Origin of the sequence: Anaerobiospirillum succiniciproducens DSM 6400, assembly GCF_000482845.1 — a bacterium.
In the GTDB taxonomy this organism is placed as follows: Bacteria; Pseudomonadota; Gammaproteobacteria; order Enterobacterales; family Succinivibrionaceae; genus Anaerobiospirillum; species Anaerobiospirillum succiniciproducens.
This window is the reverse complement of the sequence record NZ_AXWV01000032.1, coordinates 1-45,102: the sequence shown is the minus strand read 5'-3', so window position 1 is coordinate 45,102 and position 45,102 is coordinate 1. Positions and strand designations below refer to the sequence as shown.

At 43.9% G+C, this 45,102-nt stretch carries 27 protein-coding genes, 1 tRNA gene and 1 pseudogene; 14 read left to right on the top strand and 15 right to left on the bottom strand.

What is annotated here, in order from left to right:
- Nucleotides 1-92 precede the first annotated feature (92 nt).
- From H524_RS0105735 to H524_RS0105720, 4 genes and pseudogenes are all read right to left on the bottom strand, one after another.
- Nucleotides 93-278 (bottom strand): annotated as a pseudogene (locus H524_RS0105735) (flagellin N-terminal helical domain-containing protein); the annotation flags it as partial.
- A 359-nt stretch (nucleotides 279-637) separates the two neighbouring features.
- Entirely contained in the window at nucleotides 638-1,813 is a 1,176-nt protein-coding gene (locus tag H524_RS0105730) for a heme biosynthesis HemY N-terminal domain-containing protein (RefSeq protein ID WP_027939535.1), read from the bottom strand.
- 3 nt (nucleotides 1,814-1,816) lie between these two features.
- Nucleotides 1,817-3,052, bottom strand: coding sequence for a uroporphyrinogen-III C-methyltransferase (locus H524_RS0105725; RefSeq protein ID WP_027939534.1), 1,236 nt, complete (start codon nucleotides 3,050-3,052; stop codon nucleotides 1,817-1,819).
- A gap of 337 nt (nucleotides 3,053-3,389) precedes the next feature.
- Complete coding sequence (locus tag H524_RS0105720; protein ID WP_027939533.1) at nucleotides 3,390-3,575, bottom strand: hypothetical protein; 186 nt, start codon at nucleotides 3,573-3,575, stop codon at nucleotides 3,390-3,392.
- A 683-nt stretch (nucleotides 3,576-4,258) separates the two neighbouring features.
- Between H524_RS0105720 and H524_RS0105710 the strand changes: the two genes are divergently transcribed.
- The 7 genes from H524_RS0105710 (at nucleotide 4,259) to H524_RS16435 (ending at nucleotide 24,198) form a co-directional block, all read left to right on the top strand.
- Nucleotides 4,259-11,203: a class I adenylate cyclase domain-containing protein gene (locus H524_RS0105710; protein WP_084281673.1), complete on the top strand. Its 6,945-nt coding sequence runs from the start codon at nucleotides 4,259-4,261 to the stop codon at nucleotides 11,201-11,203.
- A gap of 736 nt (nucleotides 11,204-11,939) precedes the next feature.
- A complete protein-coding gene (locus tag H524_RS0105705) occupies nucleotides 11,940-13,427 on the top strand; it encodes an aldehyde dehydrogenase family protein (protein ID WP_027939531.1) in 1,488 nt (495 codons plus the stop codon).
- Between the two features lie 927 nt (nucleotides 13,428-14,354).
- Nucleotides 14,355-14,486, top strand: a complete 132-nt coding sequence (locus tag H524_RS17845) for a lipoprotein (protein ID WP_273326121.1) — start codon at nucleotides 14,355-14,357, stop codon at nucleotides 14,484-14,486.
- A gap of 130 nt (nucleotides 14,487-14,616) precedes the next feature.
- Nucleotides 14,617-15,915 carry a diaminopimelate decarboxylase gene (lysA, locus tag H524_RS0105695; protein WP_027939530.1) on the top strand — a complete coding sequence of 433 codons (1,299 nt, stop codon included), beginning with the start codon at nucleotides 14,617-14,619 and terminating at the stop codon, nucleotides 15,913-15,915.
- 229 nt (nucleotides 15,916-16,144) lie between these two features.
- Nucleotides 16,145-16,990, top strand: coding sequence for a diaminopimelate epimerase (gene dapF / locus H524_RS0105690; RefSeq protein ID WP_027939529.1), 846 nt, complete (start codon nucleotides 16,145-16,147; stop codon nucleotides 16,988-16,990).
- Between the two features lie 190 nt (nucleotides 16,991-17,180).
- Nucleotides 17,181-21,143 carry a site-specific tyrosine recombinase/integron integrase gene (gene xerA / locus H524_RS16440; RefSeq protein WP_052338933.1) on the top strand — a complete coding sequence of 1,321 codons (3,963 nt, stop codon included), beginning with the start codon at nucleotides 17,181-17,183 and terminating at the stop codon, nucleotides 21,141-21,143.
- Between the two features lie 202 nt (nucleotides 21,144-21,345).
- On the top strand, nucleotides 21,346-24,198 hold the full coding sequence (locus tag H524_RS16435; protein WP_027939528.1) for an ATP-dependent helicase: 2,853 nt from the start codon (nucleotides 21,346-21,348) through the stop codon (nucleotides 24,196-24,198).
- Between the two features lie 138 nt (nucleotides 24,199-24,336).
- Here the strand turns inward: H524_RS16435 and H524_RS0105670 are convergent, their stop codons facing one another.
- Entirely contained in the window at nucleotides 24,337-24,543 is a 207-nt protein-coding gene (locus tag H524_RS0105670) for a DUF362 domain-containing protein (protein WP_027939527.1), read from the bottom strand.
- Nucleotides 24,544-25,026: 483 nt separating this feature from the next.
- Between H524_RS0105670 and H524_RS0105665 the strand changes: the two genes are divergently transcribed.
- The 5 genes from H524_RS0105665 to H524_RS14435 all read left to right on the top strand — a co-directional run bounded on the left by H524_RS0105665 (nucleotide 25,027) and on the right by H524_RS14435 (nucleotide 29,656).
- Nucleotides 25,027-25,728 carry a YggS family pyridoxal phosphate-dependent enzyme gene (locus H524_RS0105665; RefSeq protein WP_027939526.1) on the top strand — a complete coding sequence of 234 codons (702 nt, stop codon included), beginning with the start codon at nucleotides 25,027-25,029 and terminating at the stop codon, nucleotides 25,726-25,728.
- 112 nt (nucleotides 25,729-25,840) lie between these two features.
- A complete protein-coding gene (gene proC / locus H524_RS14445; RefSeq protein WP_044121571.1) occupies nucleotides 25,841-26,659 on the top strand; it encodes a pyrroline-5-carboxylate reductase in 819 nt (272 codons plus the stop codon).
- 102 nt (nucleotides 26,660-26,761) lie between these two features.
- The gene (locus H524_RS0105655) at nucleotides 26,762-27,331 is read left to right on the top strand and encodes a YggT family protein (protein WP_027939525.1); all 570 of its coding nucleotides are present in this window, start codon (nucleotides 26,762-26,764) and stop codon (nucleotides 27,329-27,331) included.
- A gap of 228 nt (nucleotides 27,332-27,559) precedes the next feature.
- Complete coding sequence (locus H524_RS14440) at nucleotides 27,560-28,522, top strand: outer membrane protein assembly factor BamD (RefSeq protein ID WP_052338932.1); 963 nt, start codon at nucleotides 27,560-27,562, stop codon at nucleotides 28,520-28,522.
- Nucleotides 28,523-28,783: 261 nt separating this feature from the next.
- Nucleotides 28,784-29,656 carry a pseudouridine synthase gene (locus H524_RS14435; RefSeq protein ID WP_245580443.1) on the top strand — a complete coding sequence of 291 codons (873 nt, stop codon included), beginning with the start codon at nucleotides 28,784-28,786 and terminating at the stop codon, nucleotides 29,654-29,656.
- 231 nt (nucleotides 29,657-29,887) lie between these two features.
- On the opposite strand, the gene djlA is transcribed toward H524_RS14435, so the two are convergent.
- Both djlA and H524_RS0105620 read right to left on the bottom strand, forming a co-directional pair.
- A complete protein-coding gene (gene djlA, locus H524_RS0105625; protein WP_027939523.1) occupies nucleotides 29,888-30,871 on the bottom strand; it encodes a co-chaperone DjlA in 984 nt (327 codons plus the stop codon).
- Between the two features lie 278 nt (nucleotides 30,872-31,149).
- Nucleotides 31,150-31,848 (bottom strand): nucleotidyltransferase family protein, encoded by a 699-nt coding sequence (locus tag H524_RS0105620; RefSeq protein WP_027939522.1) that lies wholly within the window; start codon nucleotides 31,846-31,848, stop codon nucleotides 31,150-31,152.
- Between the two features lie 331 nt (nucleotides 31,849-32,179).
- On the opposite strand from H524_RS0105620, the gene H524_RS0105615 reads away from it, so the two are divergent.
- Entirely contained in the window at nucleotides 32,180-32,536 is a 357-nt protein-coding gene (locus tag H524_RS0105615) for a hypothetical protein (protein WP_027939521.1), read from the top strand.
- A 473-nt stretch (nucleotides 32,537-33,009) separates the two neighbouring features.
- Here H524_RS0105615 and H524_RS0105610 read toward each other — a convergent pair whose 3' ends face one another.
- The 5 genes from H524_RS0105610 to prfB form a co-directional block, all read right to left on the bottom strand.
- A complete protein-coding gene (locus H524_RS0105610) occupies nucleotides 33,010-34,230 on the bottom strand; it encodes an aminoglycoside phosphotransferase family protein (protein WP_027939520.1) in 1,221 nt (406 codons plus the stop codon).
- Nucleotides 34,223-35,011: a tRNA (guanosine(46)-N7)-methyltransferase TrmB gene (gene trmB / locus H524_RS14430; RefSeq protein WP_084281671.1), complete on the bottom strand. Its 789-nt coding sequence runs from the start codon at nucleotides 35,009-35,011 to the stop codon at nucleotides 34,223-34,225. The genes H524_RS0105610 and trmB overlap by 8 nt, the downstream gene beginning before the upstream one ends.
- 157 nt (nucleotides 35,012-35,168) lie before the next feature.
- Nucleotides 35,169-36,050 (bottom strand): 4-hydroxy-tetrahydrodipicolinate synthase, encoded by an 882-nt coding sequence (dapA, locus tag H524_RS0105600; RefSeq protein ID WP_027939519.1) that lies wholly within the window; start codon nucleotides 36,048-36,050, stop codon nucleotides 35,169-35,171.
- Nucleotides 36,051-36,749: 699 nt separating this feature from the next.
- On the bottom strand, nucleotides 36,750-38,282 hold the full coding sequence (gene lysS, locus H524_RS0105595; RefSeq protein WP_027939518.1) for a lysine--tRNA ligase: 1,533 nt from the start codon (nucleotides 38,280-38,282) through the stop codon (nucleotides 36,750-36,752).
- Between the two features lie 231 nt (nucleotides 38,283-38,513).
- Nucleotides 38,514-39,612, bottom strand: a protein-coding gene (gene prfB / locus H524_RS0105590; RefSeq protein WP_169726132.1) for a peptide chain release factor 2 whose coding sequence is annotated in 2 segments (ribosomal slippage) — nucleotides 38,514-39,536 and nucleotides 39,538-39,612 — 1,098 coding nt in all. Because the reading frame shifts where the segments join, the coding sequence is not laid out codon by codon here.
- Between the two features lie 398 nt (nucleotides 39,613-40,010).
- Here prfB and nadC point away from each other — a divergent pair.
- Nucleotides 40,011-40,856: a carboxylating nicotinate-nucleotide diphosphorylase gene (gene nadC, locus H524_RS0105585; RefSeq protein WP_027939516.1), complete on the top strand. Its 846-nt coding sequence runs from the start codon at nucleotides 40,011-40,013 to the stop codon at nucleotides 40,854-40,856.
- Between the two features lie 397 nt (nucleotides 40,857-41,253).
- Here nadC and alr read toward each other — a convergent pair whose 3' ends face one another.
- The 3 genes from alr to H524_RS0105565 all read right to left on the bottom strand — a co-directional run bounded on the left by alr (nucleotide 41,254) and on the right by H524_RS0105565 (nucleotide 45,086).
- A complete protein-coding gene (gene alr, locus H524_RS0105575; RefSeq protein ID WP_027939515.1) occupies nucleotides 41,254-42,336 on the bottom strand; it encodes an alanine racemase in 1,083 nt (360 codons plus the stop codon).
- A gap of 507 nt (nucleotides 42,337-42,843) precedes the next feature.
- The gene (dnaB, locus tag H524_RS14425; RefSeq protein ID WP_044121569.1) at nucleotides 42,844-44,307 is read right to left on the bottom strand and encodes a replicative DNA helicase; all 1,464 of its coding nucleotides are present in this window, start codon (nucleotides 44,305-44,307) and stop codon (nucleotides 42,844-42,846) included.
- A gap of 702 nt (nucleotides 44,308-45,009) precedes the next feature.
- Nucleotides 45,010-45,086 (bottom strand) — tRNA-Arg (locus H524_RS0105565).
- Between the last annotated feature and the right edge of the window lie 16 nt (nucleotides 45,087-45,102).

Here is a 45,102-nt window from a genome sequence, read left to right as displayed (position 1 = left end):
GTGCGTAAATTATTTAAGAAAAGTTTGAAAAGTAGCCTATATATGGCAATCGTCTACATGGCAATTACGTTTATGATAACACTCTTGTATCAATTAAGTCCGTTTATCTGTGCAGTTAGGCGGTTTGCTATCTGTAGGCCAGCAGCATCATCTTTAGCGCTATTGATTCTAAGTCCTGACGAAAGCCTTTGATAGGTAGTATTAAGCTGATTTTGTAGGTTAGTGATGTTCCGTAGTGTCTTTAGTGATGTGACGTTAGTATTCACATAAACTGGCATAGGCGTCTCCAGAACGTACATTAATCTCTTTTTCAACCGCCATGCATCATCATGTAGTTTAGAAGATGGCAAGCGGTGCATATCTCGTATATATCATCGTTACACATAGCGCTAAATAAAGATCACTCGGGCCAATAATGGATTGTCTTCTCAATGATAGTAGATGCTAACTAGTGCGGGCGCTGCAAAAGCAATCATGTCTGCGTGCTTATTGTAATATTGCGCTGACAGCAATACTTACAAGCTTGATGGAGAAGATGTCAATGAGGCTAAGGATGTCTTTGCAATGGAAAGCTGCAAATAAAAAAGGTCCGACCCCGTAAGGAGTCGAACCTTTTTTAAGCTGTTAATAGCTATTCTTATTTTGCTTTGAGTGCTAAAGCAAAGAACTTAGTTGCTTCCTCATGGCGACTCAGGCGCTCATTAAGCTCGGCTGCGAGTAAGTACAGATCGCGGCTCTTGGTATGCTCTAAAGCCTGCTTTAAGTGTGCCTTAGCTTCAGTAAGCTTATCAGACTTCATCTCGAGGTTAGCTAAAGCCTTGAGCAGTGGCACATTAGTAGAAGAACCAATTGTGTTAGAACCGCCTTGCTTAGTAAGCTCCTCTAAAACCTTAGGTGAAGCAGCGTCCCAAGTTGCAATTGACTCTAAGATAGCTGGGTCTAAGTTGCGGCGGATAATGTCCATGGTGTACTTGCTTGCCTGAGCAACATCACCAAGCTCGACGAGCTTAGAAACTACAGGAGCCATAATGCAAGCATTGTGACGCTCTGCGCGGTCAAGTGAGCCAATCATGACATTGACCTTGTCTATTGTGTCTGCAGTGCTTAAGAAGTGGCTAGTGCAGCGGGCAGTGATCTTAGCAGCCTCTTCATCATCAATAATGCGCTGCTTCTTTAAAGCAGGTAACAGGCTGTAAATCTTGTCGAACTTGCCTTCGTGCTCATAGCACTCGTATAAGAGCTTGGTAGTAACTGCGCCAGAGTAATTCTCTTTCTTAAGAGCCTCGAGGTTCTCAAGAGCAGCCTCGTTGTTACCAATCTTTAAGTTGAGCTTTGCTCTTAAGAGCTTGCAAGCAATGTCAGAACCATCAGAGGCATGCTCAGCACGATTTAAGAAAGCTCGGCACTTTTCTAAGTCGCCTAATTCAAAAGCTGATTTTGCGCCTAAGAACAGTACGTTGATTGGCAGTTCATCTTCAGAGCCAGACTTCTTAATTAAAGCTAAGGCACGAGCATAAGCGCCTTCTTCATAAGCTAAGAAAGCTTCGTTTTGTAAAGTCTGATGCTTGATGTTCTTGCGGTTTGAGAAGAAGCGAGCAGTAGACTGTGGAAGCTTTATAGAACGGCTGATGATGTTTACAACTACATGCAGCACAAAGAAAGCGACAAATAAAATAATGATAGCTGTAGTAAGAGAGCTTTCTACAATATAGCTATTAGTGGCAATATGTACAAAACCCTGAGAATCAGCTAGGCGCGGACCTACAAAGACCGCACCGCACAGTAACGCAACGGCGATGAGGATCTTAATCATAGATTACTTACCTCTGCCTAATAAGTGCTCACGTGCATAAGTTGAGAATGCACCAGCACTCTGTAACACATCAGGGGTCTGAATGGTGATTTCGCTCTTAGATAAGGTATCGAGCATCTCAATAGTATTCTTAACTACTAAGCTATCAGTGTCGAAGTAGGTGTTGATAAGGCCAACTGCCGCATTGAGGTTAGACTGCATGGATTCCTTATCGCCATGAGACAAGTCAGCCTTGGCAAGTAAGATACGGGTCTTGATATTCTCACGCAGATACAGATCCTGCTCTGGTGTTAAGAACTCAGTAGCAGCTTCGGCATTACGACGACGAATCTCAACAAAACGGGAAGCAAATTGATTAGCGGAGTTGAGTAAGTTCTCCTTCCAATCAGCGAGGTTTTCAGTAGTCTGCTCTGCCTTAACCATAGCAGCTTCACGAACCTTAGGATCTGAGTAGCCCTCAAGTACGAGCTTATCAACATTGTCATAAGCACGATCAAGGTCTAAACCTAAACCGCGCATATCAACCTGAGCAATATTCTTTAAGGTAGAGATATCCTGAGAGATGGTCTCACGCAGAGCAACAACCTTCTCATCCTCAATGCCAACGAGCAATTCATCAGCCTGAGTCAGCATCCAAACAGCTGCCTTGATGTCTTTTTCAAAGACAGCCTTGGCTTGGGCATTGTTTACTAAGAAGTAAGCCTCAGCAAGCTGCCAATCATATGGATTGCGGCTTTGGAAAGTATCAATCTTATCGGAAAGCTCACTGACGCTCTTGCCTTGAGCCTGTTGGGCAGAAATCAGGCTGTTAACAGTCTGAGCTAAGCTCTGATAATTCTGGGTTAAAGTGGTGGTGCTTTGCTGCAGGGCGGCATTGTTATGCTGTGCAGTCTCTAAAAGATTAGCGCTCTGCTCGATACGATTAATAGAATCGGTAATCTTGCTTTGAGCATTGGCGTAATCATTGTTGATAGCAGCAAGCTTCTGCTGGTTTTGGAAAGCGGTATAACCTGAAAAACCTGCGGCGCCTAAGGCGATTAAGGTAACGATCCAAAGGAGGCCAGTTTTTCCGCCTGAGGAGTTGGCAGCCTTAGTGCTAAGACGGTATTCGAGTTCTTTTAACTCTGCCTTGCTAACGTAAGACGGTTGTGAAGAGTTTGAATTATCCTGAGCAGCAGTCGAAGTGTTGGCCTCGACCTTCTGTAAGGTGCTTTCGGTTGTGGACGTTTCTTTTACCATTTTGATCCCTGCGTGGGTCTTGTTTAACAACTTCGGGCTAGAAAACGCGATGGATTTAAATTTAAAACCATCGTATTGCCAAGCTCATGTCAAAAGAGCACTTAATCGTGTCTCTTTGAGTCGGGCGCAAAGCCCGAAGAAAGACCTTATGGTCAGAGGCCGACATGGCTATGAAAGTACTGCTTGTACAGGCATAAAGCTTAGCTTTGCCCTTGTAGGCAGACTTACAAGCCTGGCTAGCTAAGCTAACTTACAAAAGATAGCTTAGCTAGATTAGCTAATTTAAGCCGATGTCTTTCTTTAACCAAGCGCTCGTGCGCGGTCCAAATGTTGATTATCAACGTAATCTTTGCGCCGCAAGTTCTAAAGACTCATATTCAGCCTGTAGATCTTGTAGCTGCTTAGACATTTGAGATTCGAGTTTATCGTACTCATCAATCTCATCTGTCACTTGGGCACTCTTTAAGACCTTACTTTCACTAATAAGTTCATCAGCATGGTGCGTAATGTCGATCACTGTCATAAGAAATTTGATCTCTTAACGGTGTTAATGGTTCTAAAGCAATTTTATGAACCATGGACATGAGTGCTATTTAAGTAATGTTGCTGCGTTGGCATCAGTTACAAAGGTACGCTCAAATCGAGGCTATAAGATGATAACTCACCTTGATTGAGCCCATTATTGCACAGCAAAGTGAAAGCAATTTTGAGCAATTGTAGAGGCCTAACGGCACGCAAACTAAACTCGAATTTTACCACCAATTGACCTGTTAAATCTGTGGCGGACAGTACAACTTGTCATATTAAGTGGAACTTTTGGGCAAAAGTGTGTGGTGAGTCATTGTGTTTAATTGCCTAAAGGGTGACGGTGCACTTGACTTATCTTGCTCACCCTTCGTTTTACGCAATCTTTTCTCGCTGTATAAAACTATGGTTAGCGTGCACAGCATAAGAACCAAAACTGCATGTCTCACAGGAGCAATTAACAGCACTGCAGTTGTGCGCCAAATACTTTGGCAAAATCTTTATGGCCAACATATCATCTATAGCATGGCCATAAGCTTGTCTAGGTTATAATACTAATCTTAGATCCTGATGCTCATACTATGAGTTTAAAGCTGCAACTAAGGCCGTGCATCAAGCCTATTGTTGAGTTTGATCCGTATATGAGAGCCGGATTGGTGATTGGCATTGTGGTGATGTTGAATGGTTTATATTCCAAAGCAACAGATATTGACGAGATTTAGGCGCTATAAAGCTCTTAATGAGACGCGTCTTGAGAGATCTTTGTCTTTAATGAACCATGACACGCGCTTTTGCCTCGCCATCGTTCCTGTACTGCTGCATTACAACCATGTCAATCTGCCTGGCTATCGTGAAGGCTATATACCACATGGTATTGATCTTTTTACCCTCAATGATGTGCAGCGTCGCTATTTAGATGACACCATCTTACCTGGCACCCCGCCGCTTCAAGAGCCAAAAGAACATGCCATCTTAGGTCTGTATGCTATGGGTTCGACTTCATCTTTAGGTCAGACCAAAAACTCAGACGTAGATATTTGGGTATGTGTCAAAGCCTCATTATCTGAGGCAGGCACCAAAGCGCTGCAGGATAAGTGTCGTTTCATTACTGATTACGTAAAAGCTCATAATGTTGAGCTCAATCTGTTTGTTACCCCAGAAGATCGTTTTACCAATTTCCAGCCAGACAGTCTTGATGAAGAGAACTGCGGTAGTGCGCAAAACCTCTTCTTGCTTGATGAGTTCTATCGCTCCTCTATACGTCTGTGTGGTCGTTATATTCTGTGGTACCTCATATCGACTACTGAAGAAGAGCAGTCTTACCAAGCCTATGCCGACTTCTTAACTAAAGGCATCTCTGGTATGCCTGCATTTAAAGATGGACGCATAGCAAGGGATGATCCTTATGAGAGCAAAGTAAGATCGGCTCTTAGCAGTCAAGTCGATCTAATCAACAATGCTGATGTCTCAACTCCAGATGAAAGGTTGATTAGCAGCGTTACACCGCTCATTTCTGTCTGCCCAATTCTAGCTAATCAAACCCACTTTTTAGCCCAATCAGCTTTTGATGTGCACCCGTTCTCTAAGAGGACACGCAAGTATAATGATGCAGCATTTACTGATGCCCTTAATGGTTCTGCTAGCCATGCTTTATATGGTCCGCAAGGATCACTAGATCCTAATACCGTGACCTTTACCTCTAATGAACAAAAAGAAATTGGTTTAGGTTGTTCTTCAGATGGTCAAACTAGGCTAGAAAATGAATTCAGCGACATTGATTTTACTGCCCGTGCCTGCTTTGATTACCCATCGGCTAATCAAATGCCGCAAGCACACCCACATGTGATTCGTACTGTACCTAAGATTAACTTTGTATCTCTTGATGATAGCTCTCAAAGATCCACCATTAAGCGTAAGTACATGAGTCTCATTAATAATGAGGCCACTTCCACTCACAGTCTGAATAAAAATCACATCCAAAAGGGTTTAGGCAAGGCAGTAAGCAAGCTTGCATCCTACTATCAAAGCCGTATTGCATCTTCAACTAATCATCACGTCAAAGATTCTAATGACACTAGCGATCCGCAGCGATCTGAGATCGTTTCAGGAGCAACTAGTCAAGATGCGGCGTTTTTCGACGATTCATCTGCACACCATGGTTTGCCTAAAATAAAGGCCCCACAAGGGGGATTGTCTACAGTCAATCTCTTTGAAGATCGCACCTTACAGAGTGATAAGTCTCGTGGCGAGAGTTCAGATGTGTCTTTAACCCACATGAATGTACTCATGTCGGTTAAAGGTACAACCTCTAGTGGTGATCTCTTATCAAGCTTAGAGCTTAATCATATTGAATATGGGCCAAGTGACTCTAGCTCTGATAAATTTATCAGTTATGCCAAAGGCGCGTTTTGTAGTATTGAGCTGCCCTCGCACACTGGCTCTTTTGTCGATTCACAAAATGATATGCGAATCGAGCTGAGTGCGCAGGTTTCTATTTCTAATAGCGGCAATTTAGATGCTTCATTAGATAATAAAGAAGATATTGATAACAGCGCATCATTACGCCATGAACAGTGGCAGCAAAGTGGCGATAACAATAGCTACGATGCTTTTCAAGGTCGTCATAGAGTTACTTATGACGGTCACGAGCATAATACTTGTGCAGTAGGATTTTCTGAAGGTGAATACTTAGGCACCGACTTTGTTAATAGCGCCGACCATTCAGTAATGGATCGCGTTCTTAACCTTAAAAGATCGGAGCACTTATTAAATGATCTTTCTAAGCAGCAAGCCCAAGATTCACACTCAACAGCAACTAAGCTTGCGCCTTCTACTCACAACGCTGCACTACATGTACATAACATAGAAGCTACAGCAACTGTATTGCCGGAGGACAATGCAGCAGATGCTGCCAAAGATCATGATGGAGTAGGCAGTAAAAATACTGCGGAGCATGCAGCTAGAGACGAGATCATTAGTGAGGCTCATAGCGTCAATGTCCTCACCGCTACTAGCGATGCTAAAGCCCATGACAATAGCTATGCGCATGATAATAGCAATGCTAATTCCCGTGATATTAGCTATGCGCATAATAATAGCGATGCGCATGACAATAGCGAAGCTCATGCCGGCCATGACGAGTCAAATGAGACAAATACAGGCCATGCTGCTAAAAATGAAATAAAGAGATACCATGCTGCAGCGATAGGCTCTGATGAGGTAAATAATGCTAAGGTGCTAGGATTTGACAGTATTTCAGATGCTGTTAATAGCTCTTTTATCTCGCGCAAAGAGTATTTGGTAAAGGGCCGTAGCCGTAATGTCTCTGCTGATGATGTCAAAGAGAATAATGGATCTAACCACAATACTTTAGAGGAGGGTACTGACGATAATGGAAGTAACTATAAGCCTCACCATAGTATTCGCGGCATTACTGTTACCGGAGAACTTTTAGCTGCCCCTCAAAGAGATCTTGAGCTTAATAAAAGCTCCTCAGAAAATGATGGTGCGCACACAGATCTTGATGGAAGTAAGGACCCTGACCTTAATGAGGGTAAGGACGCAGATCAGCACCCTCATCTTGATCAGAGCAAGCATGCCGATAGTGATCTTGAAGAAATCTATGAGGGCTATGAGCTAGGCGATGATCTTACGGAGGAGGTGGAGGATGATGCTATCTCCAAGCTCGAACGCGAGGCGGCAGTGCTTGCTCGTGCTAAGTCTATACGTAAGATGCGTGCTGCGCGGCGCAATGAGGCTGTAGCACGCGCTGGTGCCATGATGGCCAAGAAGATTTCTGGCGCGAGCGCCTTAAACAATCTCTTCTCCAAGCTCTTTCCTAATTCAGATGCGGCGCATGGCACTAAAGATCTCACTTTAGATGATGCATCTGTCTCATATGATGAGTCATTATCAAGCAACATATCCACTCAGCCTACTTACATTGCTGCTATAGACACCTTTTCACAAAAGGGTACTTATAAGCAAAGTCATGGTTATGCTGTAGTCAGTGCAACTACTGACTATGCATTAAATGATTGCTCTGAGCGCCAACGCTATATACGCCAAACTCGTGATGAGGCTGTACATGGTTACCCAGGTTTTGATGCGGCTATTGAGCGAGATAGTAGATACCATGCAGTACTTAGCATGGAGCTTAACAAGAGTTTAAGTAAGCAAGGTCTTACATCTAATATCCAAGATGGCGCTGAGTTTTCAAGCCCAAGCGCCTTAAGGCGTGACTCAATAAAAGCCCGTCTCAATAGTGATTTATATAATGATGTAACTGCATCAGCACAAGCTAGAGATTATCTGTCTAACCATGCAGATCAGGCCTTTGCTCAGCTACATTCACACAAAGACGCTATCAATAATTATGATGGCAGTTCAGATGCTTATATATATGGTCATCCTTCTTTTGGTCAAGAAGGTGAGTTTGCTAACGGTCCTTTATCATCCGATATTCCAATGGGAGAACATAAGGAATCTAGCAACTTTAGCCCAAATATAGGCCTCCTTACCAATGCTCAGGCGCAGCAAGATCAAAATGATTTAGGCGGACTTTCTTATGAATATTCCGTTGCAGATATGTCTGAGCATAGCAGCAATGATGGTGATCTCGATAACTCACTAGTAGCACAAGCATCTGTGCTGCAAGAGACTGGCAATTCACTGCTCAAAGAACATAGCTTAGAGCCTTCACATCGTGCCTCTGTGCACAGCTTAGCAAAGAGTGGATCATGGGCAAGCATAGCTTTGTCTAAGATGACCAAACGAAATATCTTAGATCGCGGTGCGTACAGTGCTAATAATCTTAGCCATAAAGGCACAATCGATGTTTCCAAGTCAGTATATTCCCATGGCCAGGAGAGCAAGGTTCAAGGACGTGCTTCTTTATTCAAAGGTGCCGCTTTTGCCGATCGTCGTGCTTTAAATAGAGGCAAGGTAAAGCCTGTTATCAAGCATGACAATGCCATGGATCATGAGGGATCAGACAATAGAGTCTCAGGACTAGAAAGACTAGCAGCAGCTATGGGCGTTACCCCAATGCCATTTTTGGGGGTTAACTTCCAGGGCATGCAAATGGACGATTATGCCAATAGCGTGCTTGCAGATACGGATGGACTGCTTGATGATAATGGCTTAGATCTAGGCCGTAAAGAAGGTACATTGGCAAGGTTAAATCCAAGCTCTAATCAAAGCGTAGCGTCTGTGCAAATGTACGAGGCTTATCATGGTGATGCTAGCATGGCATCTGCCACTCCTTTATCGATATTCTCAAGTGACAATGCTGCCTCCTCAACCATTGGCAATATTAGTGCTCAGGCAACTAATGCAACTGAAGTGCGTGATCTCTTTGTAAGATCAAAAGCTAATGACAGTCTTTTAGGAAACTTAAAGGTTTCAGATCCAGCACATAAAGCCGCGCTTGGTTCATCATTGCGAGCTCAAAGATATGCGACTAGATTAGGCGGTTCTAAAGCTCATTTAAATAAAGATCATTTAAGAGGAATTACTACTTCTGCCTATAGCATCTCTAAAAAGCATGGCATTGGTGTTCATGCTGTTGATGTAGGCGCAAATGGTCGTGGTGGCGTCTTTAGTGAGGGTTCTCGCATGCGCGAGTATGTAACTCACGATCAGAGCTCTACAAGTTGGGTGCAGTCTAGCGCCAAGACAGGGGGCATTCAGACTGCCTATCCTGTTAGATCTTATGGTGCTGTCCTATCTTCAGATGAAAGTATTAAAGCTGCCGCTTTAGATGGCTTTAGAGAGTATGAGGCACCGCTTAATCCTGATGAGTGGTTTGACTTTGGATCTGTAGTCTTTAGTTCTCCAACTGAGTACTTTGGCTCAGGTCTGTGGCTTCTTTATAAGGCCATTGAGTCTCCGCTAAAAGTGGTGCTTAAGATCTTGCTCATGGAGGCATACTCATCAGACTATCCAAATACCAAGCTGTTATCGAGCGAGCTTAAGGATTATATGCTTTCGCATGATGGCTACAGTATTGATCTCGACTCTTATTATCTGATGTATCGCAGAGTCTCTGACTATTTGATCGCGTCAGGATCAGACAGCCGTCTGTCTTTAATGCGTAAGTGTTTCTATTTGAAGATCTTCGATGGTGTAGGCGCTTCTAATCATTCGCACCGTGATGATGGTACGCTAAAGCGTGAGCTGTTAACTAAGTTCGCCCGTCGCTGGGGATGGAATGATAGTTTTGTCTCTGATATTGAGCAATTCTCATCTTGGAAATTAGATGAAGTGCGTGGCTTTAACCGAGAGGTGTATACCACTCTGCTTGAGAGCTATTTAGCACTGCTGCGCTTCTCGATTCGTCACGGCATTGAATACGCGATTACATCTGATGATGCAGCGATCTTGTCACGCAAATTATATGCAGCTTTTGATCGCTACCCAGGTAAGATATCAGTAATGCACACCTCCTTTAGTAAGAATCTTGAGGAGTTGCATCTTACTTTTATTACGCCATCTAAAGGTAGCATCTGTCGTCGTGGCTGGCATATGTATACCGCTGCAAGCGATGATGTAGCTTTATTAAACCTGAAGGTCGCATATATAGGATCTCGTTTAAGTGAGGTCGTTACATGGGCTTGCTTTAATGGCTTAATGACCTCTAGAACTACAGCATATATCTCAGGTGCGCCTACAGTAGTGACACCTCGTATGATTAAGCAGCTTGCCACCGATATCATGCGTGTAATTGGTAGCAAACGAGGTCGTGTAACCGAACGTAATTTGCAAAGTACCTCTAAGCTTGTAGCGTGCTTAGTTGTACTCAATCTTGAGCAAGACGAAACTGAGTTGTACAAGAATCAGATCTTAGATACTGACTATGGCTCAACTTTATCTTGCGGTAGACAACGAGTGTGCCTTGTAGGCTCTATTGACTTAGTGCTTATCAACAGTTGGGGTGAGATTCGTTCGATTACCCTGCCAAGTGGTGAAGAGGGTGTAGTAGAGTTACTCGCTACTTTATTACGCATTTTGCGTAATACCACTGAAGTAGGCCAAGAAGATGAATCGGTAGCTGCTATGCTAGAGACCATCGAGGTGTGCTCATATGCAATAGCCTACCAAGATCTGATTAAGTACGATCTTGAGTCCGTGCTGCGTCAGGTATTTAACTGCTTAAGCTCAAATAGCTCTAGTGAATACACCTTTGATGTAGGCAGAAATACTTATGTTGCCCGTGAGCAAGGTGAGCGTGGCGTCATTATCAATAAGAAGAGCTCAATTGCCTCAGGTGAGTATGATATCAGTGTGCTATCACGCTATGGAATGCGCCCTGAGTTTGCTTTGCAGGTTCCTCCTATCATTGATCGTTACGCAACTGCTGGCATTATGCAGTACTTCTTTATTCCAGGAGTTAAAGATAGCTGCCACTGGGATATCTACATCGTCAATGAGCGTAATGAAGTGACGATTTATAACGATTACATTGGTTCGCGCGCTACTTTAGTAAATGCCATTAACCGCTTCTATACAGAGCAGTCACGTAATCTTTCTAATATCACTGCCCGCTTCAATCTGCCGCAGTACTTTGTCTTAAGTAAAGATCTTAAGGCCATTCATCCATTCACTATTCGCAGTAATCCAGACTAAAAGGTAAGCCATAGTGCAGCGCAGAACACGAGTAGCTGCAGCTTATCGCATTTTACATCTAGCCTCCCATGGCCATTCATTGGCGCTTTTCAAAAAAACAAGCAAACAAGCAAACAACAGCAAAACAAAAACAACTAGTTAGCACTGCTAATTGTCCTCATTGAATAGAGCTGATGTTCCCTTCAAGTAGAGGCAACTAAAGAGCTGTTTAAGCTGCAGCGAAGATCGCTGCATTATGCAAATTTGTGTTTGATCACATGTTTTTGTCGAGATCGTCACTTGCTTAGTGAAAATTGGGCAGATCAGTGACCCTTATGCATGGTGGATCACACTATGTGAGTGATCCGTATCATGTTTGCTTGTGTAAAGTGTGATGTGGGTTTAATTTCTTAGTTGCGGTTTATTGCTGTGCGGTTTTCTGGCTAATCCAGTGTAGTTTTAGTAAAAGGGTGATATAGCTTGCAAAAAATTGCGTTTTGAAAGGCAGGTGATAACTTTTTGCGCTTTAGGATGAATTGGGGTGATTTTGGGTACTTTTGGGTGTGCAAAGCCTTATGGAAAGAGAGTGGGCCAAAATTTTCAAAAATTTTAGCCAAAACAGGCCTTTTTGATGCTCTTGTGATCTGCAATTGAATTTGATTGCGAACATTGCAAATCCTTATCAACAGAAAATCGTCGGGGACTTTTTGAGACATACAATCAAGCCATCGATTGTTTTGGAAAAAAGGGATTTTCTATGAGAAAGGAAGACGTTAAGTTACAAGATTGCTACAAGCTGTTCATCGGTGGCGAGTGGGTTCCTGCATCTGATGGTGCAACCTTAAAGTCCTATTGTCCAGCTGACGGCTCCGTGCTCGCTTCATTTGCTGATGCTTCAAAAGAGGACGTAGATAAGGCTGTTGCTGCTGCTCGTAAGGCTTTTGAGACTTGGTCCCAGACCTCTCCAAAGGAGAGAGCTGCTGTCTTAAACAAGATCGCTGACATCATTGAAGCCAACAAAGAAGAGCTTGCAATGGTTGAGTCTTTAGACAACGGTAAGCCAATCCGTGAGACCTTAGCCATTGACGTTCCTTACTCTGTAAATCACTTTAGATACTTTGCTGGTGTTATCCTCGCAGAAAGCGGTGAGTCCAACATTCTGGACAACTCCTTCTTATCTATAACCATGCGTGAGCCTTTAGGCGTCGTAGGCCAGATCGTTCCATGGAACTTCCCATTCTTAATGGCAGCATGGAAGTTAGCTCCGGTGCTTGCAGCAGGTGACTGTACTGTATTCAAGCCATCCTCAACCACCTCATTATCCGTATTACGCCTTGCAGAACTCATCCAGGACGTAATCCCAGCAGGTGTATTTAACGTAGTAACTGGTCGTGGTTCTAAGTCTGGTAACTACATGCTTGAGCATGACGGCTTTGAGAAGCTCGCATTCACTGGCTCAACTGAGATTGGTCGTGACGTTGCTATTGCTGCAGCTAAGAAGCTCATCCCTGCAACTTTAGAGCTCGGTGGTAAGAGCGCTAACATTATCTTTGAAGACTGCCGCATAGAGCAGGCTTTAGATGGCGCAATGCTTGGCATTTTATTCAACCAGGGTCAGGTTTGCTGCGCAGGCTCCCGTATCTTCGTTCAAAAGTCAATTTGGGACAAGTTTGTACCAGAGTTAGTACGTCGCTTTAACAATGTTAAGGTCGGTGTACCTTGGTGCCCAGAGACTCAGATGGGTTCACAGATTGACGAAGGCCAGTTAAAGCAGATTCTCGACTATGTTGAGATCGGTAAGAAGGAAGGCGCTGAGGTTTTATGCGGCGGTGAGCGTGTAACCGATGGCGAGCTTGGCAAGGGTGCATTCATGCGTCCTACCCTGTTAAAGGGCGGCAACTGCATGTGTGTAGCACGTGAAGAAATCTTCGGCCCAGTTGCAGTGGTTATTCCATTCGAGACTGAGCAAGAAGTTATCGACATGGCTAACGACTCTATCTACGGTCTTGGCGGTGCAGTATTCTCAACCGATATCAATCGTGCTATCCGTGTAGCTCGCTCTGTACGTACCGGTCGTATGTGGGTTAACACCTACAATCAGATTCCTGAGGGCTCCCCATTCGGTGGTTACAAGCAGTCAGGTATCGGCCGTGAGACTGATAAGATGGTTCTCAACCACTACACCCAGTGCAAGAACATCCTCATCAATCTCAACGAGGGTCCAAGCGGCTTCTACCCAGCTTAAGCGCCTTACAAGGATAATTTTTACCTATAGGACAGATGGTGTCCATAGGTTCATCATCTAGATTGTCGCTTGCGGTGGCCTAGGGTTAGGCCACCTTTATAGCTAGGGATGTAACACTTATTTGTATGTTGTTTATGCCTAGCCTAGCGCCATGCTGCAAAGGATAGAAGCTAGCTTTGTGGCAGTTAAATATAGTAGCCAGGCTACTTTTGAGGCTTCTAGTGTTCCCTTAAACCAAGGCAACGATGCTATGGCCTCTCTTTTGTAGAGGCCACAGCCATACCATAGCAGAGTTTCCTTGGTTTAGGCCCTAATCAGACAGAGCCCTGCCAAACCACTACTACTAAATAACAGGCTCTGTCTTACTATGCATAACCTCAAAAATGTTTTGAGGCCTAGCTTTGTGGTTAAGGTGATTAACCTGTTATCTTTCCATGTGCACGCGTTGGAAAGCACTCTTATGCAAGAGCTCCAGTACTAATAATATGCTGTAGATTATTACCTCAGACCTTATTAAGAACATCTCTCCATCTTCTTAATAAGCCATCAAGCCGACCGCTATGCTCCTACTAGCTGTCGGCTTTTTTTCTTTGTACCAACTGCAATTATTCTTCTACTAGCAGTCGACCTTTTTCTTTGTATCAACCACAATTATTCTTCTACTAGCTGTCGACCGTTTTTTTCGTTCCAACCGTAATGGTCATGCATCAGCTTATTTAAGCTATTTAATAAAAATTTTCTCACTACAAGGCTCATCTTAACTTTGTAGGAGTACATTGTTACTGGTATTTTGTGCTCAATATATGAGCATAAGGGGCAGCTAACGCAATGAAAGAGTGCAAAATTATAGTTGCATGGGGTTTGCTGCCATATTTGAGTGCATATCGTGTTATTCTTTTTGGCGGTTTCCTAATACAGGATTGAATTGTGAACAAATTACTAATTGGCATCATTATGATGGCTGGCGCTTCTATTTTAGTTAGTGCCTGTGGAATCAAACACGACCTGTACATTGAGGACAATGCCGCTCCTCAGGAATCTCAAGTAGATCAGGCTTAGGTTGTAATACGGTTTAAAAAACAAGCTTTGACAGCATCAAGCATTTTATGCTGTCGGTGTTGTCGAGTGTTGGCTACTTTTTTTATGTGGCTGCCTCTTAAACAAAGCAGTTGTTGTAGGGTTTTACCTCATGGATCACTTTAACTACAAAGATAATGAGCTTTACGCTGAGGATATCAAGGTTACTGACCTTGCCAAACAGTATGGCACTCCGCTGTATGTTTATTCCAAAGCAACTTTAGTTCGTCACTTACGTGCTTTTGAAGAGGCTTTAGCTGCTAAAGACCACTTAGTTTGCTATGCCGTTAAGGCCAATAGCTCTTTGGCACTGCTTAGTGTTATCGCTCAGTCTGGCTGCGGTTTTGACGTGGTTTCAAAAGGCGAGTTAATGCGTGTCATCAAGGCTGGTGGTAGCCCTGAGAAAGTGATCTACTCAGGCGTAGGCAAGCGAGAGGATGAAATTGAGTTTGCCTTAAGCCAAAAGATTAAATGTCTGAACATCGAATCAGAGTCAGAGATGTACAAGGTTGAGCAAGTGGCTGAGCGTATGGGCTTAGTTGCTCCTGTTGCTTTACGTGTAAATCCTAACGTAGATGCAAAGACACACCCATCTATTTCTACTGGCCTTAAGAAGAACAAGTTTGGTATTGCCTTTGAGGATGCCTCAAGACTGTATCGTTATATTGCTCAAAGCAAGCATCTTAATGCTAGTGGTATTGACTGTCATATCGGCTCACAGATGACCTCCGGCGCCCCAATTATTGAGGCGACCGACAAGCTCATTAGCCTCTACAAAGAGCTTTTAGAGATCGGTATTAAGATTGACCATATCGATATTGGTGGTGGCTTGGGTGTGACCTACAATGATGAGACCCCTCCATCCCCTTACGAGTACTTAGCTGCAGTTATTGCTCGTCTTAAGGATTTCGATGTCGCTATCTATTGCGAGCCTGGTCGTGCCATGGTTGCTAATGCTGGTATATTGCTTACCGACGTGCTTTACTTAAAGTCCAATACTGAGCGTAACTTCTGTATCGTCGATGCAGCTATGGGTGATTTGATTCGTCCTGCTCTGTATAACTCATGGATGAATATTATCCCAGCGCTCAAGCGTGACAAGTCAGATGCGCTTGAGGGTAGTGATGCAAATGGTAACCGTCTTTATGATGTCGTTGGTCCAATTTGTGAGTCAGATGACTTCTTAGGCAAGGATCGTCATTTAAATGTTAGAGAGGGCGATATCTTAGCTGTACGTGGTGCTGGTGCTTACGGTAGTACCATGTCATCAAATTACAACAGCCGTCCGCTGTGTGCTGAGGTATTAGTTGATGGTAGCAAGGCTTTTGTGATTCGCGAGCGTCAAAAAGAAGAAGATATGTGGCGCGATGAGCGCATGCTCGAGAACAGCACTAGCCACGACTTTAGCTAAAGTAGAGTCTTGTAGCCTCTAAGATTGGCAGGTGAAAAGACATTTTTCATCATCACATGGGCAAGGTAGATACCTTGCCTTATTTTTAATATGTGACTTAAGATAGCAAGGTCATTCAATACCCTTTGATGACCATAGCTTACGAAGGATCGAAGCTATTTCTATTTTGCCCAAGATTAATTATGCGAAGATAATTTGGGATAGAATCTGATAGCGCTGCGGAGTTTGTATGAAGATTAAATTTACCAAGATGCATGGTTTAGGCAATGACTTTATGGTCGTGGATGGAGTTACTCAAAAAGTATTCTTTAGTCCAGACCTGATTAAACGTTTAGGCGACCGTCATTTTGGTATTGGCTTTGATCAGCTCTTATTAGTTGAGCCTCCATACAATCCAGATCTAGACTTCCATTATCGTATTTTCAACCAAGATGGCTCTGAGGTGCAGATGTGCGGCAATGGCGCACGTTGCTTTGCCCGTTTTGTCTGTGAGCATGGCTTATGTAACAAAAAAGAGATTAAGGTCTCGACTATGGCAGGTGAGCTTACCTTAAAGCTTGAGGATGATAATGAAGTCGTAGTTAATATGGGTGTGCCTATTACTGACCCACAAAAAGTGCCTTGCACTTATGAGTCAGAGCAGACCATCTACACTATGGCTTTAGATGAGGCGCTAGCAAAGCAATCTTCCATCACCATTGGCGCTGTTTCTATGGGTAATCCTCATGCAGTTACTATAGTTGAGGATATTAATAACTGCGCTATCGATGTCCTTGGTCCTATTATGGAAAGTCATAGCGATTTTCCAGAGCGCGTCAATGTAGGCTTTATGCAGTTAGTATCTCGTGGTGAGGTTAAGCTGCGCGTCTATGAGCGTGGTTGTGGCGAAACTATGGCATGCGGCTCAGGTGCTTGTGCTGCTGCAGTAGTGGGTATGCTTCAAGGACACCTTGATAGCAAGGTCAAAGTACATCTGCCAGGCGGTACCTTATCTATTTCATGGGATGGTCCAGGGAAGCCAGTGATGATGAAGGGCCCTGCTACCACCGTCTTTGAAGGCACTATCATTGTCTAATTGGGCCAAGATTATATCTACAGGTGCAGATATTCATCATCTGCTGCACCAATAGACATAAGCTTGCCAAAAGTTACGTAAGCAACATGGCTTTATCAGTACAAGGTCATTTGCTTGAATGAACAAACATTTGTGGGCGTGGGCTGCATAGCTCGCGCTTTTGTTTTTATTGGGGTTATGGATATTTGCCATGAGCTTAAAACAAGACCAAGCACATAATGTCGCCACTGCAGCGCCGCATAATGAGCGCTCAGCTGTTAATCACGCTCATACTCCTAACCCTCAAGCACAAAGCCACGCCACTCCTCAAGCATCAGATACAAACCAAGTAGGACAGAGTATCCCTGTTCAAAACCAAGGATGGACAGGTGCTAGTGCTCCTATCATGCCCATGCCTGGTAGCAGCATGCCGTTTGCGGCCCCTGCTCAAATGCCTTTAACTCCTGAGCAAATGCAACAAGCCTATATGATGTCCATGGCTATGCACGCTCAGAGTATGCAGCCAAATGTCATGCAACCTGCTGCCATGCCACAGCCAGGTATGCCAAAGACATCCTTGCCTCAATCAGGTATGCAAGCAATCCCAATGCAACAGCTAGGTATGCCTCAAAGCCCAATGCCTGGAGCACAAACACCAGATAGCAATATGCCCAATGCATCTTTAGTACAAGGCATGGGGGCTAATGCAAACATGAGCGGCGCTAATCCAGCCATGATGCCTAATATGCCTATGCAGCAAGGCATGCCGATGATGCCAATGGTCAATCCTTTTATGACCATGGGCTTCATGCCTAATGCTATGCAACCACAAGCAGGTACTCCTAACCAAGCCGCCATGCAGCCTCAAGCAGGAGTTCCCAATCAAGCTGCCATGCAGGCAATTAACATGCAGCCCATGAACGTGCAGCCAATGAACATGGCGCAAGCAATGGGCACTCATGAGCCTATTAATGGTGCTATGCCAGCGCAAAGTATGTCATGGGAGCAGTACAACCAAGCCTTGATGCAGCAGCAAATGCTTATGCAACAGCAGATGCAGCAACAGCAAATGGCTATGATGATGCAGTATCAGCAAATGATGGCCATGCAGCAGATGCCAAACGCACCTGCAGGCGCTGCCATGCCGCAGATGCCAAATGCAACTGCAGGCGCTGTCATGCAGCAGATGCCAAACACATCTGCAGGCGCAGCCATGCAGCAGATGCCAAATGCACCGGCAGGCGCTGCCACGCAGCAGGTGCCAAATGCACCTGCAGGCGCAGCCATGCAGCAGATGCCAAACGCACCTGCAGGCGCTGCCATGCAGCAGATACCAAATGCACCTGCAGACGCTGCCATGCAGCAGCTGCCAAATGCACCTGCAGGCGCTGTCATGCAGCAGATGCAAAATGCATCTGCTAGCGTTGCTATGCAGGCTATCCCAAGCAAACCAATGGGCATGGCTATACAAAAAGAGCCTCATGGGGACAAGCCAGAGCCTGGCACCTCTACTCAAGATCATCATAGAGAGGTACAGGACAAAGATCATGGCCAAGATAATAGCAAGCTGCATGAGGCAAAGAGTACTTTAAAGACTCATGAAAGAGAGCAATCAGAGCTAACTAAGACAGATATTAGCGCTGATGATAGTCATGATCTTGCTCGAGAAAAAGAGCAAGAATGCTCTAAGAGCGATAGCAGTGTAAAGAGCGATAGTGCTCGTAGTAGTGAGACAGTATCTGACAAGGTAGGCAGCAAGCGTATCTCACAGTCAGCTCGATTCTTGGCGCTCATGGCTGAGGATGATGATGAACTCTTTGCGTTTATTGATAAGGACGATAAAGCTTCTGAAGAAGCTATCGATGAGCTATGGCGTCTAGACACAAAGAGTGATGAACAGTCCTCAGAGGTAGCCCATTTAGATGATGCTGTGGTGTGCGATACAGACGATGATTTATCTGATGTGGAGCATGCCTCTGAGCATATACAAGCTAAGCTAGCTGATCCTAAGTCTTCAGATATCGATGCTCAAGATGATGTCATAGATGAGATAGCTAAGATATCAGACGTTGCTGAGGCGTCTTTGAGCACATCCGATGACGATGAAAGAGGCTCATACGACTCATTAGCTAATGTGCCGCAAGATAGTAGTTCCTCTGATGATGGTGCCCAAAGGGCATTAGATGAGTCATGCCTGCAAGAAAGTAGTTCGCTGCCTGAGATTGAAGATAGCATCCATGTTAATGATGTAAAAGATCACCATGATAAAGACCTAGCCTCAAGCAAGCTATCGCTTGATGATCTGGTGGTTTCAGCTGATGATGAGGTCGACTTTAGCGCCATTGAATCTAAGCTAAAGGCCTCTGATAATCATATAGAATCGAGTGCTGATCTTGGACATGCGACAAGTGACCTCAATGCTAATGCAGCTGATGCACTTCATCTTAATGAAAGCGATGACAATATCGCTAAGCATGGAGCGGGCGCTGTAGGCGCAGACAATCTTGGTGATGCTATAAGCGCATTGCCTGTAGGCGCAGACAATCTTAGTGATGCGATGAGCGCATTGCCTGCTGACGCTAATAATCTTAGTGGTGCGATAAGCGCATTGCCTGCAGACGCTAATGATCTTAGTGGTGCGATGAGCGTATTGCCTGCAGACTCTGATGATCTTAGTGATGCTATGAGCGTATTGCCTGCAGACGCTAATGATCTTAGTGATGCGATAAGCGCGTTGCCTGCAAACGCTAATGATCTTAGTGATGCTATGAGGGCATTGCCTGCAGATGCTTGTGGAATTGAGGGCGGTGAGCAAGTTGCACAGGTACATGTCAAGAAGTCACTAGTTAGTACCGATACGGTGGAAGAGCGCTCGGAGTGGTCTGATGCGCAGTCCTCGGAAAGAGAGTCTATCAAGCGCCGTAATGGTCCTAAGGCGCGTGATAACTTTACTAAGCAAGAGCAGCAGGAGATTCAAGAACGCATAGAGCGTTTAGATGTGCGCATCGACAAAGATGTGTCACTTGAAGCGCTTAAGCAAATGCAAAACGAGTATCGAGCTGATGAGCGTACTGGTATGATCATCAACCCTCTTACAGGCCAGGCTCGTAACTGGGGCGAGATGGCTGAGTTCTTTGATAGCGATGAGGGATTGTATGCAGATGCTAATCTCTTTTTAAGCTACATTCGTTTTGAAAAGATGTATTCTCTGGCTACCTTTAAGGCTTACAAAGAAGTCCTCTCAAGAGTGATTAACTTGTTAAACAAACAAGTTGATGAAGGTCTGCCAGCAGTTACTTCTTGGGAGGGGCTATCAAAGCAGCAGATGCGTAAGATTCAACGTTTGTTTGCAATCAATAGCAATAACACTCGTTATTCAAGTGCGTCTGTAGCTCATTCTATCCATGCTCTATCATCTTTCTTTAAGTTTTTAATTAAAAGAGAGATCATCTCTAGCAATCCTATAGATTTCATTTCCCCTCCGAGAGTAAAAAACGCACTTCCGCGTGTATTATCTATAAATGAAATCGATCGTCTTACTTCAGAGCCGTTAACTACGCCGAATGATATAAGAGATAGAGCAGTTACAGAGCTCTTGTTCTCATCTGGCCTACGTGTCAGTGAGCTTGTTTCTCTAAATCTTGGCGATATCGACTTTGATATGAAAGAAGTACGTGTCACAGGTAAGGGCGATAAAACCCGCATCGTGCCTGTAGGCGAGGTGGCTTTAGATGCTATTCGTAAATACTTAAGCGTTCGTGATGAGTTCAAGCCTATTGAGGACGCTTTGTTCTTAAATCGTTTTGGCTATCGTATTACAACTCGAGCCATTCAATCGCGCTTTAAGAATGCAGCCATCAGAACAGGACTTGAAGGTAAGGTTACGCCGCATAAGTTGCGTCACTCTTTTGCCACTCAGCTTTTAAGTAATGGCGCGGACTTACGTTTAGTCCAAGAGATGCTAGGACACTCATCCTTGGCCGCAACACAGATTTATACCCATATGGATCTAGCAGCCTTAAAAGATGTGGTTGCTGCTGCGCACCCACGTGCCCAACCAAATGACCCTGTGCTTATTGAACAGACCCAAGATATGCTCGAAAACTCAGAAGAGCTACTAAAAGCCCTTGGATCTAGCAAGAAAGATCAGGTAAAGCGTGATCCTGTCATCTAAAAGAGAGAGCGTGTATGTATTCATGTACTATGCTCGCGCTTTAATGATGAGGGGGTGTTACTAAAGCATATGATGCTTTAGATGTGCGCAGCGTTTTTATGTGCTTAGGTGTTGTTTGGCACTTATCCTAGGCTCTTAGGTAGCTGCTTTCTTTGCTTCGTTATCTTTTGAGTGCCACATTTTTTATAAGGTTGTACAGATCATGCCTACATCATTGCTTGATAGCCTTAATGAACAGCAGCTTGAGATTGCTACTGCCGATCCTTGTGACATGTTTGTAGTTGCAGGTGCTGGTACAGGAAAGACTAAAGTATTGATCTCGCGTGTGGCATATCTTGTTAGTACTCAAGAGTGTAAGCCATGGCAGATCCTGGCGGTAACCTTTACCAACAAGGCTGCTGAGGAGATGCGTACCCGTCTAACGTTGGCCTTAGGCTGGGATGATGACGATGTTAAAAGCCTGGTCGTAACAACCTTCCATGGTCTGTGCAATAAGATCTTGCATCGCCATGCGATTGAGGCGGGACTACCAAGTGAGTTTTCGATCATTACCACCTCAGATCAAAAGACATTACTAAAGCGTATCTACACTCAATACGGCATTAAGAACAATGAGTCTTATGGCGATTTGAAAGATGGTGAGGTTGACCTACGCACAGTACTCAATCGTATCAATCAGGATAAGCAAAAGGACATAAGTCCAGCAATTGATCCAAAAGTACTTAAGGCTGTAAGAGCTTCGCTTGCAGATAACTGGGAATCATACTCTAGTGAAGAGCTCTATCAGATTCTCTTTGCATGTTACTGCCAAGAATGTGAGACCTCTAGCGTCTTAGACTTTAATGATCTGCTCAATCGTACCAAGAAGCTCTTGTTGGAAAACTCAAGCATTCGACAGTATTACACCCGCCGCTTTAAGTACATCTTTATCGACGAGTTTCAGGATACCAATACCATTCAGTATCAGATCGTCATGCTAATTAAGAATCAGTACAACCATTTAATGGTGGTGGGCGATGATGATCAGGGTATCTATGCATGGCGTGGTGCTGATATTGCCAATCTGCAGCGTATTGAGCGAGATCTGCCAAATATCAACAAGCATGAGCTGACCATTAACTACCGTTCAACACAAAACATTCTGAACTTTGCAAATGCCATAATTGCCTATAACTCAGATCGTATTATTGAGAAGTTCTTAACTGCACCTGATATTTATAAAGAGCTTTCTAAAGCAGACTTGCAGTTGCTGCTGTCACTCCCAAAAGATAAGGTCATAGAGGCCATTAAGTTTGTCTGTTCTGATGAGACTGGCTCTGTAAAATCTGCAGCTCATGGTGCAATTGTAGAAGACAGTTTTAATGCAGGTAGTGAGTTACTCTCTGATGATGTTGAGGAACTGGGTGCTTCTAGTGGCATAACTTTTAGAGTAGAGCCGTACAGTGCTGATTACTTTAAACAGTTAGAAAGTGTTGATGGCTATCATGGCGCTCTTGAGCAAATGACACCTTCAATGCGCAAAATGGTTATTGAAGCACTGATCTTTAATCACACCATTTCTGATAACAAGGTAAAAAAACGTATCAAGCATACTTGGCAATTGCAGCAAAAAGATACTCCTGTAGTAAATATCGTAAGGTGCAGTTCTGATGCGGCTTTTGTAAGTCGTGTTCTAGAGATCTTGCAAGCTAAGGGCTATGAGTACAAAGACGTTGCAGTGCTCTATCGCAATAACTCGCTTTCATCTCCTATTGAAAGCATGCTGCTTAATAGTCATATTCCATATCAGATCTATGGTGGCACCAAGTTCTATGAGCGTTCTGAGATTGTCTTAGTGCTCTGTTATTTGCGCCTCATGGTTAATCCAAAGGACGACATTGCCTTTGAGCAGGTCTTAAATGTCCCACGTAGAGGTATGGGTGAGGCTTATCTGCAGAAGATTAAGCTCTATGCTCGAACCTGCGGCTTGTCATGCTATGAAGCTTTGAGTATGGCATTTAGATCAGGCGATCGCTCAACTACCAATGCCTTTAAAAAAGCCATTCCGTTTTATGAGCTGATTGAGTCGTTAAAGAAAAAGATGTACACCACCAAGCTGCCTGATTTAATTAAGCTGGTGATTAGTGAGTCTGGTCTTGATGAGTACTTTATGTCTTTAGATACCAAGGAGCACTCTGCTCGTTTTGGTGTATCTCGTATGGACAATATTGAACAGCTTATTATTAATGCGGAGGCTCTGCAAGAAAAGCCAACTAGCAATCTCAATGAGTTAGCTTTGCGTATTGAGGATGCTCTCATTGGTGATGATGGAACTGAGATCTCAAGCTATGAGGCTTTCTTACAGTCAATTCGCGATGACGATGATGCAGAGCCAGCCCCAGCTGTAGCGGCGATTTACACCGAGGTTAGTGAGAGTAGAGATTCTCAAGATGAGTCTAATGAGTCTGTGTCAGGGTTAACTTCTATCGCTGAGAGTGAAGGGCTTTTATCTAAGGCTCAAAAATCACCAGTTAAAGCTGTTAAAGCTACAAAAGAGCCATTTATGAATATGGATGGTCACAATAAAGATCATGATGGTGATGCTAAAGAGAGTGCAGATCATGCACAAGTACTTAGAGAGCAGAGCAAGATCGTGCTTGACGATGGCACTGAAATTTCGCAGTTTGATTTGCTCTTAAACTTTATATCTGGCGTGGCTTTGATTAGCTCAGCTGAGTCAAATGAAAAGGGTCAAAACGGCGTGGTTGATGACAATTCAGTTAAGCTCATGACGATTCACTCAGCTAAAGGCTTGGAGTTTAAGGCAGTCATCTGTGTTGGCTTTGAGGAAAACATTTTGCCATCACGCTTAAATAAAAATATAGAAGAAGAGCGTCGTTTAGCTTATGTTGCTGTAACACGTGCCAAGCAAGAGTTATTTGTAGGCTATTGTTTACAACGTAGTAGTTACGGTTATCCAGCAGAGAAGGTACATATAAGTCGCTTTATTGAAGAGGCAGTGGGCCTTCTCAAGGATATGGGGACTAAGCCATATGCTATCAAAAAGGTAAACTAGCTTATCTAAGATAGTTGAGCTTATGGCGGCTTTTAATAATGGCAAATACGTTGGCCACTACTTCAAGTAAAAATGATAAAGGCAGCTTGAAGCTGCCTTTATCGTATGTGATGAGCACCGTGCGCGACACAATGAGTATTAGAGATCCTTCTTTGGGATCACCATGTCCGCAGGGTTAGCCTCAAAGACGCTACCCCACTCGCATGCATCGTAACAGGCACCGCACTCTACGCAAAGATCTGGGTCGATAGTGTGTTTACCGTCGACGATAATAACAGCATCGCATGGACAAGCTTCAATGCAAGCATCGCATGCAGTACAAGTATCTTGATCAATGTAGAACATTAGTGTCCCTCTGTAGTGAGTCTAGCGCTCTCAGGTAAAAGTTATCAGCTTATGCCTGATGCGAGTAAGTAATTTGTATTAAAGCTTTAGCTAAAGTACGGTATCAAGGCTAAGCTTAACTAAGCAGTACTTAGTGAGTTACAAATTAGTATTAGTGCCAAGGCATGAGACTTTGGCAGTCTGATGGCAGTAAACATCCGCAATAGATCATAGGCTTTTGTACGCACTATACAAGTGCTATCAAAACAAGCTTTAGCTTAAAGTATGCGTTCGTCTTATCATAAGATCATGCATACGATTAATGAAGGAAAAGTTATTTTGACAAGAGTCTAGATGGTAATCTGTTAGGATGATGCACACAAAGAGTATGATAGTGGCGCAATTTACACATGATACCATGGTGTAATTTAAGCAAACTTTCTTTGTCTTTACTTGCGACATCATTCCTTATTGTACTTTCGGCCTTAATTGAAGATGTGAGTCATGCAAAATATTCTTGAAAATCTGCAACAGGTACACAATCAAATTAGTTCATCATGTACCTCATCTGGTCGTGATGTAAGTACGGTAAAACTCTTGTGTGTGAGCAAGACCAAGCCTGAACAAATGATTAAAGAGGCCTATGCCGCAGGTGAGCGTTATTTTGGCGAGTCCTATGCTCTTGAGGCTGCGCAAAAGATAGAGTCTTTAAAATCTCAGGGCTTTAATGACATAATTTGGCATTTTATTGGCCCAATTCAGTCGAATAAAACTAAACACATTGCCGCTCATTTTGATGTGGTAGAAAGTCTTGATCGTATTAAGATTGCTCAGAGACTAAGTGATCAGCGTCCTGATGATTTACCGCCTTTAAAGGTGATGATTCAGGTCAATATTTCTCATGAAGATCAAAAGCAAGGTTGTGATGAACATGAGGTAGAAGAGCTTATCAAAGCCACCTCAGTTTTACCTAAGCTTGAAGTGATAGGATTAATGGGCGTGGCTCGAATTGATGCAGATAAAGATGAGCTAGAGCAATCATTTAATAGCCTTAAAGCTCTGCGCGATAGATTAAGCGCCACATATCCAAATTTAACTGAGCTATCTATGGGTATGACCCAAGATCTGGATGAGGCTATTGCCTGCGGCTCAACCGAGGTGAGGATTGGCTCAGCTATCTTCGGTGCTCGCGAATATCACAAGTAAGGATCGTGCTTGATAAGATATCATCTTACGCAGAGTACTAATCTTAATTTTTAATTAAACTTGAGTCTAACTTCGGTTGTCTTGCTATAAGAGCAATGTTTGAGTGGAAAGAATGGAACAGCTGAACATCGCCTTTATCGGTGGAGGCAATATGTCCTCCTGTATCTTCAATGGCATTATCGCTACCCGTGGTAACGTCGATAATATTATTGTGAGCGGCCCTCATGTAGAGAAGCTCGAGCACTTTGCTAATAAAGGTGCCACAGTAACTGCCGACAATATACAGGCCTTAAGAGAATCTAAGATTATCTTCTTAGGCGTAAAGCCACAGATCATGCCTGATGTTTTAGAAGAGATTAAAAATAGTGGTGTTGATTACTCAGACAAGCTGTTCATCTCCATGGCGGCAGGCTTTAAGTTTTCTGCCTTCTTCTCTCGTTTAGGTGCAGTTCGATTAATTCGTATTATGCCTAACACACCAGCTAAGTTAGGCTTAGGTGTTACCTCAGTTGCCTTAGATAAAGGCGCTACCAAGGCTGATGAGGAGTTGTGCTTAGAGCTCTTAAAGGGCCTTGGCAAAACTGTACTTACTGATGAAGAGGGTATTAACAGCTTGGGCGCTTTAGCAGGCTCTGCTCCTGCATTTTTATATCGCTTTATGGAAGCTTTAATTGCAGAGACTCAAAAGAAAGGTTTTTCAGCCGAACAGTCACGTCAGATTATTGAGGCTATGGCCCTTGGCACTGTTCAAATGGTCATCAACAATCAAGATCAAAGTGTATCAGCCTTACGTGAGGCGGTAACTTCTAAAGGTGGTACCACCTTCCAAGGTCTGTCAAAAATGACCGAGTATCATTTTGAAGAGATGATGTCTGAGGTTATTGAGGCATGTCTACGTCGTACTCGTGAATTTGAAGACATGTTTAAATAAGCTCAAAAGATGAGTAATTTAGCCCTTATTGAGGCGCAAAAATAGATTTCATGATGCCTTGCCATATATGACAGGCATTAAGTTAAGTATTTAGGATTGATTATGTCACTTTCAATGTTTTGGAATCTCATGTACATCGTGACTGCTGTCGTGATGTTATTCCAGTTTAGGGCTTTGCTGCAGAGTTCGTCAGCTAACTACTACCATCCTATGGTGCAGGCTGTTACTAAGCTTACTAACCCATTAGTAAATATCCCTGTATGGCGTCAGGCTCGTATGGGCTCATTTTTCATCGCTGGCTTTATTGTCGCCATGATTATTTCTCTAGCATGGTGGCTGCTCTCTGCATTACTCTTTGTAAAGCTGCCAATTGTGTATGCTCTTTTTGCTTCTGTCATTCTCTTTATTAAGAGCTTTGGCTATCTTGTGATCTGTTTGCTGTTAGTTCAGGCCCTGTGCTCATGGTTGCCAGCAACTCGAGAGTTTGGTTACACCTTATCTCAGGCAACTGAACCAATCACTAGCCCGGTACAGCGCATCATCCCACCAATTGGCATGATTGATATTTCTTTAATGGTAGTGCTGTTACTCATTTATGGCGCAAACGCACTGATTTACAAGATCTTAGCCTCTGTAAGTCCTGAGCTGTTCTTACTCTGGCGCATGATGTAGCCTCTGTACTAGCCTCTCTTTAAGCCATAGCGTACGCGTCGTTACGCTTAATGCGTTATATACGTCTAATGTATGGCACTTAGCGACATGCCAACGTCTCATGATTTTTAGATTGAGGCTAGGCAAGAATTTTGATAGTTTTGTCGTTTCTTTGATACAATGACTTGCTATTTTTTCCGCGATGTACAGGGGTTTTGACCTGTATATGTCTTTGTAACGGAGCTCTCAATGACTAAATATTTGGCCCTCGGCGCTTTTGCTTTGTCGTTACTTCTTAGTGCTTGTAGCAGTGGTCCTAATGCTGATGAAGTACCAGATGTATCTCCAGAGAACCTCTATAAAGTAGCCCAGACAACCATGGCCTCTGGTGAGTTTGATACAGCTCGTCGTTACTTAGAAGCAATCGACTCTCGCTACCCATTTGGTGACTTTACCTCTCAGGTACAGCTTGACCTTATTTACGTTTATTACAAGCAACGTGAGAGTGAGCTTGCCTCAGCTCAGGTAGCACGTTTCATCCGCTTAAGCCCAACTCATCCAAACATTGACTATGTTTACTACATGAAGGGCTTAATTGAGATGCAAAAACGCGCCGACATGTTCCAGGATTTCTTAGGCTTAGATCGCTCACAAAAGGATCCTACTGAGTTCATTAACGCGTTTAACACTTTCAGCGAGTTAATCGAGTCCTATCCTGATAGCCTCTATGTTGCAGATGCTCGTCAGCGTATGATTTTCATCAAGCGTGAGTTAGCTAAGCATGAGCTCAATATTGCTCGTTACTACTACTTACGTGGCGCTTATGTTTCTGCTGCTACCCACGGCCGCAATATCGTACATAGCTATCGTAATACTCCAGCTTTAAAAGAAGCTTTAGATATCATGATTAAGAGCTATGACAAGCTCGGCTTAAAGGAAGCTAAGGCCAACACCATTCAGCTGCGTGATGAGACCTTCCCTGAGGGCTATAGACCAAAGTTTATGGCTAACGAGACTCTGCCAGTAGATGCTGCAGGTAATGACATTAAGGGTGTTTACAACTTCGTAGTTGATGCTCCTATGGCAGACCGCATTTACTTCTGGCGTCAGTTCAAGCCAATTAATCGTTTCGAGCGTGATGCTAAGATGCGTGCTGAAGCTTTACGTCAGATTCAAGAAGAAAAGATGGCTAAGATGCAGCGTCAGAACTAATTAAATAGTTCTTTAATCTGAAAAGCGCTTGATGAATTAATTTCATTTAAGCGCTTTTCATCAAGAGTTAAACTCAGCCTTGCAAGGTAGGGGCTTAGATTGGCTCTTGATTGTGAAAAAGACACTTTTGGTGTAGTTTTAGGCCCGTTAATGCGGGTTTTTTCGTTTTTGTACCATGCAAGTTCTATCTTATGCATATGAGTTAGCAAAGATTAGTGCTGTTTACAGGCAAGTCATTTAGCTATCTGCATGCAAAGATATATGCGGCATTTTTATGAGTACCATAAGATGGCAAGTCGTGAGTTCCACTATGATCCACCGTTAATTCCATTTTTGGACATCCTCCATGAGGATAGTGACATCATGGTGGTGAATAAGCCTTCTACAATTTTGTCTGTACCAGGCAAGCTCAAGATCCATCATGACAGTATCATGTCGCGTGTTAAGAGCATGTATGAAGATGCCTTTGCCGTGCATCGCCTCGATTACGGTACCTCAGGTGTGATGGTGGTGGGGCTAAATAAGCCAGCCGTATCAGCCTTGGGTAAGCAGTTTATTTCTAGAACGGTAAAGAAGGTCTATGTAGCTTGGGTTGATGGCAAGCTTGAGGGTATTGGAGCGGTAGATCTGCCTTTGATTTTGGACATTAATAACCGTCCTTTCCAAAGCGTTAACTTTGAAGTAGGCAAAAAGGCTCTCACTTACTATGAGGCCATGTACTACGATGAGCAAAAAGATCGCACCTTTGTCCGCCTCTATCCGCAAACCGGTCGCTCCCATCAGCTGCGTGTGCATATGCAGCAGCTAGGACACTCAATCTTAGGCGATCACCTTTACGCTAATGACAGAGTGTTTGAGTGTGTACCACACTTAAACCTCCATGCATGTTTACTAAGCTTTGAACATCCAAGTACTGGTCAGTTATTACGTTTTGCAGCACCAGCACCTTTTGATATACCTGAGTCTTGTCCTATCGACCTTAACTGGTTAGATGTTGACCTTGAGCCTTTAGTGCAAAAGGTTACCAACACTATGCTCAAGCCAACTGACAGCGACGTCAAAAGCTCCGCCTCTGTTCAAGCTCAAGCTAATTGCCAAGCTGAGGCTAATGGCCAAACTCAGGCTAATGGCTAAACAGGCTAATGAGCAAGCTGAGGCTAATGGCCAAGCTCAAGCTAATGGCCAAACTCAGGCTAATAGCTAAGCGGGTTGATGGATAAGCTGAAGCTAATGGCCAAGCTGAGGCAGGCGCGATTGTCGATGACTCATGAGTCAGCAGCAGGTTTAGAAAACGCCAAAAACAAAGGCCCAGACAGCATAATGTTGTCAGGGCCTTTGTTTTAGGTCATGAGAGTGTAACTGACACTATTTTTTGCCAAGGTGGCGTTTGATAAGAGCAAATGCAGCCTGAATATCTTGAGCCTTTTGGGTATACATGCTCACCATTTCAGGAGGCAGACCCTGAGAGGCTAAGCGATCAGGGTGATACTTAAGCATCAGTTTCTTATGGGCTCTACGGATATCTTCCCATGAAGTATCTTTAGTTACTCCAAGAATCTGATAGGCGTTGTCGAGATCAGAGCTTGAGTGAGACTTGTAGCTGTATGAGTCAGATGATGAGCTGTTTGACTCATCTTGATCGTAGCCATACTTTTCGTAGTTTTCGTAACTTTGGTTGCCATAGCTGCTGTAGCTACCCTGATTACCCTGACTCTGATAATGACTTTGGCGAGACTTAGCGTATTCTCTAGAGAAGTTGGCAAACTGCATTTCGGCGATACGGACGCGAATCAATTGCTCCATGTGGTTAAGAGGAATGCCTAATGCCTGAGCTACTTCTAAGAGGCGTTTGTGTTCACCATCCTCAATTACCTGATCTGCCATGGCGATGGATACTTGAATTTCCATCAGGTATGACACGATAGTGCTAGAGCTGTTACCAAATACTGAGTAGAGTTTTTGTGCCTCACGATAAAGATCGAAATGATCTTTCTTACCTAAATTGAAGCTTTCAATAGCTAATGAGCGCATGGCATCATCAAGCTGCATCACCTTCATAAAGTACTCAGCTTGATTGATATGAGATTGATTAATGCGGCCTGCGCCACGGGATACGTAGCCCATCAAACGATAGGTAGTTTTAATCAGGCGCTCACGTGCATACGGATTGATATTAGTGCCGGTAAATGCATTACGTGCCTGTGTATGTCTTTGTACCATTTCGTTGCGTGGCTTATCGTATAAGAAATAGCCAAGGGCAAAGCCGATGAAAAAGCCAACACCGCCAAATAAAAAACCAATTAGACCGCCAATAATACGGCCTTTCCACGAGATAACATTTGAACTCATGAGTAATAAAACCTATTTGATTTCTGACCCGCTTTTATGAAATACACAATTGAGGTCATGCCTATCAAGATTAGGCCCAATTAGAAACAATAATCTTTATGCAGGAGCATGAGCTCATAATATCCTTGCTAGCCCCTGAGTATCTATATGTTCCCATGTTTAGGACAGATTAAGCTTAGTAAGCGGCATTTGCCATGATCTAAACTGCATATAGTTAGAACAAAGTGCCGCGCTTTTTACTATCTAAGCTAACACTTTTAGCTATCTAAGTTATTTCTTTAGCTATTCAAGCTATTAGTTTTATCTTCAAGGTAGACGTTTAAATCATTAAGACGCTCTACAGTACCTACATCAAACCAACGTGCACTTAGCACTGATGCTGTAATCTGTTTCTCTTCAATCCAGCGATCAAAATAAGGACGCAATGGCTCACGGCTCACTGCTCTACCTGCAAAAGCTTGGGGGTGATACCAGGCAAAACCTGCAAAGGTATAGTCAGAGCCGTAAATTAGATCGCCACTGTCTGATAAGGCAAAGTCACCTTTGGAGTTGTGGGCTGGATTGCTGGTCAAAAAGAGATGAGCAAGGCGTTGTTGCTTAGCAATTTGTTCTGGGCAAGGCAGCAGAAAATCATATGGGGTATCTAAGAAGATATCTCCATTAATCACGAGAAAAGGCTCTGATCCAAGTAAAGGCAGCGCCTTGATAATGCCTCCAGCAGTTTCAAGACCATCTGCATCCTCAGCACTTACAGAAATCTTCAGTCCAAAAGGTGAGCCATCTTGAAGATAGTCGAAGAGTACATCTTTAAGATAGGCTCCATTGACTACAAGATCAGTAATGCCAATTGCTTTGAGCTTATCAAAGTGGTGCTCAAGCAAAGTTTTTCCGCCAGCCTGCACCATAGGCTTAGGTATGGTGGCAGTGATAGGTCGCAAACGTTTGCCTTGTCCTGCTGCTAATATCATGGCACGCATAGTTTATCCTTATCCTTGCTATAACAAGTATCATCATTCTAGCTATGGCATATGCAATAAGCTAGCTTTCAGGTGCGAAAAGCCAATAATCCATTACTTTAAATAAGTGATAATTCTGGAAAGATGATGCACCAGTTTAGATCGTTAACTGTATTTGTATGTTTAATTTCTAGATATATGTGACTTGATTAACAATTAGAGCGATTCACTACTAAAGGCGTTATGTGGCTAATCTAGACTAAGTACGTTAATAGTTTTTAGTCAGTGGTTTAGCCATAAGTAGCAACATGCTTTGGTTAGGCTCTGGCCATAATTGCATGTGGAGATCACGATGTTAAGAAAGTTTGCCCTAGGTCTGTTTATTACTGCCTTTGCTTGTGCAGGTGCCAGCGCTGCCACATTTAAATATCAAGAAGAAGGCTACAGTGGTTCTCTTGAAATTAATCAAACCAGCCCTGAGAGCTATTCACTTAAGATAGACACAACTCAAGTCACTAACTTCCACACTTGTGAAATTGATAGCCGTAGTTGTTCTTTAGTCGATAACAACATTTTAATCTGCGACTTAGTCGATCACGAATCAACTCCAGTTGTGGCCAAGCTCTACGTTAATGGTGTCAAAGTAATTTCTGGTGATAGAGATGGGCTATGTGGCCTAAACGGCAACTTCTTTGGCTTATATAAGTAGGTCACTGTCCAAGCTGCTAATAAGTAGTATTGTGTACATGTGCTTCAACTCATCAAAAAAAGCGTCATATTAATTCTCAAAGCCTGCAGATTTTTATCTAAGATCGCAGGCTTTTTTGTTGAACGCTAAAGCCATATTGGGCGCATCAAAGGCCTCACGACACAAATAACGCCTCTAGCATCTAGTAGCTGAGTCAAATGAGCATGCCATATTTATCGAGGGCTGTAATGTGGCACTAAATATACACTGTAATGAGCCACTACATTTACATCCAAGGGGATATTTATCTTGAGTTTGTTTACAGGTATCAAAGGGAGTAGTGCTGAAGCTTTTAACTATGGGGGTGTATAAACAAAAGCGGCACTGACCACGTTAAAGGTGGACAGTGCCGAAGTAAGGCAGGATAGCGTAGATGCACTATGGGTAGTGTCTCTAGCAAAAAGGTAAGCGTAGCCTATGCTTTTTAAGAAATGTTAAACCTTGCCCTGAATCTTAGTCTCAAGGAAAGCTTTGAAATCTGTAAGCTCATCAAACTTAGCGCAGTTAGCAAGCAGGTAGTTTAAGACACGTGGAAGGTCTTTTAAGTATCCAGACTTGCCATCACGTAAGTTAAGTCGATTGAACAGGCCTAGCACCTTGATATGACGCTGAATTGCGCAGATGTAAACAAAGCGTGCAATGTCTGCCTCAGTTACCTTCTCACCATCAATGATGCCAGAAGCACTATAGACACGATGTAAGTGGCCTATTAACATCTGACGTAACCTATCTTCAATCTCGAAGTAGCAATCATAGGCTAAAGAGGCTAAATCGTAGCCAATTGGGCCTAAGACCATGTCCTGATAGTCAAGGATAGCTAGACGAGAGAGAATTGATGGCTCACCACCGCCTGGGGTTACGAACATGATGTTGCGGCTGTGGAAGTCGCGGTGCATAGCACGCTGCGGCTGCATAGCACACTGAGCAGCAATAAAGTCAAAAGAGCGCTTAAGTATCTCATTTTCAACATCGCTCAGCTCTAAATGTAGCGTCTTATCTAAAAGCCACTCGGTGAAGATGCCCATTTCCATCTGCATAAAGTCATGATCAAACTTAGGCAGATTTTGCATGGTCACATAATCACTCTCATCAAAGCTATATTCAGGGATGATTTGTGCCATAGAGGCGTCATCTTGTTGAGATTGTGCTTTCTTTTGAGCAATTAATGCTGCTTCTTCTTTAGAAAAAGGCATGCAACCAATCTTGGTCATCTCTACGACAGCCTTAAAGAGGTAGGCTGGCCTAAGGTCCTCTTGCAGGGTCTTGAACAGATCACGATCACCAAAGTCCTCGAGCACCATAAAGCCTTGTTCAATATCACAGGCAACAATGGCAGGGACTAGGACTTTAGAGTTCTTAAGAGCATGGTTGATTGCAAAGAACTCACGGTTCTTTTGTGTCTCGGGCGGAGCATCCATAACGATGACCGAGCCTGAGTAGGCGCTAAAGCCTTTTTTCACACCAGCCTTATCACAAAGCTCGTTGAACTTAGCCTCATCGAGCTTTAAGCGATAGTAACGGCGGAAAGAGGCGTCACCATTGAGTGGAGCTAAAGAGCCTGCGCACTGACAGCCACAATCGCAAGGGTTGCAATCAGAGCAAGGAATGTCGCAGGACTTTAAGAATGCAATTAGTTGGGAATAACGATCAGACACGTTTAAATACTAAATCCCACACTCCGTGGCCTAAACGCTCGCCGCGCTTTTCAAACTTGGTGAGTGGACGCCATTCAGGACGCGGGATATAGCCTCCAGATGGGTTGGTATTCTCAAGACCTTCAGCGGCATTTAAGCACTCAAGCATCTGCTCTGCGTACTCTTGCCAATCTGTGGCCATACGGATGTTGCCACCATGCTTTAAAAGTGGGGTGACAAGCTTTAAAAACTCTGGGTTGACTAAGCGACGCTTGTGATGGCGTGCTTTTGGCCAAGGATCTGGAAAGAAGATTTGTAAAATGTCGATGCTTTCAGGGCCTAAGCACTTAGTTAAGACCTCAAAGGCATCGTACTTAATTACCTTGGCATTGGAAATCTGAGCTTCTTCAATAAGCATCATACAGGCACCAACACCAGGTGGGTGTACTTCGATTCCGAGATAATTTCGCAATGGGTCTTTTTGCGCCATTTCAACAAAGGATGCGCCCATGCCAAAGCCAATTTCAACCACTAATGGAGCTTCACGACCAAAGATAGCAGCAGTGTCTAAGCGCTCAAGTGAGCTTACATCAACTGCATACTTTGGAGAGAGTTCTTCTAAAGCCTTGGTCTGAGCATTGGTCATACGACCAGCGCGGATGACGAATGACTTAACGCGGTGGTTCTTGTGCTCGTTATCATCGCCTTGAGCGGCACACTCGCCTTGTGAATCACAGGCTTGCTCTTGTTTGTTAAGGTCAAGTTCTTGGGAGTCTAACCCATTACGGATATCTTCAGTCATAAAGCCTTTTTTAAAAAAAACAAAAATGCCGTCGCGTTTCAGCCTTAACAAGCTAACATGTGCTTATTAATCTGAGAAGTGACGGCCAAGACAATAGAATATTCGCACTATGCACTGCAAGCGTATGCTTATGAGTATGCTCAATTATGATCTAAATTTAGATCAGCTGCAGTTCCTGCATAGCGCTCTTAATGGCGCTCTTAGTCTCATCGCTAAGTGGCATAATAGGCAGACGAACCTCATCAGAGCATAAGCCTAATAAAGATACTGCGTACTTAGCACCTGCTGGAGATGGCTCACGGAACATGAGGCCGTGGAGCTTCATGAGCTTGTCTTGTAATTCACGAGCTTCAACCCACTTATTTTGTGCAGTGAGCTCTTGAACTTGATGGACTAAGTGAGGGGCAACGTTGGCAGTAACAGAAATACAGCCTACACCACCTGCTACGTTATAGCTAACCTGGGTGGCGTCTTCACCAGATAACCAGGTAAAGTCTTCACGCTTGATTAAAGCGCGTTCAAGCCATGGTCGAGCTAAATCACCTGTAGCGTCCTTAACACCTGCAATACGTGGCAGGGTAGCAATTTTAGCTAAGGTTTCTGGCAGGATGTTAACTACTGCACGGCCTGGGATATTGTAAACAAAGATCGGCAGGTTAGTCTCGTCATGAACGAGCTTAAAGTGCTGATATAAGCCTTCTTGGTTTGGACGATTGTAGTAACCGGCTACATGTAAAAGACCATCGGCACCAGCCTTTTGAGCCTCTTGAGAGTAGTGAATGGCTTCCATTGGATTGTTAGAGCCAGCACCTGCCATAACTGGGATACGTTTTTTGGCAGCTGAGGCAACAATCTCGATAACCTTGGAGTGTTCTTCTGAGGTGAGGGTAGGGCATTCGCCTGTAGTACCTGCAGGTACAAGACAGTCGGTGCCGTTTTCAATGTGCCACTCAACCAAACGCTCTAAAGCCTGCTCATCAAGCTTACCGTTTTTAAACGGTGTAATAAGAGCAACTAGGGATCCGTGAAACTTGTGCATATCAGCTCCGTGTGGGACGAAAAGTGTCATCTAGACTAAGGAGCTAGCAAAAGCTCCTATAGCTTAATGATCCAGTGTATAGCAGGGTCAATGCACAGTGCTTGAAGCAGGGATACAAAGACTCTTGTTAATCTTGCGTACAAAGCTTCATTACAAAGGGCAGCAAGCGCCAGCATGACTATATGAAGCGAGCCATGAAATATACATGACCTTGTGTTAACAATTTTAAGCAACGCAAGGCAGTCTATAAAGATCAAATATAGCTATACGCACTGTTTTTGCGATTTTTGCGCCCTTTTACTCCCTAATTTGCACCTGATAGCGCCAAAGTTGTGCAACAATCACATTCTCGCCTTGGTAAAGTTAGTTTTTGCATCATACTGGTGCACTTACTAAGTTCTTAGTGTTTCAACCTTTAATGACAAAGGCAGCAAGGCAGTGAATATTGGATAAGCACAACGACAAAGAGCAGCTCTCCTCTCTAGCAAAATATGAAAAGCCCGCACGAGGCGGGCTTTTCAATACTATGGGCTTACATGAGTACAGCGCACTTGTAATCTCTTAGATGTCTTTGACATCTAAGAGTGTTAGCCCATGTAAGGCTCTAAGAATCAAGATAAGCTAATGAAAGCATCATTGCCTCTTAGCATTTAGAGCCTCATGTTGCGTACAACAAACTAGAGCGGCTTAAAGGTACTCTTACTTGTTGTTTTGCAGACGTAAGGTTGGGAATAAGATTACGTCACGGATGGTGTGGCAGTTAGCAAAGAGCATAACTACGCGATCAATACCGATACCCTCACCAGCAGTAGGAGGCAGACCGTGCTCTAAGGCTACAATGTAGTCCTCATCGTAGTACATAGCCTCGTCATCACCGCACTTCTTCTGCTCTGCCTGCTGACGGAAACGACCTGCCTGATCATCTGGATCGTTAAGCTCAGAGAAGCCGTTACCCATTTCACGGCCGCCAATGAAGAACTCAAAGCGATCGGTGAAAGCTGGGTTTACGTCAGAACGGCGAGCTAATGGAGAAATCTCAGCTGGGTACTCAGTAATGAAGGTAGGCTGCTGTAACTTAGACTCAGCAACTTCTTCGAATAAGGCAGCAATGTAGTGACCTAATACCCAACCCTTATTCATCTCAACGTGCAGCTTCTTACACCACTCGCGTGCCTTGTCCTCATCTTCAAGATCTTCCATAGTGATCTTGCCATCAGAGTACTTAACAATAGCCTCACGCATGGTCAGACGCTCAAATGGCTTAGCAAAGTCGAGGTCTAAGCCCTCTTCGCCTTCCTTGCCATAGTGAACCTTGGTATCGCCTAAAACATCTAAGGCCATCTTACGGAAGAGGTCTTCAGTAAAGTCGATGAGATCGTTGTAATCATGATAGGCCATATAGAACTCAATCATGGTGAACTCTGGGTTATGACGAACGTCGATACCCTCGTTACGGAAGTTACGGTTGATCTCGTAAACACGCTCAAAACCACCCACAACCAGACGCTTTAAGTAAAGCTCTGGTGCGATACGTAAGTACATGTCCATATCGAGGGCATTGTGGTGGGTGATAAATGGCTTAGCGTTAGCACCACCTGGGATGACGTGCATCATAGGAGTTTCAACTTCCATGAAGCGAGCCTCATCCATGTAACGGCGGATAAAGGAAACAATCTTAGTACGGATCTGGAATGCACGACGGGACTCTTCGTTAGCAATCAGGTCTAAGTAACGCTGACGGCAACGTGCCTCTTGATCTACTAAGCCCTTGTACTTCTCAGGCAGAGGACGCAGAGCCTTTACTAACAGACGCAGTGAGGTAACGTGCAGGGTAAGCTCACCAGTCTTGGTCTTGAAGGCATAGCCAGTAACACCAATGATGTCACCTAAGTCTAACTTCTTGAAGAGCTCCTGGTACTGACCCTCTGGCAGAGCATCGCGGGTAACGTATACCTGAATCTTACCGCCCATATCCTGTAAGGTAGCAAAAGCAGCCTTACCCATGATGCGGCGGGTCATGATACGACCAGCGATAGTGTAGGTGTTCTTCTCTTGCTCAAGGGTGTCAGCATCTTTATCTGCGTTAGCCTTGACGATGTCGCAAGAAATGGCATCACGGTGGAAGTCGTTTGGATAGGCTTGGCCTTGCTCACGTAAAGCAGCAAGCTTCTCGCGGCGCTCAAGAATTTGAGAGTTGGTGTTCTCAGTGTTTGGAGTAGTAGCCTGAGTCATGGTCGTTATGGATCCTGGTTAAAAGGCTTAAAAAATTCTGTAAAGATAATCTTATGCCTTACAAGAGCATCTAGATTATCTTGTTTAAGGCTCTATCAAGCACATACACTATTGATGCACTTACTATCAGTATGTTTGACCTTGTAACTTACCTAAGTTACAGGACTGATAAGAGCACAGTGAATTTTGTTGCGTGTATGGACTTAGCTTTAATCGTACAAATAGCCTTAACTATAGGCCTTGCTTTAAGCTTGCCTCAATAAATTGGTCAAGGTCTCCGTTTAAGACCTTGGTAGTGTCACGACATTCAACGTTGGTACGTAAGTCTTTAACACGGGCGTCATCGAGCACGTAGGAGCGAATTTGAGAGCCCCAGCCGATGTCGTCTTTACTATCTTCGATGGCTTGTTGTTCACTGCGTTGTTTGCGCAGCTCTAATTCATAGAGCTTGGCACGCAATTGCTTCATAGCCTGATCGCGGTTTTGAAACTGCGAACGCTCATTTTGGCAAGAGACCACAATGCCTGTCGGAATGTGAGTAATACGTACTGCTGATTCAGTCTTGTTTACGTGCTGACCACCGGCACCTGAAGAGCGGAATACATCGGTCTTAAGGTCGGCAGGGTTGATATCAATGGTGATATTGTTGTCGATTTCAGGGTAAACGAAAGCTGAGCAAAATGAAGTATGACGACGGTTATTTGAGTCAAATGGTGATTTACGTACTAGGCGGTGAATGCCTGTTTCGGTACGTAGCCAGCCATAGGCATATGGGCCCTCAAACTTAACAGTGGCTCCTTTGATGCCTGCAACTTCACCTTCAGTAAGGTCGGTTACAGTGCACTTAAAGCCGTGTTTTTCACCAAATTTGACGTACATGCGCATGACCATCTCAGCCCAATCTTGAGCTTCGGTACCGCCTGAACCTGACTGAATATCTAAGTAGCAGTCGGAATTGTCATGCTCTTTGGAGAACATTCTTTCGAACTCTAAAGTCTCTACTTTTTGTTCTAAAGCATCGCACTCAGCGACTGCCTCATTGAGAGTGTTCTCATCATTCTCTTCTGTGCCTAGCTCATAGAGCATAGCCACATCTGAAAGTCCGCTGTCAATGTCATCAAAGGTTTGAATGACATGCTCTAAAGTCTGGCGCTCTTTACCAAGAGCTTGTGCTTTTTCAGAATCACCCCAGACCTCTGGGTCTTCCATCAGACCGTTTACCTCTTCCAAGCGCTCGCGTTTGGAAGCTAAATCAAAGATACCCCCTGAGGGAATCAGTACGTTCTTGCAAGTTATCAAGGCGCGTTTGTAAAGAAATGTTGTCTAACACTTTGTATTCCCGTGAAAAAAGTGCGATCAATGTCAACAAAATTCAAAAGGGGATTATAACAAAAAGCCCGCGTTAAAGCCGCACAAAAACAAGGAATGCTACAGAAAAATGCTAGAATCTCTAATTGAGTTGCTGCTCTTTAGTTGAGTAGAGTATGCATCTGACACAACAATACGTACTCTCAACCGTACTTATGCCTTGTCACGCAAAGTAGCTCAAGAGTGTAGATGTATCTACTAAGTAGATGCAAGCTAGTTATTTATGTGCATAAATTAGTATATAGCTAGGCTCATACAGTGCTAAAGTAGCCTAAAGCTTGTATGTACAGCGTATGACAAAAGCAAATTTTTGCTCTAGCTAAACTTGCAGCTAAGGTAGGATGAGATTAGGAGAAAAAAATGTTAGCTGACGATATCAAAGTTTCTGTTGAAATGGCCTTAAGAGAGGACTTGGGCGGTAAGGTAGACCCATCATTAGATGTTACTGCTCAGCTTATTCCTGCAGACCACGTCAATGAGGCTACTGTTATTACCCGTGAGAGCGGTATCTTCTGCGGCAAAGAGTGGGTTGAAGAGGTATATCGTCAATTAGGCAACAAGGTTGAGATTACCTGGTTTGTAAAAGACGGCGACGCGGTAGAGCCAAACCAAAAGCTCTTTAGCCTCAAGGGTGATGCTCGTACCATGCTCACTGCTGAGCGTACTACCTTAAACTTTGTTCAGACCTTATCTGGTACTGCAACTTTAGTTAATCAGTACGTGAAGGCTATGGGCGATACCAAGACTCAGCTTTTAGATACCCGTAAGACCGTTCCAGGCTTACGTACTGCCTTAAAGTATGCAGTAACTGTAGGCGGTGGTCATAATCACCGTATTGGCCTTTTTGATATGTACCTCATCAAGGAAAACCACATCATGGCTTGTGGAGGCATCTCCAAGGCTATCGCTAAGGCTCATGAGCTGACCCCTGGTATCAAGGTTGAAGTTGAGGTAGAAAGCCTTGAGGAGCTCAAGGAGGCTTTAGCAGCTAAGGCTGACATCATCATGCTCGATAACTTCAAGTTCGAGGACATGATTGAGGCCGTTAAGATCACCGCTGGTCAGGCTAAGCTCGAGATTTCTGGTAATGTAAACTTAGAGACCATTGGTAAGTATGCAACTACTGGTGTAGATTTCATCTCAGTAGGCTCCTTAACTAAGCACGTACGTGCCATGGACCTCTCCATGCGCTTTGCTAAGGACTAGGCTAGACAAAAGCAAGTCTAAGCAGTAGCTAAAATAGACTATGCTAGTGCCAATAAAGTCTAAGCAAGAGCTAAGAAAGCAGCGGCCTTAGCATGCATTCATGCATGCATGCTAAAGCGCCGCTACTTAGCTTACAAAGAAAAAGCCCTGTTAGCATTAACAAGGCTTTTTCTTTGGATTAAGCCTATGCCAATCTTAAAGCTATGTGCCTCCTGCAGCTACAGCTGCATGAGAAGCGTTGCTGCACTCGCTGCAAGGCTGCAGCGATGAGAGTGTTACTACGTGGCTATGGCCGCAGCCATGAGAGTGTAGCTACGTGGCTTTAGCCGCAGTGATGAGACTGTCACTACGTGGCTATGGCCGCAGCCATGAGGGCTGAGCAGTTTGTCTATAGCTGCTAGTTGATGGTCTCGATGTTCACACGAGGCATAATGCGGCAGACTAACTCATATGGAATAGTATTGGCTAAAGCAGCAATACGCTCTACAGGCAGACCATCGCCCCACAATATCACTTCATCACCGATCTTATCGGTACTCTCTGGTCCTAAGTCGACAAAGAGCATATCCATACAGACGTGGCCTGCGGTTGGGACGTTGCGACCATTAATGCGTACTGGTGTGCCATTAGGCATAGAGCGAGGGTAACCATCGCCATAACCAGCTGCAACAATACCAATAACGGTGTCATATGGGGCTGTCCATGCAGCACCATAGCCAACCATTGCGCCCTTTTTAACTTTGCGCATAGCAATGAGGGAGCTTTTTAAAGTCATCACAGGGGTAAGACCTAAATCTGAGCCAGTACGATCGGCAAAAGGTGAAATGCCGTACATAATGATGCCAGGACGTACCCACTGAGTTCGAGCATTTGGACAAGCAATGATGCCTGCACTGTTAGCTAAACAGATATCACCACTAAAGCACTTAGCTACTTTATTGAAGTATTCAATCTGCTGCTGATTGTACTCATCCTTTTCAGGGGTATCGGCAACGCTTAGATGGGAGATAAGGCCGATTGGTTTGGCAACCTTGTCAGAGCTCTCTAAAAGCTGCTTCATCTTGGCCACTTCGTCTTCAGCAGCACCTAAGCGATGCATGCCAATATCAATCTTTAACCAGGCATTAATAGGCTTGCTGATGTGGCTTTGCTCAATGGCTTTAATCTGTTCCATATCATGGACAGCAGTATAAAAGCCGTGCTCTGAAATAACAGGGATATCCTCAGCGTTTAAAAAGCCCTCTAGTAAGATAATCTTCTTTTTGATACCAGAGAGTTTAAGCTCCATAGCCTCAGGCACACGGGCCACAGCAAAAGCTTCAACGTAAGGCTCTAAGGTGCGGGCGACTTGAACTAAGCCATGACCATAAGCATTGGCCTTTACCACCGCGACCAGATTTGACTCAGGCACTTTTGATCTAATGAGCTTAAGGTTGTCAACTAAAGCCTGACGGTTAATGACTGCGGTTACTGATTTCATTTTGTAATACGCCGATGATGCTATGCTATTAGAAAAAAGTGCATGGACATAATCGCAAGTTATTACGAGCATGTCCTTACACTTTTGTACTGCCTCATCAATGAGGCCTGTCTATTGTACAAGATATGCTCATAAGGGTCTTACTATTTCTTATTCAAGTGCAAAATAGCACTGCACCATAACGTTTAGTCTCATAAAGAAAAAGAGAGCTAAGGGCAAAGAGAATCTGTTGCCCAAGATAAAAGAGAGCTAAGGGCAAAGAGAATCTGTTGCCCAAGATAAAAGAGATGCATGCCTAGCCAATGTAAATGGTCACACTTAGCCTTAGCGGCCATATCCAAGGCAAGTTAAGCGTAGGTAGATATGTGGCAGGCAAGCTTGGGATTTTAAAGATGTGCTCTTAGAATGCTCAAAGTATGTGGAGCAATTAACAGTAGATGGGCTACATATACTAGCGACAACTACCAGATGAGATCTGGCAGTTGTGATGGTAGTAGTTAATGATGCCTAGCTGTAGGCGATGACATCTGATGTTGGGACAGGGGCAGCATTATCGAAGTTGGCCTCAGCATAGCCCTTGTCGTAGAAGGCAGTGTACTCACCGATAAAGTGAAGATCGATGTCAGCAATGGCACCGTTACGGTTTTTGCCAATGATTAAGGTAGCCTCATTAGAGTTGTCATGACCGCCAGGACCTGGACCATAAATAGCCTCACGCTGCAAGAACATAATCATATCAGCATCCTGCTCTAACGAACCTGACTCACGCAGATCGGAGTTTAATGGACGGTGATCTTTTCGGCTATCAACTTCACGATTAAGCTGTGCTAATGCAAGAACTGGCACTTTAAGCTCTTTTGCAAGCATCTTTAAAGAGCGTGAGATCTCAGCAATTTCTAAGGTACGGTTAGCTGCTTTACTTTGAGCACGCATTAACTGCACGTAGTCGATCATAATGACGCTAAGACCGCCATATTCATTGGCAAGCTTACGAGCACGACTACGTAGCTCTAATGGAGTTAAATCAGAGCTATCGTCGATATACAGCTTGTCCATATAGCGATCTTGAGGCAGCACCATAGTAAGCATTTTGAGCTTACGAATAATGTCAGACCAGTGGGTATTGTTTACCTTACCTGATCTTAAGTCATTCATACTGATGCGACCAAATGTGGACAGAAGACGCAAGAGGATCTGTTCTGTAGGCATTTCAAGCGAGAAGACTAATGCAGGCTTAGTAACATCTGGATTCATGGCGATATTGGCCACGATGTTCATCGCAAAGGATGTCTTACCCACAGAAGGTCGTGCGGCAATAATATTAAGCGAGCCAGGCTGCAAACCTTGAGTAATATTATCTAACTCCGCAAACCCGCTTGGCACACCCGACATCATATTTGGGTTGCGCATGTCCTTCTGGATTTTTTCGAGTAATTCTACGGCCTGAGCTACTACAGGTTTAGGACCTTCATTATTGTTATTGGAGTTTTCAACTAGCTCAAAGATAGAGCCTGCAGCCTTATCGTAAATCTCTTTAACGGACAGACCATTAGGCTCATAGCACATGTTAATGATGTCTTCGCTCAGCTCAATCATGGCGCGACGTCGAGCTTTATTGCGGATAATTTGCGCAAACTCAATCACAGCTGATGTAGGCAGGCTAATGCCTGTGATCAAGCTTGCGATATAGCTATAGCCACCTGCTTTGTCGAGATTGCCGTCGGTCTCAAGCATGTCACATAAGACAGTACGGTTAAAGTCATCTGAAGATGCAGAGCGCTGCAAGATGGTCTTGTAGATAAGACGGTTCTTGTTTGAGATGAACTCTTCTTCGTTTAAAGCACCTACTGTCTCTGATACTTTTGAGAGCAAAGTGCCATCCTGGATCAGGGCTCCTAAGAAGCTACGCTCAGCATCGAGGTCTTTAGGTGTGTCTCTAGAGACTGACTGGCTGCTACCATAATCACTCATTTAGGCAACTCCTGATCTAAAGAAAAGTTGAACAAACTAAAAGCACAGGCCTTAATCTTGAGATCTCAAAGTGATGCGATCTCTTAGTATTGTGATCTTAGATCCTGCTTTTAATATCTTGCTGTGTGCAGCTATATAGCCATTATTGTATATGAGATCGCTAGAGTCTAAAAATGACCAAGATCTCTATGTGTAAAGGCTAGATTGTTAAAAGCATGTATATCTTGTTTATGTGCTAAAACAAGATAAATATCAGCGTTTTTTAGCAAAAGATGGATCTAGTAGTGATCCTCTTCGTGTTTGCGGGGCCACTATCTTAGGATCTTGGAAAGGCTCTGACAAGGTATATTTTTTTTGATTTTCAGTGAACTTTTCTAGGCAGTTGCAGATGCTTGTAAGTACCGTAAATGATCTCCACTGAGATCTTTTAAACAATCAAAATATCAGGTCTTGCATGCCTATATGGTGCACATCATGGATACGATCTCTTGCATAAGCAATGAGGTGATATGAAATGCTTTTGTGGCAATTGAGGTTGCTGATCTTAAACCGAAAGCCAATTTCAAAATGACAAATCTTTAAAAGATAGCGGATAAACAAATAGCAAACACTCAAGACGCAATAAGGGCGTTGAGTAAAATTTGTTTGTTTAAAGGGGATTGTGAACGAGGTGTTCAAGATTGAGCGAAAGCTCGAGAGGAGTGGCGCACCCGAAGAGATTCGAACTCCTGACCGATCGGTTCGTAGCCGATTACTCTATCCAGCTGAGCTACGGGTGCGCAGATTTGATTTACA

What these genes read in the sequence shown, in the direction of transcription:
- H524_RS0105730 (WP_027939535.1), bottom strand. Translation starts at nt 1,813, where the DNA reads ATGATTAAGATCCTCATCGCCGTTGCGTTACTGTGCGGTGCGGTCTTT.
- H524_RS0105725 (WP_027939534.1), bottom strand. Translation starts at nt 3,052, where the DNA reads ATGGTAAAAGAAACGTCCACAACCGAAAGCACCTTACAGAAGGTCGAG.
- H524_RS0105720 (WP_027939533.1), bottom strand. Translation starts at nt 3,575, where the DNA reads ATGACAGTGATCGACATTACGCACCATGCTGATGAACTTATTAGTGAA.
- H524_RS0105710 (WP_084281673.1), top strand. Translation starts at nt 4,259, where the DNA reads ATGGTTTATATTCCAAAGCAACAGATATTGACGAGATTTAGGCGCTAT.
- H524_RS0105705 (WP_027939531.1), top strand. Translation starts at nt 11,940, where the DNA reads ATGAGAAAGGAAGACGTTAAGTTACAAGATTGCTACAAGCTGTTCATC.
- lysA (WP_027939530.1), top strand. Translation starts at nt 14,617, where the DNA reads ATGGATCACTTTAACTACAAAGATAATGAGCTTTACGCTGAGGATATC.
- dapF (WP_027939529.1), top strand. Translation starts at nt 16,145, where the DNA reads ATGAAGATTAAATTTACCAAGATGCATGGTTTAGGCAATGACTTTATG.
- xerA (WP_052338933.1), top strand. Translation starts at nt 17,181, where the DNA reads ATGAGCTTAAAACAAGACCAAGCACATAATGTCGCCACTGCAGCGCCG.
- H524_RS16435 (WP_027939528.1), top strand. Translation starts at nt 21,346, where the DNA reads ATGCCTACATCATTGCTTGATAGCCTTAATGAACAGCAGCTTGAGATT.
- H524_RS0105670 (WP_027939527.1), bottom strand. Translation starts at nt 24,543, where the DNA reads ATGTTCTACATTGATCAAGATACTTGTACTGCATGCGATGCTTGCATT.
- H524_RS0105665 (WP_027939526.1), top strand. Translation starts at nt 25,027, where the DNA reads ATGCAAAATATTCTTGAAAATCTGCAACAGGTACACAATCAAATTAGT.
- proC (WP_044121571.1), top strand. Translation starts at nt 25,841, where the DNA reads ATGGAACAGCTGAACATCGCCTTTATCGGTGGAGGCAATATGTCCTCC.
- H524_RS0105655 (WP_027939525.1), top strand. Translation starts at nt 26,762, where the DNA reads ATGTCACTTTCAATGTTTTGGAATCTCATGTACATCGTGACTGCTGTC.
- H524_RS14440 (WP_052338932.1), top strand. Translation starts at nt 27,560, where the DNA reads ATGACTAAATATTTGGCCCTCGGCGCTTTTGCTTTGTCGTTACTTCTT.
- H524_RS14435 (WP_245580443.1), top strand. Translation starts at nt 28,784, where the DNA reads ATGCGGCATTTTTATGAGTACCATAAGATGGCAAGTCGTGAGTTCCAC.
- djlA (WP_027939523.1), bottom strand. Translation starts at nt 30,871, where the DNA reads ATGAGTTCAAATGTTATCTCGTGGAAAGGCCGTATTATTGGCGGTCTA.
- H524_RS0105620 (WP_027939522.1), bottom strand. Translation starts at nt 31,848, where the DNA reads ATGCGTGCCATGATATTAGCAGCAGGACAAGGCAAACGTTTGCGACCT.
- H524_RS0105615 (WP_027939521.1), top strand. Translation starts at nt 32,180, where the DNA reads ATGTTAAGAAAGTTTGCCCTAGGTCTGTTTATTACTGCCTTTGCTTGT.
- trmB (WP_084281671.1), bottom strand. Translation starts at nt 35,011, where the DNA reads ATGACTGAAGATATCCGTAATGGGTTAGACTCCCAAGAACTTGACCTT.
- dapA (WP_027939519.1), bottom strand. Translation starts at nt 36,050, where the DNA reads ATGCACAAGTTTCACGGATCCCTAGTTGCTCTTATTACACCGTTTAAA.
- lysS (WP_027939518.1), bottom strand. Translation starts at nt 38,282, where the DNA reads ATGACTCAGGCTACTACTCCAAACACTGAGAACACCAACTCTCAAATT.
- nadC (WP_027939516.1), top strand. Translation starts at nt 40,011, where the DNA reads ATGTTAGCTGACGATATCAAAGTTTCTGTTGAAATGGCCTTAAGAGAG.
- alr (WP_027939515.1), bottom strand. Translation starts at nt 42,336, where the DNA reads ATGAAATCAGTAACCGCAGTCATTAACCGTCAGGCTTTAGTTGACAAC.
- dnaB (WP_044121569.1), bottom strand. Translation starts at nt 44,307, where the DNA reads ATGAGTGATTATGGTAGCAGCCAGTCAGTCTCTAGAGACACACCTAAA.